The organism is Paraburkholderia bannensis NBRC 103871 (assembly GCF_000685015.1).
In the GTDB taxonomy this organism is placed as follows: Bacteria; Pseudomonadota; Gammaproteobacteria; order Burkholderiales; family Burkholderiaceae; genus Paraburkholderia; species Paraburkholderia bannensis.
In genome coordinates this window covers 114,212-170,780 of record NZ_BAYA01000001.1, presented here as the reverse complement: position 1 = coordinate 170,780, position 56,569 = coordinate 114,212, and the positions used below count along the sequence as shown (strand labels likewise).

General features: G+C 64.7%; 53 protein-coding genes (2 of these 53 cut by a window edge). 36 read left to right on the top strand and 17 right to left on the bottom strand.

The genetic code is table 11. The features are described 5' to 3' along the window. From BBA01S_RS00760 to BBA01S_RS00745, 4 genes are all read right to left on the bottom strand, one after another. On the bottom strand, window positions 1-90 hold the start of the coding sequence (locus BBA01S_RS00760) for a hypothetical protein (protein ID WP_027814757.1). It extends 171 nt beyond the left edge of the window; only the first 90 of its 261 coding nucleotides appear in the window; the start codon lies at window positions 88-90; its stop codon lies beyond the left edge, outside the window. A gap of 308 nt (window positions 91-398) precedes the next feature. Continuing rightward, the gene (locus tag BBA01S_RS00755; RefSeq protein ID WP_027814756.1) at window positions 399-2,144 is read right to left on the bottom strand and encodes a ClcB-like voltage-gated chloride channel protein; all 1,746 of its coding nucleotides are present in this window, start codon (window positions 2,142-2,144) and stop codon (window positions 399-401) included. 148 nt (window positions 2,145-2,292) lie between these two features. Then, window positions 2,293-3,027, bottom strand: a complete 735-nt coding sequence (locus tag BBA01S_RS00750; protein ID WP_027814755.1) for a glutathione S-transferase — start codon at window positions 3,025-3,027, stop codon at window positions 2,293-2,295. A 201-nt stretch (window positions 3,028-3,228) separates the two neighbouring features. After that, window positions 3,229-4,302: a YeiH family protein gene (locus BBA01S_RS00745; protein ID WP_027814754.1), complete on the bottom strand. Its 1,074-nt coding sequence runs from the start codon at window positions 4,300-4,302 to the stop codon at window positions 3,229-3,231. A gap of 148 nt (window positions 4,303-4,450) precedes the next feature. Here BBA01S_RS00745 and BBA01S_RS39590 point away from each other — a divergent pair, with 148 nt between their 5' ends. The 8 genes from BBA01S_RS39590 to BBA01S_RS00705 all read left to right on the top strand — a co-directional run bounded on the left by BBA01S_RS39590 (window position 4,451) and on the right by BBA01S_RS00705 (window position 12,297). After that, window positions 4,451-5,401: a LysR family transcriptional regulator gene (locus tag BBA01S_RS39590; RefSeq protein WP_042295537.1), complete on the top strand. Its 951-nt coding sequence runs from the start codon at window positions 4,451-4,453 to the stop codon at window positions 5,399-5,401. A gap of 171 nt (window positions 5,402-5,572) precedes the next feature. Next, window positions 5,573-6,373, top strand: a complete 801-nt coding sequence (locus tag BBA01S_RS00735; protein ID WP_027814753.1) for a TIM barrel protein — start codon at window positions 5,573-5,575, stop codon at window positions 6,371-6,373. A gap of 56 nt (window positions 6,374-6,429) precedes the next feature. Then, a complete protein-coding gene (locus tag BBA01S_RS00730; RefSeq protein WP_027814752.1) occupies window positions 6,430-7,404 on the top strand; it encodes a sugar kinase in 975 nt (324 codons plus the stop codon). A gap of 86 nt (window positions 7,405-7,490) precedes the next feature. Further along, window positions 7,491-8,774, top strand: coding sequence for an MFS transporter (locus BBA01S_RS00725; RefSeq protein WP_027814751.1), 1,284 nt, complete (start codon window positions 7,491-7,493; stop codon window positions 8,772-8,774). Between the two features lie 40 nt (window positions 8,775-8,814). After that, window positions 8,815-9,780: a 2-hydroxyacid dehydrogenase gene (locus BBA01S_RS00720; protein ID WP_027814750.1), complete on the top strand. Its 966-nt coding sequence runs from the start codon at window positions 8,815-8,817 to the stop codon at window positions 9,778-9,780. After that, a complete protein-coding gene (locus BBA01S_RS00715) occupies window positions 9,780-10,862 on the top strand; it encodes a LacI family DNA-binding transcriptional regulator (protein ID WP_042295534.1) in 1,083 nt (360 codons plus the stop codon). Before BBA01S_RS00720 ends, BBA01S_RS00715 begins: the two co-directional genes overlap by 1 nt. 125 nt (window positions 10,863-10,987) lie before the next feature. Further along, a complete protein-coding gene (locus BBA01S_RS00710; protein WP_027814748.1) occupies window positions 10,988-11,797 on the top strand; it encodes a YhfC family intramembrane metalloprotease in 810 nt (269 codons plus the stop codon). A 134-nt stretch (window positions 11,798-11,931) separates the two neighbouring features. Further along, on the top strand, window positions 11,932-12,297 hold the full coding sequence (locus BBA01S_RS00705; protein ID WP_027814747.1) for a DUF3022 domain-containing protein: 366 nt from the start codon (window positions 11,932-11,934) through the stop codon (window positions 12,295-12,297). Between the two features lie 81 nt (window positions 12,298-12,378). Here BBA01S_RS00705 and BBA01S_RS00700 read toward each other — a convergent pair whose 3' ends face one another. Next, complete coding sequence (locus BBA01S_RS00700; protein WP_027814746.1) at window positions 12,379-12,813, bottom strand: PGDYG domain-containing protein; 435 nt, start codon at window positions 12,811-12,813, stop codon at window positions 12,379-12,381. A gap of 212 nt (window positions 12,814-13,025) precedes the next feature. After that, on the bottom strand, window positions 13,026-13,592 hold the full coding sequence (locus BBA01S_RS00695; RefSeq protein WP_027814745.1) for a Spy/CpxP family protein refolding chaperone: 567 nt from the start codon (window positions 13,590-13,592) through the stop codon (window positions 13,026-13,028). Window positions 13,593-13,881: 289 nt separating this feature from the next. On the opposite strand from BBA01S_RS00695, the gene BBA01S_RS00690 reads away from it, so the two are divergent. Continuing rightward, window positions 13,882-14,346 (top strand): Lrp/AsnC family transcriptional regulator, encoded by a 465-nt coding sequence (locus BBA01S_RS00690; RefSeq protein ID WP_027814744.1) that lies wholly within the window; start codon window positions 13,882-13,884, stop codon window positions 14,344-14,346. 199 nt (window positions 14,347-14,545) lie between these two features. Further along, on the top strand, window positions 14,546-15,652 hold the full coding sequence (locus tag BBA01S_RS00685) for a saccharopine dehydrogenase C-terminal domain-containing protein (RefSeq protein ID WP_027814743.1): 1,107 nt from the start codon (window positions 14,546-14,548) through the stop codon (window positions 15,650-15,652). A gap of 7 nt (window positions 15,653-15,659) precedes the next feature. Here the strand turns inward: BBA01S_RS00685 and BBA01S_RS00680 are convergent, their stop codons facing one another. Then, entirely contained in the window at window positions 15,660-16,244 is a 585-nt protein-coding gene (locus BBA01S_RS00680; protein ID WP_027814742.1) for an AAA family ATPase, read from the bottom strand. A 17-nt stretch (window positions 16,245-16,261) separates the two neighbouring features. Further along, on the bottom strand, window positions 16,262-16,387 hold the full coding sequence (gene cydX / locus BBA01S_RS45510; RefSeq protein ID WP_063750514.1) for a cytochrome bd-I oxidase subunit CydX: 126 nt from the start codon (window positions 16,385-16,387) through the stop codon (window positions 16,262-16,264). A 217-nt stretch (window positions 16,388-16,604) separates the two neighbouring features. On the opposite strand from cydX, the gene BBA01S_RS00670 reads away from it, so the two are divergent. The 19 genes from BBA01S_RS00670 (at window position 16,605) to BBA01S_RS00580 (ending at window position 43,496) form a co-directional block, all read left to right on the top strand. Continuing rightward, on the top strand, window positions 16,605-17,072 hold the full coding sequence (locus BBA01S_RS00670; RefSeq protein WP_027814741.1) for a hypothetical protein: 468 nt from the start codon (window positions 16,605-16,607) through the stop codon (window positions 17,070-17,072). A 270-nt stretch (window positions 17,073-17,342) separates the two neighbouring features. Continuing rightward, on the top strand, window positions 17,343-18,320 hold the full coding sequence (corA, locus tag BBA01S_RS00665) for a magnesium/cobalt transporter CorA (RefSeq protein ID WP_027814740.1): 978 nt from the start codon (window positions 17,343-17,345) through the stop codon (window positions 18,318-18,320). A 220-nt stretch (window positions 18,321-18,540) separates the two neighbouring features. Beyond that, a complete protein-coding gene (locus tag BBA01S_RS00660) occupies window positions 18,541-19,497 on the top strand; it encodes a sugar ABC transporter substrate-binding protein (RefSeq protein WP_027814739.1) in 957 nt (318 codons plus the stop codon). Window positions 19,498-19,942: 445 nt separating this feature from the next. Next, window positions 19,943-21,664, top strand: a complete 1,722-nt coding sequence (locus BBA01S_RS39585) for a sugar ABC transporter ATP-binding protein (protein WP_084161656.1) — start codon at window positions 19,943-19,945, stop codon at window positions 21,662-21,664. Next, window positions 21,661-22,695 (top strand): ABC transporter permease, encoded by a 1,035-nt coding sequence (locus BBA01S_RS00650; RefSeq protein ID WP_027814738.1) that lies wholly within the window; start codon window positions 21,661-21,663, stop codon window positions 22,693-22,695. The genes BBA01S_RS39585 and BBA01S_RS00650 overlap by 4 nt, the downstream gene beginning before the upstream one ends. 242 nt (window positions 22,696-22,937) lie before the next feature. After that, the gene (locus BBA01S_RS39580; RefSeq protein ID WP_042295530.1) at window positions 22,938-24,011 is read left to right on the top strand and encodes a LacI family DNA-binding transcriptional regulator; all 1,074 of its coding nucleotides are present in this window, start codon (window positions 22,938-22,940) and stop codon (window positions 24,009-24,011) included. Between the two features lie 161 nt (window positions 24,012-24,172). Further along, entirely contained in the window at window positions 24,173-25,072 is a 900-nt protein-coding gene (gene rbsK, locus BBA01S_RS00640; RefSeq protein ID WP_027814737.1) for a ribokinase, read from the top strand. Between the two features lie 263 nt (window positions 25,073-25,335). After that, window positions 25,336-27,111 (top strand): methyl-accepting chemotaxis protein, encoded by a 1,776-nt coding sequence (locus BBA01S_RS00635; RefSeq protein WP_027814736.1) that lies wholly within the window; start codon window positions 25,336-25,338, stop codon window positions 27,109-27,111. Window positions 27,112-27,734: 623 nt separating this feature from the next. After that, window positions 27,735-28,496, top strand: coding sequence for a 2-keto-4-pentenoate hydratase (locus BBA01S_RS00630; protein ID WP_027814735.1), 762 nt, complete (start codon window positions 27,735-27,737; stop codon window positions 28,494-28,496). Between the two features lie 809 nt (window positions 28,497-29,305). Beyond that, on the top strand, window positions 29,306-31,228 hold the full coding sequence (locus BBA01S_RS00625) for a PrkA family serine protein kinase (protein ID WP_027814734.1): 1,923 nt from the start codon (window positions 29,306-29,308) through the stop codon (window positions 31,226-31,228). 167 nt (window positions 31,229-31,395) lie between these two features. Continuing rightward, window positions 31,396-32,664: a YeaH/YhbH family protein gene (locus BBA01S_RS00620; RefSeq protein ID WP_027814733.1), complete on the top strand. Its 1,269-nt coding sequence runs from the start codon at window positions 31,396-31,398 to the stop codon at window positions 32,662-32,664. Continuing rightward, window positions 32,661-34,406 carry a SpoVR family protein gene (locus BBA01S_RS00615; RefSeq protein WP_027814732.1) on the top strand — a complete coding sequence of 582 codons (1,746 nt, stop codon included), beginning with the start codon at window positions 32,661-32,663 and terminating at the stop codon, window positions 34,404-34,406. Before BBA01S_RS00620 ends, BBA01S_RS00615 begins: the two co-directional genes overlap by 4 nt. Before the next feature lie 220 nt (window positions 34,407-34,626). Further along, window positions 34,627-36,303: a SulP family inorganic anion transporter gene (locus BBA01S_RS00610; protein ID WP_027814731.1), complete on the top strand. Its 1,677-nt coding sequence runs from the start codon at window positions 34,627-34,629 to the stop codon at window positions 36,301-36,303. 238 nt (window positions 36,304-36,541) lie between these two features. After that, window positions 36,542-37,954: a GH1 family beta-glucosidase gene (locus tag BBA01S_RS00605; protein ID WP_027814730.1), complete on the top strand. Its 1,413-nt coding sequence runs from the start codon at window positions 36,542-36,544 to the stop codon at window positions 37,952-37,954. Between the two features lie 170 nt (window positions 37,955-38,124). Next, entirely contained in the window at window positions 38,125-39,366 is a 1,242-nt protein-coding gene (locus tag BBA01S_RS00600; RefSeq protein WP_027814729.1) for an ABC transporter substrate-binding protein, read from the top strand. A gap of 6 nt (window positions 39,367-39,372) precedes the next feature. After that, entirely contained in the window at window positions 39,373-40,320 is a 948-nt protein-coding gene (locus tag BBA01S_RS00595) for a carbohydrate ABC transporter permease (protein WP_027814728.1), read from the top strand. After that, on the top strand, window positions 40,317-41,252 hold the full coding sequence (locus BBA01S_RS00590) for a carbohydrate ABC transporter permease (protein WP_027814727.1): 936 nt from the start codon (window positions 40,317-40,319) through the stop codon (window positions 41,250-41,252). Before BBA01S_RS00595 ends, BBA01S_RS00590 begins: the two co-directional genes overlap by 4 nt. Before the next feature lie 37 nt (window positions 41,253-41,289). Continuing rightward, window positions 41,290-42,387 carry an ABC transporter ATP-binding protein gene (locus tag BBA01S_RS00585; RefSeq protein ID WP_027814726.1) on the top strand — a complete coding sequence of 366 codons (1,098 nt, stop codon included), beginning with the start codon at window positions 41,290-41,292 and terminating at the stop codon, window positions 42,385-42,387. Window positions 42,388-42,461: 74 nt separating this feature from the next. Next, window positions 42,462-43,496 carry a LacI family DNA-binding transcriptional regulator gene (locus tag BBA01S_RS00580; RefSeq protein WP_027814725.1) on the top strand — a complete coding sequence of 345 codons (1,035 nt, stop codon included), beginning with the start codon at window positions 42,462-42,464 and terminating at the stop codon, window positions 43,494-43,496. Window positions 43,497-43,498: 2 nt separating this feature from the next. On the opposite strand, the gene ppk2 is transcribed toward BBA01S_RS00580, so the two are convergent. Next, window positions 43,499-44,326, bottom strand: coding sequence for a polyphosphate kinase 2 (gene ppk2, locus BBA01S_RS00575; protein WP_027814724.1), 828 nt, complete (start codon window positions 44,324-44,326; stop codon window positions 43,499-43,501). 296 nt (window positions 44,327-44,622) lie between these two features. Between ppk2 and BBA01S_RS39575 the strand changes: the two genes are divergently transcribed. Then, window positions 44,623-45,381 carry an IclR family transcriptional regulator gene (locus tag BBA01S_RS39575; protein ID WP_042295526.1) on the top strand — a complete coding sequence of 253 codons (759 nt, stop codon included), beginning with the start codon at window positions 44,623-44,625 and terminating at the stop codon, window positions 45,379-45,381. Here BBA01S_RS39575 and BBA01S_RS00565 read toward each other — a convergent pair. Genes BBA01S_RS00565 through BBA01S_RS00555 form a run of 3 tightly spaced genes read right to left on the bottom strand, consistent with a single transcriptional unit; the run spans window position 45,378 to window position 48,896 of the window. Then, window positions 45,378-46,223, bottom strand: a complete 846-nt coding sequence (locus BBA01S_RS00565; RefSeq protein WP_027814723.1) for a citryl-CoA lyase — start codon at window positions 46,221-46,223, stop codon at window positions 45,378-45,380. The two genes, BBA01S_RS39575 and BBA01S_RS00565, sit on opposite strands and share 4 nt — an antisense overlap. Window positions 46,224-46,225: 2 nt before the next feature. Then, the gene (locus BBA01S_RS00560; protein WP_042295525.1) at window positions 46,226-47,422 is read right to left on the bottom strand and encodes a CaiB/BaiF CoA transferase family protein; all 1,197 of its coding nucleotides are present in this window, start codon (window positions 47,420-47,422) and stop codon (window positions 46,226-46,228) included. Window positions 47,423-47,453: 31 nt separating this feature from the next. Next, complete coding sequence (locus BBA01S_RS00555; RefSeq protein ID WP_027814721.1) at window positions 47,454-48,896, bottom strand: MFS transporter; 1,443 nt, start codon at window positions 48,894-48,896, stop codon at window positions 47,454-47,456. Between the two features lie 405 nt (window positions 48,897-49,301). On the opposite strand from BBA01S_RS00555, the gene BBA01S_RS39570 reads away from it, so the two are divergent. Then, complete coding sequence (locus BBA01S_RS39570; RefSeq protein ID WP_156965808.1) at window positions 49,302-50,216, top strand: DUF2092 domain-containing protein; 915 nt, start codon at window positions 49,302-49,304, stop codon at window positions 50,214-50,216. Then, complete coding sequence (locus BBA01S_RS47770) at window positions 50,216-50,791, top strand: DUF6515 family protein (RefSeq protein ID WP_042295523.1); 576 nt, start codon at window positions 50,216-50,218, stop codon at window positions 50,789-50,791. The genes BBA01S_RS39570 and BBA01S_RS47770 overlap by 1 nt, the downstream gene beginning before the upstream one ends. Before the next feature lie 11 nt (window positions 50,792-50,802). On the opposite strand, the gene BBA01S_RS39565 is transcribed toward BBA01S_RS47770, so the two are convergent. After that, complete coding sequence (locus tag BBA01S_RS39565) at window positions 50,803-51,345, bottom strand: hypothetical protein (RefSeq protein WP_052391640.1); 543 nt, start codon at window positions 51,343-51,345, stop codon at window positions 50,803-50,805. Between BBA01S_RS39565 and BBA01S_RS46570 the strand changes: the two genes are divergently transcribed. Then, complete coding sequence (locus BBA01S_RS46570) at window positions 51,334-51,609, top strand: hypothetical protein (RefSeq protein ID WP_156965807.1); 276 nt, start codon at window positions 51,334-51,336, stop codon at window positions 51,607-51,609. The genes BBA01S_RS39565 and BBA01S_RS46570 overlap by 12 nt on opposite strands. Window positions 51,610-51,828: 219 nt before the next feature. After that, window positions 51,829-52,302: a Fur family transcriptional regulator gene (locus BBA01S_RS00535; protein WP_027814719.1), complete on the top strand. Its 474-nt coding sequence runs from the start codon at window positions 51,829-51,831 to the stop codon at window positions 52,300-52,302. A 386-nt stretch (window positions 52,303-52,688) separates the two neighbouring features. Here the strand turns inward: BBA01S_RS00535 and BBA01S_RS00530 are convergent, their stop codons facing one another. Further along, on the bottom strand, window positions 52,689-52,919 hold the full coding sequence (locus BBA01S_RS00530; protein ID WP_042295519.1) for a hypothetical protein: 231 nt from the start codon (window positions 52,917-52,919) through the stop codon (window positions 52,689-52,691). A 172-nt stretch (window positions 52,920-53,091) separates the two neighbouring features. Between BBA01S_RS00530 and BBA01S_RS46565 the strand changes: the two genes are divergently transcribed. Further along, entirely contained in the window at window positions 53,092-53,283 is a 192-nt protein-coding gene (locus tag BBA01S_RS46565) for a hypothetical protein (protein ID WP_042295518.1), read from the top strand. A 151-nt stretch (window positions 53,284-53,434) separates the two neighbouring features. On the opposite strand, the gene BBA01S_RS00520 is transcribed toward BBA01S_RS46565, so the two are convergent. The 3 genes from BBA01S_RS00520 to BBA01S_RS00510 all read right to left on the bottom strand — a co-directional run bounded on the left by BBA01S_RS00520 (window position 53,435) and on the right by BBA01S_RS00510 (window position 55,942). Beyond that, window positions 53,435-54,067 carry a response regulator gene (locus BBA01S_RS00520; protein WP_027814716.1) on the bottom strand — a complete coding sequence of 211 codons (633 nt, stop codon included), beginning with the start codon at window positions 54,065-54,067 and terminating at the stop codon, window positions 53,435-53,437. After that, window positions 54,064-55,497, bottom strand: a complete 1,434-nt coding sequence (locus tag BBA01S_RS00515; RefSeq protein ID WP_027814715.1) for an ATP-binding protein — start codon at window positions 55,495-55,497, stop codon at window positions 54,064-54,066. The genes BBA01S_RS00520 and BBA01S_RS00515 overlap by 4 nt, the downstream gene beginning before the upstream one ends. Before the next feature lie 136 nt (window positions 55,498-55,633). Beyond that, window positions 55,634-55,942, bottom strand: coding sequence for a hypothetical protein (locus tag BBA01S_RS00510; protein WP_027814714.1), 309 nt, complete (start codon window positions 55,940-55,942; stop codon window positions 55,634-55,636). 392 nt (window positions 55,943-56,334) lie between these two features. Between BBA01S_RS00510 and BBA01S_RS00505 the strand changes: the two genes are divergently transcribed. Then, a protein-coding gene (locus BBA01S_RS00505; protein ID WP_027814713.1) for an ABC transporter substrate-binding protein crosses the window boundary here: on the top strand, window positions 56,335-56,569 show its 5' portion. The gene runs 890 nt beyond the window's last position; the window shows 235 of its 1,125 coding nt (coding positions 1-235); it begins with the start codon at window positions 56,335-56,337; its stop codon lies off the right edge, out of view.

The window sequence follows — 56,569 nt, the reverse complement described above, 5'->3', positions numbered from 1 at the left end:
ACGGTCGATCTGGGCATCCTGCGTGCGCACAGGTGCGGCGAAGCACGAGGCCGACAGCAGCACGGTGGTCAACAGCGTCGAGGTTTTCATCGCTCGACCTCCTTTCCTCATGCGGCCCGAGGGTCGCAGCAAGTGCCGTGCCGTGGCGGTCAGGCTGACCGGACGAGGCAAGGCGGCCACGCGCTGGATTTCAGGTGCATCAGCGCAGGCCGTGCGGCACGCCGCCGGGTGTGCGAGGAAAGCGGTGACAGATCACCGGAAGATGTCCTGTCAGTGCACACGCGCGAACGGAAATCTCATGATGGCAGCAAATGCGGTACCGCGTCGCGAACGCACGTGCTTTTTTATTTGTCACATGAAATCATAGACTTAATCATGCCTGCTGCGATGCGGGCCGGCTAGCGCTCCGGATTCATGCGCTGGTACGCATCGAGCAGCGAGGTCTTGTAAACCACCCCCGCCAGGCGCGGCTGCTGTGCGCTTTCGATCACCGGCAGGCGCTCGCCCTGGAACGACATGAAGTGCTGCAACGCCACCGCGAGCGGCATATCGGGCGTCAGCACGTCGAACGACGCCTTGAGGTAATCGCAGGCGTGCTTGTTCGAGGTATCGCGCTTTTGCAGCAGGTCGTTGGTGATATCGGCCAGCGCGACCGCGCCCAGGAAGCGCCCGGTGTCGTCGGTTACGTAGAGATACTTCACCGGATATTCGAGGAACACGCGCGTCATGTCCTGCACGGTCGCGTCGGCGCGCACGACGGTGTCCGCCGGACGCACCAGTTCGCGCATCTGCGTGGCGCGCAGGCGCAACCGCTCGGCTTCCTCGCGGTTGCGCAGCAGCGTGATCTCGTACATCGACTTCGTGCCCGTCGCGCGCGCCACGAAATACGCGACCACGCACGACAGCATCAACGGCAGCACCACCTGATAGCTGAGCGTCATCTCGAAGATCATCAGGATCGCCATGAGGGGCGCCTGGGTCGCGCCCGCGAGGAACGCCCCCATGCCCACCATTGCATATGCGAACGGCGCGGACGTGCCATGCGGCCAGAGCGCATTCATGCCGTGGCCGAACAGGCAACCGATCACCGCGCCCATGAAGAGCGTCGGTGTGAAGACGCCGCCGACCGCGCCCGAGCCCACCGTCGCGGCGGTCGCGACCAGCTTGAATACGAGCACCGTGGCGAGCGCCGTCCACGTCCACGGCGAATGCAGGATCGAGTTCACGACGCTGTAGCCGTTGCCCCAGACCTCGGGTGTCCAGACCGACAGCACGCCGCACACGAGGCCGCCGAGCGCGAGCTTCGCAGGCAGCGGCAGCTTGAGGCGTCCGAAGCCGGCCTTGGTCACGTCGAGCATGGCGAGAAAGCGCGGCGCGAGCGCACCGCACAGCAGGCCGAGCGCCACGAACAGCAGCACCTCGACGCCCGTGACGGGCGGGAACACCGGCATTTCGTAAGGCGGCTTGTAGCCCGCGAATTCGCGCATCGTGATGTTGGCGACCACGGAGGCGACCACGATCGGCCCGAAGCTCTCCATGACGATTGCGCCCAGTACGATCTCGGTCACGAAGAAGGCGCCCGCAATCGGCGCGTTATACGCCGAGGTGATACCGGCCGCGGCGCCGCACGCGACCAGCAGGCGCAGCCGCTGCGGATCGAAGTGAACCCAGCGGCCGATCAGCGAAGCCGCGAGCGCGGCAAGCTGCACCATCGGCCCCTCGCGGCCAATCGAGCCGCCGCTTGCGATCGTGAACAGCGACGACACGCTGCGCCAGATGCTCTTGCCGACCGGCATCACGCCGTCGCCGATCGCGACGGCTTCCACGTAGTCGGTATGGATCGGCTTGTTGCCCGCCGCCTGCGCATTGCGCCTCGCCATCAGCAACAGGCAGCCTGCGATGAAGCCGCCCGCCGTGGGCAGGAGGATGCGCGTGTGCCACGGCAGCCGCCGCGCCATCTCGACGAAACTGCCTTCGCTGCCCGTGAAGAGAATTTGCAGGTGGGCAATGCCCTCGCGGAAGAGGACGGTCGCGAATGCCCCGGCTACGCCGACGATCACCGACCAGATCAGCATGGTGTGGGCGTCGGAAAGTCGAAAGAGATCGCGGGCGCGGGTGCGCAGTTTCAGCAGGAATGACAGCACGGCAGGCGGGCAGGTTGGTCGGTGGGGAAAAGCCGGACGCTCGCCTGGCGAGGCGTCCGGGACGAAGAAAAGGCGGCAGCGCCTGAGACCGCGGCCGCGTGGGTTTTTGCAGGGCTATCTGCGCGATGTCGCGACGCGCGCGCGGCGCTCAATGCACGGCCCGATCGAGTTCCGGATAGTGGCGGAAGATCCCCGTTTCGTTGAACGGCAGCCGCCGCTCCGATTGCACGTACGCGGCAATATTCGGCCGCGCGGCGACGGCGTCGTGCAGCGCGACCACGTTCGGATAGTGGTCGGCGAAGTGCTTCGTCGCTTTCGGGAGGGCGTAGCGCAGGCCCTCGACGACCTGGAACATCGACAGATCGACATAGCTCAGCGCGCGGCCGGCCATATGCTGCGGCCCGTCCGGATTCTGCGCGAGCACGCGCTCGAAATAGCCCATGAACTTCGGCAGGCGATGCTGGATGAAGTCTTTCGAGCGTGCCTTCGCGGCGTCCTTCTGGTCTTCGTAGTAAAGGGCGCTGGCGATCGGATGATGCGTGTCGTGCACCTCGGTGACGAGATCCGCGATCGTCAGTTGCAGGCCGTTCGCGATCATGCGCAGCCCCTCGTCGCGCGGCGCAAGCTTCAGCTTCGGGCCGAGATAGAACAGGATGTTGGCCACGTGCGGCACGATCAGCTCGCCGTCCTTGAGAAAGGGCGGCGCGTAGGGTGGATAAGGGCCGTCGCTGTCCAGTTCGGCCATCATCGCGCCGATCCCGTGGCCATCCTCTTTCTCGCCGCGTGCGACGTCCACATAGGGTGCACCGGCTTCCTCCAGCGCGAGCCGCACGAACTCGCCGCGGCCCTGCAAACCGTCCCAGTAATACAGTTCGTATGCCATTGCTCGTCCCCTTCGTCGGATCGGACAGTATGGGCCGCATCGGTCGCGCCTGGGTGCTGCGTGGCGCGCAATCCTGACGAAGTGCATGGGCAGGCGTACTGGCAGACGTACAAACGCAAAAAGCCCCGCCATCGGCGGGGCAAGCGACCGGACTGGCCGGTGCGCGTTCTCTCAGGCTCTGCCCGAAATGGGTTCCTGTCATCAGGCGAAGAGTCGCTCCACGCCCCAGGTGATCGCAAGACCGCCCAGCACGAGCCACACGTAGAGGATGAAACCCGTGGTCAGCGCACGCGGGCCAGCCTGGCGGATCTGCGAGACGCGCGTTTCGATGCCGAGCGCGGTCATGGCCATGGTCAGTGCAAACGTGTCGAGCAGGTTGAGCGTCGACGTGGCCGGGGCAGGCAGCACATGCAGCGAGTTCACCACCACGAGCGCGAGAAAACCGACTGCAAACCAGGGCACCGCGAGCTTGCGTGCGCCTTGCTTCGCGCCATCAGCACCCGCAGCGCCGCGCGCCGACCGGCTGAGCCACACGCCAAGCACCAGCAGCACCGGCACGAGCAACATCACGCGGGTCATCTTGACGATGGTGGCAATGTGCGTGGCTTCCGGGCTGACATTGCTCGCCGCACCGACGACCTGCGCGACTTCGTGAATCGTGCCGCCGAAGAACAGGCCCGCACCGAGCGTATCCAGATGCAGCCAGCCAGCGCGATAAAGCAGCGGGTAGAGGAACATCGACAGCGTGCCGAACAGCACCACGCTGCCCACGGCCATCGCGCTCTTGTGCGGTTTCGATTGCAGCGTCGACTCGAAGGCGAGCACCGCCGCCGCGCCGCAGATCGCGCTGCCAGCCGCCGTGAGGATGGCCGTGTCGCGGTCGAGCTTCATGATCTTCATGCCCGCCCACGTGCCGATCAACAGCGTGCTCACGACGATCACGACCGATTCGACGAGGCCGGGCACGCCCACCTGGGCGATTTCCTGAAGGCTCACGCGCAGGCCGAAGAAGGCCACGGCGATGCGCAGCAGCTTGCGCGCGGAGAAGTTCACGCCAGCCGCCCAGCTTTCGGGCATGGCGTCGGGCAGCAGGTTGCCATAGACCGCACCGGCGACGATGCCGACGATCAGCGGGCTCAGGCCCAGGTTGGCGATCGCGGGCAGGGCCGCGAGACGGGTGACGGCGAATGCGAACAGTGCGACGAACAGCACGCCGTTGATCTGGCCGCGTGTCGAAAGCGACGGATGCGCAAGAGTGGTCGACGATGTGGACATGGCAGTGGGTGTTCCGGTGGGTGTTGCGTGTTGGGTTCTGCTGCAGCGACAAAATTGCTTCGAATGCGCTAATCCTAATTTAGATATAACGATATGAAAAATCGTCATTTGCGAAGTAAAATATAAGCCAACCCGATAATTCGAAGCGATGACCCCGGAACAACTGATAACTTTCGCTGCCGTCGCCGAGCACAGCAACATCAGCCGCGCGGCGCTAGCACTGCATCTGTCGCAGCCCGCCGTATCGGGACAATTGCGGCTGTTGCAGGAGGAATTCGGCGAACCGCTCTATCTGCGCGATGGGCGCGGCGTGCGCCTCACACCCACCGGCGAGCAGCTCGCGGCCTACGCCGCACGCCTGCGCGAGAACTGGCGCGATGCGCTGGCGTTTCGCGACGCGCTGCGCGGCCTGGAGCGCGGCACGCTGCGCATCGGCGCAAGCACGACGCCCGCGAGCTACCGGCTGCCGTACCTGGTCGCGGCGTTCCATCGGCGCTATCCGGACGTGAAGCTGGAGACGGCCAGCGGCAATACCGCCGATGTCGTGGCGATGCTCGGCGAGCTGGATATCGCCCTCGTCGAAGGGCCGGTGGGCTCGCAATTGCCTGCCGATTGCGCCGTGCATCCGTGGCACGAGGACGAAATCGTGGCGATTGCACCGCGCGGTCATGAGCTCGTCGGCGCGGCGGCAGGGGAGCGTCGCGATCTCGCCGCCTTCGCGAACCTGCCGCTGGTGCTGCGCGAAGACGGTTCGGGCGTGCGCCAGGTGGTCGAGCGCGCCTTTGCGCGCGCGGCGGTGCCGATGCGCGTCGCGCTCGAAATCGCGGGCGTGGAGGGCGTCAAGGAAGCGGTGCGCGCAGGCATGGGCATCGGCTTTGTATCGGCGATGTCGATGCGCCACGAGGACGGCGCGCTCCAGCAGATCCGCATGGGGCCGGAGCCGCTCGCCCGGCGCTTCTCGATCGTGGTGCCGCACGCGGGCGCGGCGTCGCGCGTGGCCCAGCGCTTTCTCGAACTCTGCCTGCTCGACGCGCCCGGTGAAAACGGCGGTGGCGGCAGCGCCGACAACCCGGCCGGCGGCACAAGGTTCCCGCCATGAATTAGGGGATTTCCACAATGGCGCCGCCTGGCAGGGCGGCGCAACATCCCGCCATCAATCCGACGGAACGAATCAGGCGCTCAGGCGCTTTTTTTCAATCGCGATTTGGAACCGGTTCCAAATGATGTCGAGGCGTTTCGAGACAGAACCGGCAGCAACAGGAAGACGACGATGGCGGAAGTGGCAATTGTGGCGAGCGCGTTCGGCGCGGGATCGATCTGGCGTGACGGACATGCGGCGTGGTTTGACGCAACGAAGATGGCGGGCGCCTGCGCCTTCGAGGTGCGGCGCGAATTGATGCATGACGCCGACGCGCAACCCGAGGCGCTGCGTGCCCTCGGCACAGCGCTTGCGGCTTCGGGCCTGTGGCCCGTGTGGTCGACGCCCGACACGCTCTACGCCGACGATGGCGCACTCAACGAAGCCGAACTGCGCCTTGCCGTCGAATGCGGCCGCGCGCTCGGTGCACGCTTCGTGAAGCTGCAACTCGGCGGATTCGCGGGCGAAGCCCATGTCGCGCAGCTCGCGGCGATCCTCGGCGAACTCGGCCTGACAGGGCAGGAAGACGGGCAGGAAAACGCAAACGCGCCGCGCGTCGTGGTCGAAAACGGCCAGCTCGAACAAGGCGGCAAGCTCGCGCAGTTCACGGCGTTGTTCCGCGCGCTGCGCGCGGCCGGCGAAGGGAAGCTGATCGGCATGACCTTCGATATAGGCAACTGGCAGTGGACGGGCGAAGCGCCGCTGATGGCCGCCGTCGCGCTCGCGCCCAACGTCGAGTACATCCACTGCAAGGCCGTCGAGGGCGAGGGCGCACGGCGCTTCGCCTGCGCGCCCGCCGCGGACGATCCGCTGTGCCGCGCCGCGCTCGCGCGCCTGCCGTCGGACGTGCCGCGCGGCATCGAGTTTCCGTTCGACGAGCAGCGCGTGCACGAAGACGCCGCGCGCTACGTCGCCTGGCTCGCGTGCGCGTAATGTCAGCCTAAGCCCCAGCCCGCACCCCGAATTCACTTTTAGCAGGAACGCATTCCATGACGCACTCACTCGATGTCATCACCTACGGCGAGGCCATGGCGATGTTCGTGGCCGCCGAAACCGGCGCACTGCACGACGTCGCGCAATTCACCAAACGCGCGGCGGGCGCCGAGCTGAATGTCGCGACCGGCCTCGCGCGCCTCGGCTTCAAGGTGGGCTGGATGAGCCGCGTCGGCGACGATTCGTTTGGCCGTTTCGTGCGCGGCGTGCTCGCGCAGGAAGGCATTGACGCGCAATGCGTCGAAACCGATCCGCGTTTTCCCACCGGCTTCCAGCTCAAGTCGAAGACCGACGACGGCAGCGATCCCGCCGTCGAATACTTCCGGCGCGGCTCGGCGGCGAGCCATCTGTCGATCAGCGACTACAAGCGCGGCTACGTACTCGGCGCGCGCCATCTGCACCTGAGCGGCGTGGCGCCTGCGATCTCGGCGACCTCGCGCGAACTTGCCTTCATGCTGGCGCGCGAGATGCGCGAAGCGGGCCGCACGATCACCTTCGATCCGAACCTGCGCCCGACGCTCTGGGGCTCCGAAGCCGAAATGGTCGCGACGCTCAACGAACTCGCACGCTTCGCTGACTGGGTGCTGCCCGGCGTCAACGAAGGCCGCATCCTCACGGGTTCCGACGATCCCGAACTGATCGCGCGCTTCTATCTGGAGCGCGGCGCACGCGGCGTGATCGTGAAGCTGGGCGCCGACGGCGCGTACTTCGAAACGAGCGCGGGCGAACGCGGCCACGTCCATGCGCAGCGCGTGGAGAACGTGGTCGACACGGTCGGCGCAGGCGACGGCTTCGCAGTGGGCGTGGTGAGCGCGCTGCTCGAAGGGCGTGCGCTTGCCGAAGCGGTCGCGCGCGGCAATCGCATCGGCGCGCTCGCGGTGCAGGTGATCGGCGATTCGGAAGGGCTGCCGACACGTGCGCAGCTCGATGCGCTCGAAGCTTGCGACATCAGCGCGGCGCGCGCCGCCTGAGCCCCTTCAGAGCCCCAGATTCAAGCAGTTTTGCGAACAGCGGCACGAGGCCCAGAGGCCCGACGCGCCGCCGACAGGAGACACCGATGACCTCAACTTCGCTTGCCCCACGCCGCTGGTGGGCGATCATGCCGATCGTGTTCATCACGTACAGCCTCGCCTATCTCGACCGCGCGAATTACGGCTTTGCCTCGGCGGCCGGTATCAATCGCGATCTGGGCATCAGCGCGGGGTTGTCCTCGCTGATCGGCGCGCTGTTCTTCCTCGGCTACTTCTTCTTCCAGTTGCCCGGCGCGGTCTACGCCGAGCGCCGCAGCGTGCGCAAGCTCGTGTTCGTGAGCCTGCTGCTGTGGGGCGGCTGCGCGTCGCTCACGGGCGTGGTCACGAACATTCCCTCGCTGATGGCGATTCGCTTCGTGCTCGGCGTCGTGGAAGCGGCGGTCATGCCCGCGATGCTCATCTACATCAGCAACTGGTTCACGAAGACCGAGCGCTCGCGCGCCAACACGTTCCTGATTCTCGGCAATCCGGTCACGGTGCTGTGGATGTCGGTGGTGTCGGGCTATCTCGTGCACTCGTATGGCTGGCGCCATATGTTCATCGCCGAAGGCGTGCCCGCCGTGGTGTGGGCCGCGTGCTGGTGGCTGCTGGTGCGCGACAAACCCGCGCAGGTGAAGTGGCTCTCGAACGACGAAAAGCGCTCGCTCGATGCGGCAATGCGCGCCGAACAGGCCGCCATCAAGCCGGTGAAGAATTACGCCGAAGCGTTCCGCTCGCCCGCCGTGATCCTGCTGTGCGCGCAGTACTTCTGCTGGAGCATCGGCGTCTATGGCTTCGTGCTGTGGCTGCCGTCGATCGTGAAGAACGGCTCGGCGCTTGGCATGGTGGAGACGGGCTGGCTCTCGGCAATGCCTTATCTCGCTGCTACCATCGCGATGCTCGGCGCCTCGTGGGCCTCGGACAAGCTCAATAATCGCCGCGCCTTCGTGTGGCCTTTCCTGCTGATCGGCGCGATGGCCTTCGCGGGTTCGTATGCACTCGGCGCGACGCATTTCTGGGCGTCGTACGCGCTGCTGGTGATCGCGGGCGCGGCGATGTACGCGCCGTACGGCCCGTTCTTCGCGATCGTGCCGGAGCTGCTGCCGAAGAACGTCTCGGGTGGCGCGATGGCGCTCATCAACAGCATGGGCGCGCTCGGCTCGTTCGTGGGCTCGTACGTGGTCGGCTACCTGAATGGCGCGACCGGCACGCCTGCGGCATCCTACGCGTTCATGAGCGCGGCGCTGCTGGTGTCGGTGGGCCTTACGCTCGCCGTGAAGCCGCGCCGCGACGAAGCCCCTGGCTACGTTGCGCCCGCGCATGGTAAATAACGCATCTGAACGAACTCGAACCAACGGAAACCGCGCACCCATGAAGCAGAAAATCGTTGCCTACAAGAGCTTGCCTGCGGACGTCACCGACTATCTGCGCGAACATGCCGAAGTCGTGTTCGTCGACGGAAGCGATGCGCAGGCCCTGAGCGCCGCGCTCAAGGACGCCGACGGCGCCATCGGCGCGAGCGTCAAGGTCACGCCCGCGATGCTCGACGGTACGCGCATCAAGGCGCTCTCGACCATCTCCGTGGGCTTCGATCAATTCGACGTGCCCGACCTCACGAAGCGCGGCATCGTGCTCGCGCACACGCCCGACGTGCTCACCGAATCGACTGCCGACACCGTGTTCTCGCTGATCCTGGCAAGCGCGCGCCGCGTGGTCGAACTGGCCGAATGGGTCAAGGCGGGTGAGTGGAAGGCGAGCATTGGCCCGGCGCAGTTCGGCGTGGACGTGCAGGGCAAGACGCTCGGCATCGTGGGACTCGGACGTATCGGCGGCGCGGTCGCGCGCCGTGCCGCGCTTGGCTTCAACATGAAGGTGCTCTACACCAACCGCAGCCCGAACGAGACCGCCGAGCGCGAGTACGGCGCACGCCGCGTCGAACTCGACGAACTGCTCGCGGTGTCGGATTTCGTCTGCCTGCAGGTGCCGCTGACCGACGCCACGCGCCATATGATCGGCGCAGAGCAGTTCGCGAAGATGAAGCAGAGCGCCATCCTGATCAATGCCTCGCGCGGCGCGACCGTCGACGAAAAGGCGCTGATCGCCGCGCTCGAAGCGGGAACGATCCACGGCGCGGGTCTCGACGTGTTCGAGCAGGAGCCGATCGACCCGGCTTCGCCGCTCTTGCGCATGCCGAACGTCGTGGCGCTGCCTCACATCGGCTCGGCGACGCACGAGACGCGTCACGCCATGGCGCTCAACGCGGCGGAGAACCTCGTTGCCGCGCTTGCGGGCACGCTGCGCAACAACATCGTCAACCGCGAGGTGCTGGCGCAATGATGGTCGAGCCGAGCGCGAACGCTGAGTCTGCCGGTTCCGCCGCATCGGCTGAATCCGCCGGCGCGGCACGCCGCGCGACCATCAGCGACGTCGCGCGCGAGGCGGGCACGGGCAAGACCAGCATTTCGCGCTACCTGAACGGCGAACTGTCGGTGCTCTCGCCTGACCTGCGCGCGCGTATCGAAGCGGCCATCGAGCGGCTCGACTATCGCCCCAACCAGATGGCGCGCGGCCTCAAGCGCGGGCGCAACCGGCTGCTTGGCCTGCTGCTCGCCGATCTGGCCAATCCGTATTCGGTCGAAGTGCTGCAAGGCGTGGAAGAAGCCTGCCACGCGCTCGGCTATATGCCGCTCATCTGCCACGCCGCCAATGAAGTCGATATGGAGCGGCGGTATCTGCAACTGCTCACGACGTATCGCGTGGAAGGCGTGATCGTCAATGCGCTGGGCGTGCGCGAATCGATGCTCAAGCCGGTCGGCAGCGGCGGCATTCCTGCCGTGCTGGTCGACCGCACCGTCGACGGCCTCGACGCCGACATGGTTGGTCTGGACAACGCGGCGGCCGTGCGCCAGGGCGTGCAGCACCTGATCGCGCGCGGCTACGACGACCTCGTGTTCGTCGTGCAGCCGTTCGAGCATGTGAGTTCGCGCCGCGAGCGCGAGGCGGCGTTCCGCGCCTCGACGCAAGGCCAGCCCGCCGCGCAGACCACGCATGTGCTCGATCTGCGCGAGGAGGCCGGCATCGACGCATCGCTCGCCGCGCTCGACGCCCATCTCGCCGGTGCGGCAAAGCGCGGCGCCCGCTGCGCGCTGTTCGCGGCCAACGCGCCGGTCGCGCTGCGTCTCGCGCTGCACCTGAAGGCGCAACTGGGCGCGCAATGGCAGCAGCAGGTGGCGCTGCTCGCCATCGACGATCCCGAATGGGCCGAACTGGCGGGCATCACCACGATCCGCCAGCCGACGCGCGAAATCGGCTATCGCGCCGTCGAGTTCCTGCATGAGCGCATCGAAGGCGCGGCCCCTGCCGCGCGCGCAGCGGCCTTTCCAGGCGAGCTGGTGGTGCGGGCATCGACCTTGGGGTGAAGCCGGCATAGGGCAGGGCTGCGCGCAGTCGACGCTGCGCGATCGGCCCATTTTCTGCGATGATGCGGGCTGCGGCGGGCCACATGCATGATTTTGTGCGCACGCCGGACGTTACAAGGAACCCCATGCACGTAGATCCGGTCACGCTTGTCTGCCTTTCTCTCGCGACGCTTTTCGTCGCCTTTTTGCCGATTTCGCTTTATCGCCGCCTGCGCGGGCCATTCATGTTCGACTGGCGCGACACCATCGCGGGGATCGCCGTCTTCGCATTGTTCGCCACCGTCATCGAGCGCGCGCTCAATGGTTTCCTGCTGCACGACAATCCCCAGACGGCGGATCTGCTTACCAATCCCATCGCCTTCGTGATCTACGGCGCGCTTGCCGCAGGCGTGTGCGAGGAAGTCGGCCGCTATATCGCCATGCGCATGCTCGCGCGGCGCGGCGGACGTCTCGCGGGGACGCCGCAGGACAGCACGGGCCTCGCTTACGGCATCGGCCACGGTGGGGCGGAGGCGTGGTTCGTCGGCGTGCTGGTGCAGCTGCAATGGATCTTTTTCGCGGTGCTCGCCAATCGCGGCGATCTCGACGAGCACCTGACCAATCTCACGATGGATTCGGTGCTGCGCGTGCATCTGGTTCTCGCGACGCTCTCGCCGCTGCATGCGGGCGTGTTCGTGCTCGAACGCACGGCGGCATTCGTATTCCAGGTCGCGTTGTCGGTGCTGATGTGGCGCGGCGTGCAAGCCGGGCGCAAGGCCATCCTGCCGATCGCGATTGGCGTGCATGCGCTGATCGACGTGCCCGCCGCGATGTTCCAGGCGCGCCTCCTGCCGCTCGTCGCCGTGGATGCGCTCTATGTGTCGCTGGCGATCGTCGCCGCTATCGTGCTGTTCAAGACCTGCGCGTCGCGTCGCAGCGAGCCGCGCGCGGCCTGATCTGCGCTGATTCGTGCGTGATTCGTGCGTGATTCGTGAGTGATTCGTGCCCGTGGGCACTGGCGTCGTGGCGGCCGCTCGGGTACGCTTCGGCGCTATCCTGAATCTGCCGCACTACTGGACATTGTCGAGCGATGGAAGACTATCTGTTTGAATGCGCGAGCGCCGATATCGAGCAACTCGCGCGCGTGATCGCCGATCTGTTCCCCGAGCAGACGCGTTTTAGCGAACAAGCCGCCGAAAACGGCACGCCGCAACTGGTCGTGCATTGGGTGGCGATGCGCATGGGCACCGCCGCGCGCCGCATGACGCTGACCGTGGCGATCGCGCCCGCTGCGATGGCGCGCTATCGGGCGTTGCCCGCGCGCATGCGCTCGCGCAGCTTTGCGGTGCTGCACGCCTATGTGGAAGCGACCATCGGTTCGCTCGAAGAACAGCACGCCAAAGGCGAGGAGACGCCGCGCGACGTCGTGCTCGATCTCGACGAGGAATTCGCTTAAAGCGCGCTGGAGGAGAGGGCGGGCGCAGCGTGCGCACGCCCGCAGGTCAGCCGGCTCGGTTCAACCGTTCAGGTGGCTCGCTCAATCGGCCAGCCGATAGACCTTCGCGAAACGCGCGGCTTTCACCACGCCGTAATCGCCGGGCGCATATTGCATGACCCAGTCGCCCGCCTCGCCGTTCAGGCGGTCGCCGCCTGCCGAGCGCACGATCGTGAACGGCTCGTCCATGCGCTTTGCGAGCACGACGCTCGGGCGGTTGCGGTAAGCGCCGGGCTGACCGTGTACAAGCGCCGCGTCCGCGGGCAGGTACTTCGGATCGAAGCGCTCGCGCGACACGACCCAGCGCTCGCCCGTGGCGCCCGTGATGATGGCGTCGCCAGGTGCGTAGCGATTCGGGCCTTCGAGGCTCATCAGCTCGCCGGGCGCGGCGGCGAATTCGACGGTGACGGTTTCGTCCTTGACCACGCGTTGTGCAGCGGGATCGGCGGCGAGGTCGAGTTGGGTCAGTTCGATCATGGTGGTAATGGCGGACCTGCCGCTAGAAGCATCGATGCGGAAAACTGCCTGAAATATAGGCGCAAACGCTAACCCATACAAACGGCACGACAAAAAGCACGACGGCCGGGCAATCTGCCCGGCCGTCGTGCGATCCGCAAGCGTACCTTGAAATCGTCCGCTACGCGAGCGCAGGGCGACTTCTACGCTGCATTAGCGTTGCATTAACGGTGTTACTCTGCTGCGCTGGCAGCGTCGGCGCTGCTCGCAGCGGCCGCCGGCGCCTTGGCCTTCGGCTTCATCTTGTGTTTCGGGTGCGCTTCACCCTTGGCACCCTTCGGGCCGTGATCCGGGTGACGGAAGGTCGTATCCGCCAGCTTCTTCTGCTCCGGCGAGAAGCTGGTGTAAAGCGGCTCGAAAGCCGTCACGAGCTTCTGCATGTCGTCGGCGTGCGCCTGGGTGATCTGGGCGTACTGCTTCATGTCGTCGAGCGCGTTACGCTGCGCTTCGCCTTCCACGCGCTGCTTGTACAGGTCGGCCATGGTCTGGCCGTTGCTGCGCATCACATCGGCGAACGTCTTCCATTGCGGCTCTTGATCGGCGGTGATCTTCAGCGCCGAATGCAGATACGTGATGCGCTCTTCGACGCGCTGCTGATGCTGCGCGGCGCGCACGTCGGCGCTCGAAGCGGCTGCAACAGCCGGTGCGGACGCTGCGGCTGCGGTCTGCGCGACAGCGCCTTGTGCGAAGGCGGCGCTCATCGTGAGCGTGGCGGCAAGGATGACGAAAGCTTTCTTCATTGTTGCTCCTTGAATCTTCATTTCGTAGCGAGTTCGTGGCTATTTCGTATCGAGCAGGCGCCAGACCGATCGATGCAGTGCGATGCGGAATCGACCTGTTCGAGCGGTGCAAGCGGGTTGCAGGCGTTATTAGTACCACGTTATCGCGGCAAAACGACGGCGATGCGACAACTGCTTACAAACGAAACGCTCAGAAATAAGCTGAAACACGTCGCTTTGCGGCGTTGATGCGCGAGCGATAATGGCGCGCATCCCACCCACGTTTTGTGCTTCAGGAGCCGTCCCTACGATGCGACCGCCGCGCCTTGATCAACTCGACGACCTCGACCGCAGCCTCGTCGCGCTGCTGCAGGAAAACGCGCGTGAGAGCGTGGCGAATCTCGCGCGCCAACTGGGCGTCGCGCGCACCACCGTGCTCGCGCGCATCGCGCGGCTCGAACGTTCGCAGGTGATCGCGGGCTATGGCGTGCGGCTCGGCCAGGATGTGCTCGATGCGAGCCTGCAGGCCTGGGTCGGCCTCATCATCGCGCCACGTCACGGCCCCGATGTGCAGAAGCGTCTGGGCAAGATGCCCGAGGTGCAATTGCTCTGCGCGGTCAGCGGCGAATACGACTATGTCGCCTGGCTGCGCGCCGATTCGCCCGAGCGCCTGAACGAGCTGCTCGACCAGATCGGCGGCATGCAGGGCGTCGAGCGCACGACCACTTCGATCGTGCTGGCGCGCAAGATCGATCGCGGCACGGTGAAGCGCTAGGCGAGGCCATTCAGGCCGCCGCGTTTACGCGATTTTTATGGGTTTTCGTCATTTCGACTAAAACCTTCGTCAGAATGACCAAAACCGATGTCGAAGCGCATCATTTTGTGCCTATGATCTGATTTTGCACCTCCCTAGACTGTAGCCGAGCGGGCGCGGCATGGCCCCCGACCACAGAACATCCATAAGGAGATGCAAGATGAAAGTCGCTATCGCAGGCGCCGGCCTGATCGGCCACACCATTGCACACATGCTGCGCGAAACCGGGGACTACGAAGTGGCGGCGCTCGATCGCGATGCGCGCGCACTCGAAGCACTCGCCGCGCAGGGCATCCCCACCGTACGCGTCGATTCCGCCGATGCCGCCGCGCTGCGCGGCGCGCTGGAAGGCTACGACGTGCTCATCAACGCGCTGCCGTACTACCTCGCGGTGAACGTGGCCTCGGCGGCCAAGGGCGCGGGCGTTCACTATTTCGACCTGACCGAGGACGTGCGCGCGACCCACGCGATCCGCGCACTTGCCGACGGCGCCGATCACGCTTTCATGCCGCAATGCGGGCTGGCGCCTGGCTTTATCGGCCTGGCTGCTCATGCGCTCGCCAGTCGTTTCACCGAAATCCGCGAAGTGAAAATGCGCGTCGGCGCGCTGCCGCAGTTCCCCACCAACGCGCTCAAGTACAACCTCACGTGGAGCGTGGACGGTCTCATCAACGAATACTGCCAACCCTGCGAAGCGATCCGCGACGGACGCACACAATGGGTACAGCCGCTTGAGGGTTTGGAACACTTCTCGCTCGATGGCGTGGAGTACGAAGCATTCAATACGTCGGGCGGGCTGGGCACGCTATGCGAGACGCTGTCGGGCCGCGTCGAATCGCTCGACTACAAGTCGGTGCGCTATCCGGGCCATCGCGAGTTGATGCAGTTCCTGCTTGAAGACCTGCGTCTGTCCAACGATCGCGATGTGCTCAAGTCGATCATGCGCCGCGCGATTCCCGCCACCGAGCAGGACGTCGTGCTGATCTTCATGACGGTCACGGGGATGCGCAACGGCCAGCTCGTGCAGGAAGTGTTCACGCGCAAGATCTTCGCGAAGACGGTCTGCGGCGTGCCGATGAGCGCCATCCAGATCACCACGGCCGGCGCGATGTGCGCGGTGCTCGACCTGTTCCGCGAAAAGCGGCTGCCGCAAGCGGGCTTCGTGCGCCAGGAGCAGGTGTCGTTGTCGGAGTTCCTGGCGAACCGCTTCGGCCAGGTCTATGAAGGCGCGACGCTCGATTCGCTCGCGCCGGTCGCGGTCGTGTGAACGCCGCCTAGGCGGGAGGGGCAAGCCGATGCAGCAGCGCGTCGTAATCGGCTTGCTCCGGCGCGGTCGTATCGAACACGATCAGATCGTCGAGCTGCGCGCCTTCGGGCTCGAAACGCCGCGGGCGATACTCGTCCCAGTGCGCCAGCTTCCAGGCATCGCCCGGATGCGCGCGCGCCACGATGCGCCGCCGGGCCGTTTCCTCGGCGGCCCGCACCCACACGGCGGCAAGCGTCACATCCTCGCCCACGCCCAGCCAGTCCCGATCCAGCAAACGCCGCTCGCGCACTTCGCGCGACAGCGGCCCGACCGCTAGCACGCTCACGCCTAGCGCGAGATTCTCGCGCGCGGTGTCGAGCAGGCCTTGATATTCCGGATCGCGCAGATGGTGCAGAAAGAGCGGACTGTCGCGGTCATGCGAATCCTGACCGAGCGCGGCCAGTGTCGCCGCGCCGGTGCGTCCGTAGAGCGTGTCCTTGTCGAGCAGGCAGAACGGCTCGCCCGTCGCGCGGGCCAGCGGGCCGATCAGCCGTTTGGCGAGCGAAGTCTTGCCGGTGCCGGCGTGTCCGCAGAAGAAAACCAGCCGTGTCACGTACGCCGATCCGATGCTTATTCAGGAGGTTGAACGCCGTCTTCGCCGTTGAGGAGCTTGCCGTTGGCGTCGAGCCACATCACGTTGATGATGCCGAAGCCGAGCGCCACACCGATGCCGAGTATCCATGTGAAATACCACATCGTCTGCGTCCTCCCAGGGTTGACGGGATGAAGCGGCGCGATTGCGCGCCAATTCCTGGAGCATATACCATTGCCGTCGGCGCGCCCGCAATGTGCGCCGTCCAGCGCAGCGGGTGGACGGCGGGCGGTTATGATGGGCGCTCGCAGGTGCGCAGCACAACGTAGACAAAGCCCGTAGATAGAGCCGATAGACCGAGAGACAGAGGGGAGTGCGCCCATGCCGTCGCGTGTATGCAAGCAGCGTCACCGTGGGTGGGGCAGCGCGCCCCGCGTCGTCCTGAGCGCCGCGGCTTTGGCGCTCATGCTGGCGCTCGGCGGCTGTGCCGAGGAGCGCGCGCCGCCCGTGGCGTTCAAACCCGTGCCGCAGACGCGCATCCTCAAGCCAGGCTACACGGAGCCCGGCGAAGGCCTCGTCGCCGTGGACGTGCGGCGCGAGCGCATCCGCGACGTCATCGTCAAGTTTCGCGATGCGCACATCTACATCGACGGCGAAGAAGTCACCGACGTCATGGACGGCGAGCACGTCACCTTCTACCTGAAGCCGGGCATCCACCGCATCGGCGTGACGACGCAGTTCGACCCGGTCGTCGAGTTGCGTTTCGTCGTCGATCCGCGCTACACGAATCGCGCGAGCGTAACGTTCGACAAGGATCATCGAATCGGCATCCGAAGGGTGGCGCAGTAAGCATTGCGGCGCATTGGCGCCGTTTTTGCCGGGTTTGCCGCTCGCGACTTTCACGACGCTTTCAATTGCCGCGCCCAGGCGCCCCGGCATTGCGCTTGCTACGCGCATTGCGGAACTGGCGCGGCGCGCGAAGGTCGATGCAACGCTTACACTGGGCGACCGCTCAAACGTTTCAACCGCAGTTTCAACTTCAGTTTCAACTTCAACGTTTCAACTTCAGGACAGGCGGCGCAGCGTCAACGCCTGCGCGCCGCCGGGACGAATCCGAACATGCTTATCAATTGCGCCGCGTATCAGGGCGGCAAGAAACTGGCCGATATCCAGATCGAGGCCATCAGCGACTATCTGCAAAAGCCCGAATGTTTTGTCTGGGTCGCGCTCAAGGATCCGGACGCGGGCGAAATGGCCGCGATGAAGGAAGAATTCGGCCTGCACGCGCTGGCGATCGAAGACGTGATGAACGGCAATCAGCGCCCCAAGATCGAGGAATACGGCAACACGCTGTTCGCGGTGTTCCATACCATCGAGATCGACAGCGACGGCGAAATCATCACCGGCCAGGTCAACGTGTTCGCCGGGCCGAACTTCGTGCTCTCCGTGCGCCATCGCGCCGTGCAGGGCTTCCAGGATGTGCGCGCGCGCTGCGAGCGCGAACCCGAGCTGCTCAGGGAGGGCTCGGGTTTCGTGCTGTACGCGCTGATGGACAGCGTGGTCGACCGCTATGCGCCGGTGCTCGAAGCGCTCTCCAGCGAGATCGAGGAACTGGAAGACCGCATCTTCGAGAAACACACGCTCGCGCAGTCGCGCGCCATCATCGAAGACCTGTACTCGCTCAAGCGCCGGCTCGTGATCCTGCAACACCACATCACGCCGCTCGTCGATGCAGTGGGCAAGCTGGTGGGCGGGCGCATTCCGCAGGTGTGCGTCGGCATGCAGGCGTACTATCGCGACGTGTACGACCATCTGGTGCGCATCTCCAACATGATCGACGCGCGCCGCGAAATGATCGTCACGGCCATCCAGGTGAACCTCGGCATGATCTCGCTCGCGGAAAACGAGGTGACCAAGCGGCTCGGCTCCTTTGCGGCATTGTTCGCCGTCCCGACCATGATTGCGGGTATCTACGGGATGAACTTCGAGCACATTCCCGAGCTACATTTCAAGTACGGCTATGAGGTCTGTCTCGCCGTGATGGCGGTCATCGACATCGTGCTGTACATCCTGTTCCGCCGTGGCGGCTGGCTCTGATAGCCCTGCGCGGCTTCGGGACGCCTTCGGAACAGCTTCGTCAGCGACGTCCCATGCTGCATCGTGCTCAGCGCACAAGGTTGTAACGCGCTGAGCACGATGCAGCAACTCGCGGTACATTGACACCGCGTTCGGCACCCTTGGAGAACGGGCTGCCTGCAAACGTTTGCGCATAACCAGAATACGGCCCGCCCGGGCCAGACAACCGGAGACTACCAGGATGAACTCCCGCATTCGCCGTCGCTTTCTTTGCACTGCCGCTGCATTCCTCGCTGTTTCGGCGCTGCCGCTTTCGGCGCACGCCCAGGCCGCCGGGCACAAGCCCAAGGTCGCCCTCGTCATGAAGTCGCTCGCCAACGAGTTCTTCCTCACCATGGAGACCGGTGCGAAGGACTACCAGAAACACAATGCCGGCGAGTTCGACCTCATCACCAACGGCATCAAGAACGAAACCGATACCGCCGCGCAGATCCAGATCGTCGAGCAGATGATCGTCTCGAAGGTGGACGCGATCGTGCTCGCGCCGGCGGATTCGAAGGCGCTTGTGCCGGTCGTGAAGAAGGCCGTCGATGCGGGCATCATCGTCGTCAACATCGACAACCGGCTCGACCCGGATGTGCTCAAGTCGAAGAACCTGAACGTGCCGTTCGTCGGCCCGGACAACAAGAAGGGCGCGCGCCTCGTCGGCGACTACCTGGCGAAGAAGCTCAAGGCGGGCGACCAGGTCGGCATCGTCGAAGGCGTGTCGACCACCACGAACGCGCAGCAGCGCACGGCGGGCTTCAAGGACGCGATGGACGCGCTCGGCGCGAAGATCGTCTCCACGCAGTCCGGCGAATGGGAAATCGACAAGGGCAATGCCGTCGCCTCGGCCATGCTCAACGAGTATCCCGACCTGAAGGCGCTGCTGTGCGGCAACGACAACATGGCGATCGGCGCCGTGTCGGCCGTGCGCGCGGCGGGCAAGCAGGGCAAGGTTATGGTGGTCGGCTACGACAACATCGACGCCATCAAGCCGATGCTCAAGGACGGCCGCGTGCTCGCCACCGCCGACCAGTACGCCGCGAAGCAGGCCGTGTTCGGCATCGACACGGCGCTCAAGGCGCTCAAGGAGCACAAGAAACAGGCCGAGCTGTCCGGCGTGGTCGAAACGCCGGTCGTGCTCGTCACGAAGTAAGCCCGGCAAAGCCGCGGCGGGCACAGCTTTAACGGCGCAACGCGCTCAGGCCAGCACAAAAATATGTATGCCGAATTTTTCGCCTTGAACCGGCATCGATGGGCTGGCCTGATTTTCACTGGATGGTTAGCCCGTCAACGCTGGCCTGGCGGCGTGTGCACAGGATTGGCCGCGAGATTGATGCGAGCAGGCTGTGAGTCTTGTGTAATAAACCGCTCAAGAAAACCTGCACGCCGCCGTTATTCGTAGCGTGATGGCTGCGTGAGCAGAAGCGACCGCTTAGACCGGTTAGCCGGTTGCGCAGCCGTAGGCGGGCCGCCCGAACGGCGGCCGCCAGCTTGTGGAGAGGGCGGGCCAGCGCGTACCGCGCGCCGGCCGCGCCCTTTTTGTGCGGATCGTACAACAGCGCCGAAGGCGGCCCTGGCAGCGCGACTACAGGATCGTGATGGAAGCAATTGCCCCCGATGCACAGTCACCCGCATCCGCCGAAAGCGCGGTGCTCACGGTGACGGGCGTCGGCAAGACCTACGAGCAGCCGGTGCTCGCCGACGTCAGCCTTGCGCTGCGCGCGGGCGAGGTGCTTGCGCTCACGGGCGAGAACGGGGCAGGCAAGAGCACGCTGTCGAAGATCGTCGGTGGGCTGGTCACGCCCACGCACGGCAGCATGACGCTGATGGGCCAGCCCTACGCGCCCGGCAGCCGCAAGGAAGCCGAAGCGCTGGGCGTGCGCATGGTCATGCAGGAGCTGAACCTGCTGCCGACGCTCTCGGTCGCCGAAAACCTGTACCTGAATCACCTGCCGCGCGCGAAGGCGCTCGGCTGGACGGGCTGGATCGATCGCACGCGCCTGCGCGAGGACGCACGCGCGGCCATGGCGCAGGTCGGCCTGGAAGCCATCGATCCCGATACCCTGGTGGGCGAGCTCGGTATCGGCCACCAGCAACTGGTCGAGATCGCGCGCAACCTGATCGGCACCGAAGGCGCGCCGCTGCGCGTGCTGATTCTCGACGAGCCGACCGCGATGCTCACGGGCCGCGAAGTCGAGTTGCTGTTCGAGCAGATCGCACGGCTCAAGGCACGCGGCGTGGCGCTCGTCTACATCTCGCACCGGCTCGAAGAGCTGGAGCGGATCGCGCAGCGCGTGGCCGTGCTGCGCGATGGGCGGCTGGTGCGCGAGGACGCCATGGCGAACCTCACGCCCGATCGCATCGTCGCGCTGATGGTGGGACGCGAGCTGGGCGAGCAGATCGATCTGGGCGAGCGGCGCATTGGCGCACCGTTGCTCAAGGTCGACGGGCTCGGGCGGGCCAATGTCGTGCGCGACGTTTCGTTCGAGGTGCGCGCCGGTGAGATTTTTGGCGTCTCGGGTCTGATCGGCGCGGGACGCACGGAACTGATGCGCCTGATCTATGGCGCCGATGTGAAGGATCGCGGCACGGTCGCGCTGGCGAGCGCGCCGGGCGAGACGCCAACGCCGGTGCAGATCGGCTCGCCGGTCGATGCAGTGCGCCTCGGTATCGCGCTGATCACCGAGGATCGCAAGGGCGAAGGGCTGCTGTTGCCACAGCCGATCGCGGCGAATGTGTCGCTCGGCAACGTGGGCGCGGTGTCGCGCTATGGCGTAGTGGACGCCGCGCGCGAAAACGCGCTGGCTTCCGCGCAGATCGACGCGCTGCGGATTCGCACGGCGGGCCCCGGACAGGCGGTGGGCGAGCTGTCGGGCGGCAACCAGCAGAAGGTCGTGATCGGGCGCTGGCTCGCGCGGCGCGTGTCGAACGACGTGCGCGTGCTGCTGTTCGACGAGCCGACGCGCGGGATCGACGTGGGCGCGAAATTCGACATTTACGCGCTGATGGGCGCGCTCGCACGCGAAGGCCGCGCGCTGGTCGTGGTGTCGAGCGACCTGCGCGAGCTGATGCTGATTTGCGACCGCATCGGCGTGATGTCGGCGGGGAAGATGACGGCCGTGTTCGCACGCGGCGAGTGGACGCAGGACGCCTTGCTCGGTGCGGCGTTCGCGGGCTATCGCGCCGAAGACGCCATGCTGGCCGATGCCGCCGACCTGCCCGATCCGCAAGCCGTCGCGGCTGCCGGTCAGCAGCAGGACGCACGGCACGATCACGGCCCGGGAACGGGCCCAGGTGGCTCAGGAGAGAGCGCTTCATGACGAATCAACCGTTGCGCGAGCAACCAGCACCGTCGGGCCAGGAAGCCGTGGCCGCGAGCAGCAAGCCCGCAGGCACGCGTTTCGGGCTGTCGAACTATCTGGGCCTCGCGCTCGCGCTGCTGGCGATGATCGTGTTGTTCTCGCTGCTGAGTTCGCACTTCCTGACCTACGATACGTTCAGCACGATCGCGAACCAGATTCCCGATCTCGTCGTGATGTCGGTGGGCATGACCTTCGTGCTGATCATCGCGGGCATTGATCTTTCGGTGGGGTCGGTGCTGGCGCTCGGCGCTTCGGTGGTGAGCGTGGCTGCGCTCAAGTGGGGCCTCGGGCCGTTGCCCTCGGCGCTGCTCGGGCTGCTGGCCGCGGCGGCCACGGGCACGCTGACGGGCGCGGTGACGGTGGGCTGGCGCATTCCGTCGTTCATCGTCTCGCTGGGGGTGCTGGAGGCCGCTCGCGGTCTCGCGTACCAGATGACGAATTCGCGCACGGCCTATATCGGCGATGCGTTCGACTTCCTCTCCAATCCGATCGCATTCGGCATCTCGCCTGCGTTCCTGATCGCCGTCGCGGTCATGGTGATTGCGCAGCTGGTGCTCACGCGCACGGTGTTCGGCCGCTATCTCATTGGTATCGGTACCAACGAGGAAGCCGTGCGGCTCGCAGGCGTCGATCCGCGGCCGTACAAGATTCTGGTGTTCGCGCTGATGGGCGCATTGTCGGGCCTGGCGGCGCTGTTCCAGGTGTCGCGCCTCGAAGCCGCCGATCCGAATGCCGGCGTCGGTCTTGAGCTGCAGGTGATCGCGGCGGTGGTGATCGGCGGCACGAGCCTGATGGGTGGGCGTGGATCGGTGATCAGCACGTTCTTTGGCGTGCTGATCATTTCGGTGTTGGCGGCGGGGCTTGCGCAGATCGGCGCGAACGAGCCGACCAAGCGCATCATCACCGGCGCGGTAATCGTGGTGGCGGTAGTGCTCGACACGTATCGCAGCAACCGGCGCAGCAAGCGCCGAAGCAGTGGCGGCAAATGATGCAGCAGATGAAAAAAGAACAGTAGAAGCAGGCGGTGATGGGCTGCGAACCGGGCTGCGAACCGGGCTGCGAACCGGGCAGCGCGCATCGCCGCGGTCACCGAAGCAATAAGAACGTAACGAGGGCGCGCCTGCCTGATAGAGCCGTAGACCAGCAGACCAGCGTGGGCGCCGAGAGCAATCGCCGTGTGTACGGCGGCAGCAGTAGAAAACGTGCAGGACGAAGCAGGAGCAACAGAAAAATGGCGACGATCAAAGATGTGGCCGCCGTGGCGGGGGTGTCATTCACGACGGTGTCGCATGTGGTGAACAACTCGCGGCCCGTGTCCGCAGAGGTGAGGGCGAAGGTCGAGCAGGCGATCCGCGACCTCAACTACGTGCCTTCGGCCGTGGCGCGCTCGCTCAAGGCGCGCTCGACTGCCACCATCGGACTTGTCGTGCCCAACGGCACGAATCCGTATTTCGCCGAACTCGCGCGCGGCGTCGAGGACGGCTGCGCGCAAAAAGGCTACTGCGTGTTCTTCTGCAACTCGGACGACGATCCCGTGAAGCAGCGCAACTATCTGCGCGTGCTGCAGGAAAAGCGCATCGACGGGCTGATCGTGGCCTCGGCCGGCGACGACGCCGTGCTGGCCGCGACGCTAGGCGACACGCGCGAGCCGATCGTGGTGGTTGACCGCAACATCGAAGGGCTCGACGCCGATCTCGTGCAGATCGACCACGAGCGCGGCGCGTGGCTCGCGACGCGCCACCTGATCGAACTCGGGCACTCGAACATCGGCTGCATCACGGGGCCGGTCACGACTGCGGTGAGCGCCATGCGCATGCACGGTTTCCTGCGCGCAATGGCTGAGCGCGGCATCGAGATTCCGGCCGGTGCGATCGTCGAAGCCGATTTTTCCGGCGCGGGCGGTTATCGCGCCGCGGCGCAACTGTTCGACACCGTGCGCCCGAGCGCGATTTTCGCGGGCAACGACATGATGGGCATTGGCGCGCTGCGCGCCGCCGCCGAACGCGGTTTGCGCGTGCCGGCCGACGTCTCGATCATCGGCTTCGACGATATCGAGCTGGGCCATTTCACGTGGCCCGCGCTCTCGACCGTGGGGCAGCCTGCGCGTGCGCTCGGCGAAATGGCGGCGCTCACACTGATCGAGCGCATCGGCGTGGCCGAGCGCGAGCGCAGCGGCGTGAAGGTGCAGCGGCGCGTCATGATGCCGCAACTCTTGCAGCGCGAATCGACAGCGCCGTGGAGCGGCAACGCCGAGGCAGCCTCCGAGCAGGAATCCGAACCCGAGCCTGCGTCGCTCGCGGCCTGACGCTCGCGGTCTGACATCAGGGCGCGCGCCGCGCCGCGCTTCGACGTAACACCGGGACGTAGCACCGTAAAGGAGACGATCAGGTGACGACGAACGAAGCGAAGCGCGGCGGCGCTCAAGTTCAATCGCAGACTCCATCCCATACGACCGCGCGCGTTGCCGTGGTCGGCAGTCTCAACATGGATCTCGTGGCCCGTGCGCCGCGCCTGCCGCGTGCAGGCGAAACGCTCGCGGGCAGCGCGTTCGTGCAGGTGGCGGGCGGCAAGGGCGGCAATCAGGCCGTCGCGGCGGCGCGCCTGGGCGCGCAGGTGGCGATGATCGGCTGCGTGGGCGCCGACGCCAACGGTGAGCGATTGCGCGCCGGGCTGCTTGCAGAAGGCATCGATTGCGGCGCGCTCGATACCTCGCCCGACGTCCCCACGGGTGTGGCGCTCATCGTGGTCGACGATGCGAGCCAGAACGCCATTGTCATCGTCGCGGGCAGCAATGGTGCAGTCACGCCCGCGACGCTGGCGCGCCACGAAGCCGTGCTTGCGGCGGCGCAGGTCGTCGTCTGCCAGCTGGAGACGCCGCCGCAGGCCGTCCTCGCGGCGCTCACCACCGCGCGAGCGCTCGGCAAGATCACGATTCTGAATCCCGCGCCTGCAATCGGGCCGCTGCCCGACGCATGGCTGCCGCTCGTCGATTACCTCGTGCCCAACGAACTCGAAGCGGCGGCGCTCACCGGCTTGCCCGTGGCGACGCCCGACGAAGCCGCGCTTGCGGCCGCGGCGCTACGTCGTGCGGGGGCTCGGCATGTGTTGATTACGCTGGGTGCGCAAGGGGTGTGCGCGTTGCTCGACGATGGCTCGGGCGCCGCGCGCCACTGGCCCGCGCCCAAAGTCGCCGCAATCGATACCACCGCTGCCGGCGATACCTTCGTCGGCGCGCTGGCCGCGCAGCTGGCGCAAGGCGCTTTACCCGACACGGCTATTCCGTTTGCGCTCCAGGCGGCGTCGATTTCGGTGACGCGCGCGGGTGCACAACCCTCCATCCCGACGCTGGCTGATCTGCGCGCTTAAGCAACCCAGCGGCAACCCAGCGACGCACGCCACTTAAGCGTCCGCTGCGTTGTCAAAGCGTCGAAAGAGGCTGATAGGCATTTGTAATTATTGCGCCGCGCATCAGAATTATTTCTTCATACCATATAACAATTTCAAGTCTCTCAAACGTTTGCCGTAAACGAATTCAGAGCAGGTTAAGCGAAGTTATTCGCAACGTCATTCACGCAGTTATTCGTTTTTCAGAGGCGGCAGCCTCCGCCTTCGGCAAGCACGGGAGAGTCATGAACAAGGGCATCAGCATCAAGGCGCGCATCGGCCTCACGATGGGTTTTCTGGCGACGCTCATCGTCGTCATCAGCGTGGTCGGGCTCCTCGGCCTGAACCGCTCCAACGACGCGTACCGCGATACCTACACCAACCAGATGCCAAGTGGCCATGCCGTGAACATGGCCGAAATCTACGCCGCCCGCGAGCGCCTCGCGCTCGACCGCGCGGCCTTCCAGATCGGCACGCCCGACGCGGCGACGACGCTCTCGCGCGCGCATGAAATGCGCGGCATCTCCGACAGCTACTGGAAGAAGTACACCGACCTGCCGCGTGGCCAGGACGAGGATCGCCTCGCGCAGGACGTCGCGGCCCGTCGCGACGCGCTGCATCAGGCCGCCGACAACTTCGCGGCAATCGTCACGGCAGGCGACCAGAGCAAGGTGATCGACGGCGCCAAGGCGCTGCAGGCCGCCTACGACCAACTGTCGAAGGCCGATCTCGCGCTCGACAAGCTACAGACGTCGCTCGCCCAGGACGGCTTCGACGCGGCTCAGTCCGCGTTCGGCGAACTGCGCATCGCGGTGATCGCCGCGCTGCTGATCGGCATTGGCGCTTCGGTGTTCTCGTTCCTCGCGCTGCGCCGCGCGATTTCGGAGCCGCTCGGCGAGGCACTGGGCGCATTCACGGCAATCGCCGCGGGCGACCTGCGCCGCCCCGTTGTGGTGCGTACGCGTGACGAAATGGGTGAACTGCTCGGCGGCGTGTCGCGCATGCAGCGCAGCCTGACCGACACGGTGCGCTCGGTGCGCGAAGGCGCCGAATCGATCGCGACGGCCACGCGCCAGATCGCGGCCGGCAACATCGACCTGTCCTCGCGCACGGAAGAGCAGGCGTCGGCGCTCCAGGAAACGGCGTCGAGCATGGAAGAGCTGACCGGCACCGTGAAGCAGAACGCCGAGAACGCACGCCAGGCGAGCCAGCTTGCCGCCAATGCATCGGAAATCGCCAACAAGGGCAGCAGCGTCGTGAGCCAGGTCGTCGGCACGATGGGCGACATCAACCAGAGCTCGGCGAAGATCTCCGACATCATCACGATCATCGAAGGCATCGCATTCCAGACCAACATTCTCGCGCTCAACGCGGCCGTGGAAGCGGCCCGCGCGGGCGAAGAGGGCCGCGGCTTCGCCGTGGTGGCGGGCGAGGTGCGCAGCCTGGCGCAGCGCTCGTCGGCGGCGGCTAAGGAAATCAAGGCGCTGATCGACAACTCGGTCGAGCGCGTGCAGGCGGGCTCGGCGCTGGTCGACGAGGCAGGCCGCACGATGACCGAGATCATCGGCGCGGTGCAGCGCGTCACCGACATCATGGGCGAGATCGCAGCGGCTTCGCAGGAGCAGTCGAGCGGCATCGACCAGGTGGCGCGCGCCGTTACGCAGATGGACGAAGTCACGCAGCAGAACGCCGCGCTGGTGGAAGAAGCCGCTGCCGCCGCGCAATCGCTGGAAGACCAGGCAGGCCGTCTGCGCGCCGCCGTGTCGGTATTCAATCTCGACGATCAAGGCGCGTCGGCGATGACATTCGCGCCTGCTGCAACGGCAGCGCCGGTCAAGGCACGCGCAATGCCGGTGGCGCGCGCAGCGGCGAAGCCCGTCGCGGCCCGCCCGGCGTCTGCTGCTGCCGCCCCGAGCGCGGCACGCGCACCGGCGCCGGCTCTCGCGCGTCCTGCTGCTGCAGCAGCCCCGGCCACCGCAACGGCCAGCGCCGGCTCGAACGACGATTGGGAAACCTTCTGACCGGCGCGTTCTTCGCGTTTTTCGCGTTTTTCGATTGACGGCCGCGCGCGTGTTCATGCGCGCGCAGCCAGACGCACCTCTCGGGCCGGCTGATTCGGGTCTAAACGACAAATCACGCCGGCCGATCTTGCGCCGCTGCATCGCAGCGGCTTTTTTTCGTCCGCGCTTGTGTCGACTTTTCGTTCGTACGAAGTTTCGATGAACCCTGCGCGCCCCGCGTCTGACGGGTTACGGTACATTGTGGTTCGTGTCACACGGTGTCATGCGCGCAACCAGGCGCGCAAGGTACACTGCGCGGCGCCTCCCGCCTGCCGGGCGGCGCGGGTGCGGTGCAAGTGCCGTGGCGGCGTCCTGCGCGGCTGTGCGAGCCGCCAGGGCGCAGATTAAGCGTCATGGATTGCACAGGCGGTACAGGCGATACACGTAACACTCGCGGCACAGGCAGCATTCACAGGGGCGGCAATGCGGTCACGAACGGGGCGCCAGGGAGGGCGCGCCGCATCGCCGTGACGGTAATCGGGCGGCGCGGCGTTGCAGCGCCGCAAACGCGACATGACGACAACGTGCCGGCCAGGCCGCTTCGATGCGCCGCGGGCATGCGAACGTACAAAAAGGATCCAGACATGACACGTGACGATCTCGTGCAACGCCTCGTGACGGCGCGCCGCCGCCATCACCTGATCGAGACGCTGCCGCCCGAGAGCCTGCCGCCCGACGCGGCCACGGCCTATGCGATCCAGCAGGCCGTGATCGCCGGGCTCGGCACGGCCACGGGCGCCTGGAAGATCGGCGCCCGCTCACCCGGCGGCGCGGCTTCGGGCGCGCCGATTCCGGCCACGCTGGTGCACGTCTCGCCCGCGCGCGTCGAGCGACAGCATTTTTTCCGCGTGCTGGTTGAACTCGAAATCGCCTTTCGTTTTGCCGAGCCGGTCGCGCCGCGTCCCGACGCCTATGAACGCGACGAAGTGCTCTCATTGGTGGGACAGGTGCTGCCCGCCATCGAAATCGTCGATAGCCGCTATGCCGAATGGCCCAACGTCGCCCCGCTGGCCCAGCTCGCGGACGCGCAGAACAACGGTGCGCTCGTGACCGGTCATGCGCAGCCTTATGGCACGCTTGCACGCGCGCTCGATTTCGTCGCGCCCGAACTCGAACTGGACTTCAACGGCGTTTCGCTCGTGCCCGAGGCTGCGGGTAATCCAGCAGGCGACCCGCGCGAACTGCTGGTGTGGTTCGTCAATCATTGCGCGGCCATGGGCATCACCATCGAGCCCGAGTGGACGATTACCACGGGTTCCTACGTAGGGGCTCACCGCATCGAAGGCCCAGGTCTTCTACGCGGGCACATCGACGGATTCGGCGAAGTCGAGATCGAGTTCGTCTAACACAATGCACGGCGCAGCCTTCGCTTGCGTCGGGAACACCATGACGGCCATCGTGCACATCGCGCGATGGCCGTCTTTCGTTGGTGCTTCGCAGGCTCTTCGCAGGTTCTTCACAGGCTCTTCGTTGGCCTGATTGTTCGTCTGTTCGTACAGGGCAAGCTGTCACACAGGTCATTTTTCACGCACGCACACCGCCGGTGCGTGAGCGAAAGCCACTACTGCCGATAGGGGCAGCCACCCCGACGAATCACGTGTGCAGATACACGAATCAATGCGCGGCAGGTCACTGACATGCGAAAAAACGACGCGTAAAAAGGAAAAAAACGCGGGAAAAAAGCGCAGGAGAAAACCGCGCAAACCAATGCGTAACCGTTGGAGTCACGATGCATACGAAATCGATGACCGGATGCTGCATGGACGACACGTCCGACTTGTTACAAATGTGGCAGTAAAAATCGTTGCGGCGTGTACACGGCCTGCACGGCTGTGCGTTGTTGGAAAGAAGATGTGTGCAGTCAGTGGGAGGGTGGTGCAACGACGTTTGATTCGCAGTGTGACTGCGGTCGTGCTGCTCGAACGTCGAGGTCGTTCGCAATGTAACGCAGCGTGCGGCGTGAAACTTGCGAGGGCGGGGAAGATCATTGTAAGACGTAGTTGGCGTGGCACCAAGCCCTCAAATCGGCCCTTGAATCCGGCGCGATTTATGTGTGAAAAAAAATTCAAAAGGGTTTAGGATGAATTCGAGCGATGTCGTTTCCGATTAGCGCGCCGCGCACGACATCGGTCGCAGATCTCGGCGAGGAGGTAGCATGGATATCTACAGCAGCTTCGCGACCCGCTTCGAAAAAACGCGAGAAGAGGAACTCTCGCTCGAGGAGTATCTCGCGCTCTGCAAAGAAGATCCCAGCGCGTACGCCACGGCTGGCGAACGCATGCTGACGGCAATCGGGGAACCAGAACAGATCGATACCCGCAACGATCCGCGCACGTCGCGCATCTTTGCGAACAAGGTCATCAAGGTCTATCCCGCTTTCCGCGAGTTCTATGGCATGGAGGACGTGATCGAGCAAGTGGTCGCGTACTTCCGCCATGCGGCGCAAGGACTCGAAGAAAAGAAGCAGATTCTCTACTTGCTCGGGCCTGTGGGTGGCGGCAAATCCTCTATCGCCGAGCGTCTCAAACAGCTCATGGAACGCGTGCCGTTCTACTCGATCAAGGGCTCGCCCGTGAACGAGTCGCCGCTAGGTCTGTTCGACTACGACGAAGACGGCCCCATCCTCGAAGAGCAATACGGCATTCCACGCCGTTATCTCAAGAGCATCCTGAGTCCGTGGGCGGTCAAGCGCCTGCATGAATACAACGGCGATATCCGCAAGTTCCGCGTGGTGCGCCGCTATCCTTCCATCCTGCGTCAAATCGGTATCGCCAAGACCGAACCTGGCGACGAGAACAATCAGGACATCTCGTCACTCGTCGGCAAGGTCGATATCCGCAAGCTTGAGCAATACGCCCAGGACGACGCGGACGCCTACAGCTACTCGGGCGGCCTGTGTCTCGCGAATCAGGGTTTGCTCGAATTCGTCGAAATGTTCAAGGCGCCAATCAAGGTGCTGCACCCGCTGCTCACGGCGACCCAGGAAGGCAACTTCAAAGGCACTGAGGGCTTCGGCGCGATTCCGTTCAACGGCATCATTCTCGCCCACTCGAACGAGTCGGAGTGGAAGGCCTTCCGCAACAACCGCAACAACGAAGCACTGCTCGACCGGATCTTTGTGGTGAAGGTGCCGTACTGCCTGCGCTACTCGGAAGAAATGAAGATCTACGAGAAGCTGCTGCGCAATTCGTCGCTCGCCGATGCGGTCTGCGCGCCTGGCACGCTCAAGATGATGGCGCAGATGTCGGTGCTGACGCGCTTGCAGGAGCCCGAGAATTCCAGCCTCTTTTCGAAGATGCAGGTCTACGACGGCGAGAATCTCAAGGACACCGATCCAAAGGCGAAATCGTATCAGGAGTACCGCGATTTCGCGGGCGTGGACGAAGGCATGAACGGCGTGTCCACGCGTTTCGCCTTCAAGATTCTCTCGCGCGTGTTCAACTTCGACTCGACCGAAGTCGCGGCGAATCCGGTGCACCTGATGTATGTGCTCGAACAACAGATCGAGCGCGAGCAGTTCCCGCCGGAAACCGAGCAGAAGTACCTGTCGTTCGTGAAGGACGTGCTGGCGTCGCGTTACGCTGAATTTATCGGCAAGGAGATCCAGACCGCGTACCTCGAGTCGTATTCGGAATACGGTCAGAACATCTTCGATCGCTATGTCACGTACGCCGACTTCTGGATCCAGGACCAGGAGTTCCGCGATCACGACACGGGCGAGAGCTTCGACCGCGCGGCCTTGAACGCCGAGCTGGAGAAGATCGAAAAGCCCGCGGGCATCAGCAACCCGAAGGACTTCCGCAACGAGATCGTCAACTTCGTGCTGCGTGCGCGCGCTGCGAATGCCGGTAAAAACCCGGCATGGATCAGCTACGAGAAGCTGCGCGTGGTGATCGAGAAGAAAATGTTCTCGAATACGGAAGAACTTTTGCCGGTTGTTTCGTTCAATGCAAAAGGATCGGCGGAAGAGCAACGCAAGCATGAAGACTTCGTCAACCGCATGGTGGCGAAGGGCTATACGCCGAAGCAGGTACGGTTGCTCTGCGACTGGTATCTGCGCGTGCGCAAGTCGTCATGAGCGCAGAGGCTTTACCTTCCTGCTGCGCCGCCGCAACGATCGTGCGGCGGCGCAAAAGGAAACTCCGGCAGGGCGCAGGCCACGCAGCCGCGAGCGGGTGAACGCGGCAGGCACGGCATCCCAGACTGCGCACCTCGCCCATTCCAAACTGGAGCGGGAGACTGGATGTGCTTCATCAAATCATCGACCGCAGGCTGGCCGGCAAGAACAAGAGCATTGCAAACCGCGAGCGCTTCCTGCGCCGCGTGAAAAACTATATTCGTCACGCCGTCTCGGAAGCGGTGCGTGACCGCAGCATCAAGGACATACAGAGCAACCAGAGCATCACCATTCCGCGCAAGGACATCGCTGAGCCTTCGTTCCGGCACGGCCCGGGCGGGCGGCGCGAAATGGTTCATCCCGGCAACGAGGACTACATTCGCGGCGACCGCATTCCGCGCCCCCAGGGCGGCGGCGGCGGTGGCGGCAGCCAGGCGAGCAACGAAGGCGAAGGTCAGGACGACTTCGTGTTCGAGCTCTCGCGCGAAGAGTTCATGCAGTACTTCTTCGACGACCTCGAACTGCCGCGTCTCGTCAAGACCCATCTGATGGCGGTGCCCACGTGGAAGAGTATCCGCGCGGGCTGGGCGGCCGAAGGCACGCCGAACAACATCGACGTGGTGCGTTCGCTGCGCAGCGCGCTGGGCCGGCGTATTGCGCTCGGTGCGCCGCTCGTGAACGAGCTGCACGCGCTCGAGGAGCAGCTTGAAGCGCTGATGGCCGATACGTCGGATCGCCGCGACGACATCAAGATTCTCGAAGACGAGATCCATCACCTGCGCGGGCGCATCTGGCGCATTCCCTTCATCGATCCATTCGATCTGCGTTACGTGAACCGCGTGAAGCAGCCGCAGCCGTCCAGCCAGGCCGTGATGTTCTGTCTGATGGATGTGTCCGGGTCGATGGACGAGCAGCGCAAGGATCTGTCCAAACGCTTCTTCATCCTGTTGTACCTGTTCCTCAAGCGCAACTACGAGAAGATCGAAGTGGTCTTCATCCGTCACCACACGCGCGCCGAGGAAGTGGACGAGGACACCTTCTTCCATTCGACGGAAAGCGGCGGCACGGTCGTGTCGAGCGCGCTGGAGTTGATGAAGAAAGTGATCGAAGACCGTTATTCGCCGAGCGACTGGAACATCTACGGCGCGCAGGCCTCGGACGGCGACAACTGGACGGACGACTCGCCGAAGTGCCGCAAGCTGCTCGCTGATGACATCCTGCCTAAGGTGCGCTATTTTGCGTATATTCAGGTGACGCCGGAGGAGCAGAATCTCTGGCTCGAATACGCACAGCTGGCGCTCACCGAGCCAGCACTGGCGATGAAGAAGGTTGACACCGCCGCGGATATTTACCCGGTGTTCCGGGAGCTGTTCGAAAAGCAGGTGGAGCATTCATGACGACACGCCACCTGCACAACGAGGCGCGCGGCTACGAGCCGGAGCGCCAGAAAAAGGCCGACCACGTGAGCGGGCAGCAGGCGGATGAGCCAGCCCGTCACGAGGCCGCGGCGGAAATGGGGGGACATGTCGCTGAACCTGCACGCGCCGAGGCGGCGGGTTCCGACGAACGCAAGCTCCCCCCTGATCGGCGATCTGCGCTGAAGAGGGAAGTGCATATGAACGTAGCCGACAGACGGCCGTTGCCGTGCCCGTCCGACTGGACCTTCGATCTGATCGAGGAATACGACACGCACATCTCGCATGTTGCAGAGCAATACGAACTGGACACGTACCCGATCCAGCTCGAATTGATCAGCGCCGAGCAGATGATGGACGCGTATGCCTCCGTCGGCATGCCGGTCAACTATCGACATTGGTCGTTCGGCAAGCACTTTCTTTCGACGGAAAAGAGCTATCGCCGGGGCCAGATGGGTCTCGCCTACGAGATCGTGATTAACTCGAATCCCTGCATCGCGTATCTCATGGAAGAGAACACCATGACGATGCAGGCGCTCGTGATCGCGCACGCGGCGTACGGCCATAACTCGTTTTTCAAGGGCAATTACCTGTTCCGTCTGTGGACGGACGCGCACGCCATTGTCGACTACCTCGTCTACGCGAAGAACTACATCGCCGAATGCGAGGAACGCTTCGGGATCGATCGCGTGGAAGAGTTGCTCGACTCGTGCCATGCGCTCATGAACTACGGCGTCGATCGCTACAAGCGGCCGCAGAAACTCTCGCTCGAACGCGAGGCCGCGATGCGCCGCGAGCGCGAGGCGTATCTGCAATCGCAGGTCAATGAACTGTGGCGCACGCTGCCGAAAACCCAGCAGCCGATCGCCGAGGAATACGACGAGCGTTTCCCACCCGAGCCGCAGGAAAACTTGCTGTATTTCGCGGAAAAAAACTCGCCGCTGCTCGAACCGTGGGAGCGCGAAGTCATTCGCATCGTGCGCAAGGTGGGGCAGTACTTTTATCCGCAGCGCCAGACCCAGGTGATGAACGAAGGCTGGGCCACGTTCTGGCATTACACGCTGCTCAACACGCTGTACGCTCAGGGCAAGCTCGAAGATGGCTTCATGATGGAGTTCCTGCATTCGCACAGCAATGTGGTCTATCAGCCGCCGGTGACCAAGCCCTACTACAGCGGGATCAATCCGTATGCGCTGGGCTTTTCGATGATGAGCGACATTCGCCGAATCTGCGAAAACCCCACCGACGAAGACCGCAAGTGGTTCCCGGAACTCGCGGGCAGCCCGTGGCTAAAAGCGCTGCATTACGCGATGCGCAACTTCAAGGACGAGAGCTTTGTCGCGCAGTATCTGTCGCCGCACCTGATCCGCGAAATGCGGTTGTTTTCGGTGCTCGACGACGACATGCGCGATGCGCTCGAAGTCTCGGCGATCCATGACGACAGCGGTTATCAGTACGTGCGTCAGGCGCTCTCGCGCCAGTACGACATGCATCACCGCGAGCCGAATATCCAGGTGTGGTCGGTGAACACGCGCGGCGACCGTAGTCTTACGCTGCGCCACTTCATGAGCGACAACCGTCACCTGTCGGGCGATACCGACGAAGTGCTGCGGCACATGGCGCGGCTCTGGCAATTCGACGTGTACCTCGAAAGCGTCGACGAAAACGGCACGGTCAGGAAGCGCTACGAATGCCGTTACGTGCCGCCGCCGATAAGGGTGTAGGACGGTCGCGCTGCACGTCCCATGACAGTGATCGAAGGCCAGCCTCAGTGCTGGCCTTTTTTCATTGTCCGCGCGCAGGGTGCCGCGAGTTTTCACCTGCCTTGACCGCAGCGCGCGAGTGACGTGCCGCGCTAAGATACACGGCTAATCATTTGGCAAAGCCTTCATCAAGGATTCATCGAGGAGTCGACACGGATGCAAAAATCGAAAGGACGCGGCCATGGCGCTTGACCTGTTTCGCGGCGTGCGGCCGCTGACCCGCGCGGGCGCGTTGCGGGACGCGAAGGCAGGCGTCATGCTCGCCTCAATGAATATCCCGCAGTTGCTCGGCTACGCGCGCATCGCGGGCATGCCCGCCGTGACCGGCATTTACACGGGCTTTCTGCCGTTGATCGCGTTCGCGCTGTTCGGCGCATCGCGTCACCTTGTGGTCGCCGCCGACTCTGCCACGGCCACGATCTTCGCCAGCAAGCTGTCGACCATGGCGTCGCCCGCCAGCGCGGAGTATGTCGCGCTGGCCGGCATGACGGCGCTGCTCACGGCCGTGACCCTGTTGCTCGCGCGCATCTTCAAGCTGGGCTTTCTCGCCGACTTTCTGTCGCGCACGGTGCTGGTGGGCTTTCTCACCGGCGTAGGCATGCAGGTGGGCGTGGCGATGCTCGGCGACATGGTGGGCATTCCGTTCACCTCGCGGCGCACGGTGTTGCAGATCAAGCAGATCGTGCTGCAGTTCAACGCGATTCACTGGCAGACGCTGGCGATCTCCGCACTGGTCGTCGCGACAATCCTGATTTTCAAGCGTCTGCGGCCCGGCTGGCCGGTGCCGTTGTTCGCGGTGGTGGGCGGCATCGCCGCGAGCGCCAGTTTCGATTTCGCGGGCCACGGCATTGCGATAACCGGCCCGGTTGCGGGCGGCCTGCCGCACATTGCGTTTCCCGCCGTCGACTGGTTCCAGATGGTCGACCTGCTGCAGGTAGCGGCGTCGTGCTTCGTGATTATCGTGGCGCAGAGCGCTGCGACAAGCCGCGCGTTCGCCGAAAAGTACGGCGAGCGTGTCGACGAGGATCGCAACCTCCTGGGCCTCGCGGCGGCCAATGTGACGGCGGCATTTAGCGGCGCTTTCGTCGTCAACGGCAGTCCCACGCAAACGGCGATGGGCGAGCAGGCTGGCGCGCGCAGCCAGTTCGCACAACTGGTTTTCGCGGGCGTCGTGGTGATCGTGCTGCTGTTCCTGAGCAACTGGCTCCAGTACCTGCCGCGCTGTGTGCTGGCCGCGATCGTCTTCACGATCGCGGTTGGGCTCGTGCATATCGGACAACTGATCGATATTCGCGCGGAAAGTCGCGGCGAGTTTCGTCTCGCGGTAGTGACCGCGGTTTCGGTGGTCGTGATCGGCGTGGAAAACGGCATTCTCATCGCGATCGGGTTGTCCTTGCTGCGTCATGTGCGCCACAGCTATCGCCCGCACACGATGGTGCTGATGCCGAACGAGGACGGACGCTGGATGCCCGTGCCCGCACAAGCGGGGCAGATGACCGCGCCGGGTTTGATCGTTTACCGCTTTGGCGCAGACCTTTTCTACGCGAACGATCATTTTTTCGTCGACAATATTCGACGCCTGATCGACGGTGCGCCGACTCCGGTGAAGTGGCTCGTGATCGATGCTGCAGCCATTACCGATGTCGATTATTCGGCAGGTCGTTCGGTCAACGAATTGTGCGAATCGCTGCGCAATAGCGGTGTGCAAGTGATTTTCGGACGCGTGAACCGCTATCTGCGCGCGGACATGAACCGGCACGGCATCACGCCGGTAGTCGGCGCGGAGAATCTCTACACCACCTTGCACGAGGCGCTCGCCGCCGTGCATCCCGAACTCGGCGAGCACGCCGACGCCTGATTCAAGGCGCATCGACTTCGACGCCCGGCACTGGAACCCTCCACGGCCGGGCGTTTTTCCTTCCGTGCGCCCTACACGGAAACTACTTAAAAGCCTCCTGAAAAACCCTGATTGCCCGCAAGAATTCGCGGCTGATATCGTGCGCCTCAAGCGCTGTGGAAGCGCTTCCACTCCCACCACCGGAAGGCCGGACGGCGATGCTGTCCGCTGACCGCTCAGACCTCGCGCAGGAGCTTTCGTGACGCACGATTCAGCCGCTTCGCCGCATTCCGCATCGACCGCCATTCTCGAAGACGACGCCTTTACGCCGTCGCCCGATTCCGCGCTCTGGCGCCGCGACTTCCTGCTGGGCGCGGCCACTGCGTCCTATCAGATCGAAGGCGCGGCGACCGAGGACGGCCGCCTGCCATCGATCTGGGACACCTTCAGCGCCACGCCCGGCAAGGTGCTGGCCGGCGACACGGGCGCGGTGGCCTGCGATCACTACCATCGCTGGGCGGGCGACCTCGATCTGCTCAAGGATCTGAATTTCGAGGCCTATCGCTTCTCGATCGCCTGGCCGCGCGTGATGGATGCGTCGGGCCGCGCCAACCCGAAGGGCATCGCGTTCTACAAGCGCCTGCTCGAACGCCTGAAAGAGCAGGGCATCCAGACCTACGCAACGCTCTATCACTGGGACTTGCCGCAGCACCTGGAAGACCGTGGCGGCTGGCTCAACCGTGACACGGCCTACCGCTTCGCCGACTATGCCGACCTGATGAGCCGCGAACTCACGGGCCTCGTCGATGCGTGGATGACGCTCAACGAACCGTGGTGCTCGGCGTATCTGGGCTACGGCAACGGCCATCACGCGCCGGGCCTGTCGAACCCGCGCTATCCGACCCAGGCGATGCACCATCTGCTGCTGGGCCACGGCCTTGCGACCCAGGTGCTGCGCGCCAACGATGCGAAGTCGGCCAAGGGCATCGTCGCGAACGTCGGACGCGGCACGCCGCATTCGCAGACGCCCGCCGATATCACCGCCGCGCGCCGCTTCGAAGTGCAGCACAACGCCTGGATCCTCGACCCGCTGCTCAAGGGCGAATATCCGGCCGAGCTGTTCGAGCTCTGGCCGGGCACCGAGCCGCTCGTACTCGACGGCGACATGGACACGATCGCCGCGCCGCTGGACTTCCTCGGCATCAACTACTATTTCCGCACCAACGTGAAAAGCGACGGCGCGCACGGCTTTACTGAAGTCCCACTGCCGGGCGTCGAGCGCACGCAGATGGGCTGGGAAGTCCATCCCGACGGCCTGCGCGACCTGCTGGTGGGGTTCCACGACACCTACGACAACCTGCCGCCCATCTACATCACCGAGAACGGCATGGCCTCGGACGACAGCGTGCTGGACGGCGAAGTCGTCGATACGCAGCGCATCGCGTTCCTCAAGCGCCATCTGGCAGCGGTCGACGCGGCGATCAAGAAGGGCGTCGACGTGCGCGGCTATTTCGTGTGGTCGCTGCTCGACAACTTCGAATGGGCATTCGGTTATGAGCGGCGCTTTGGCGTCGTGCATGTCGATTACGACACGCAAAAGCGCACCAAAAAGCGCAGCGCCGAGTTGATCGCGCGCTTTATCGCCGAGCGCAACGCCCGCGAGGGCAACTAAGCGGTCGCTAGCGTCATTGCGTCATTGCTGTACCGGCTGCGCGCCGCGAGAATGCGTCAACAGGGGAAGTAAAAAAGCCGCTGAACCGCGCGCGCACAGCCACCCGTATCACCGCGACAGTTTGACTTCATCTACCTGTATAGAAAGCCGGCATAACCGGAGGAGACGTAATGAAGCAAAACGCACCTGTCCTGCGCGGCATCGTCGCCGCGCTGGCATTGGCCGGAGCGCTCGGCGCCCACGCGGCCGACGCGCCGCTCAAGGCCAATGTGATTCACTGGTGGACATCGGGCGGCGAATCGGCCGCCATCAAGCAGTTCGCGCAAGCCTACGACCAGGCGGGCGGCCAGTGGGTCGACAACGCAGTCGCGGGCGCCGACCAGGCGCGCGCCACGGCAATCAACCGCATCGTCGGCGGCGATCCGCCCACCGCCGCGCAGTTCAACACCTCGAAGCAGTTTCACGACCTCATCGACCAGGGACTCCTGAACAATGTCGATGCGGTCGCCGCGAAGGAAAACTGGAACGGCATCCTGCCCGAACCGGTGCTCAACCAGATCAAGGTCAACGGCCACTTTTACGCCGCGCCCGTCGATATCCATATGCAGGACTGGTTCTTCTACTCGAAGCCCGTGTTCGCGAAAGCGGGCATCGCCAGCGAGCCGAAGAGCATGGACGAACTGTTCGCCGATCTCGACAAGCTCAAGGCGGCCGGGGTGATTCCGCTCGCGCTCGGCGGCCAGGCCTGGCAGGAGAAGATCACCTTCGACGCGATCTTCGCCGACATGGATCGCAATCTCTACATGAAGGTCTATCGCGACCGCGACGCCGGCGCCGTCAACTCGCCCGCCTTCAAGAACGTGCTCGCGACCTTCAAGCGCCTGCACAACTATGTCGATGCGGGCTCGCCGGGGCGCAACTGGAACGACGCGACGGCGCTCGTGATTTCGGGCAAGGCCGGCATGCAGATCATGGGCGACTGGGCCAAGGGCGAGTTCTCCAACGCGAAACAGGTCGCGGGCAAGGACTTCGGCTGCTTCCCGGGTTTCGCGAACTCGCCGTACATGATCGCGGGCGACGCCTTCGTGTTCCCGAAGACCGACAACCCGCAAGCCGTAAAGGCGCAACAGCTGCTGGCGTCGGTGATGACGTCGCCCAAGGCGCAGGCCGCGTTCAGCGAGAAGAAGGGCTCGATTCCGATTCGCCTTGACGTGGATACCGCGGGCTTCGACGTCTGCGCGAAGGAGGGCATGAACATCATGAAGGACAAGGCGCGCCAGTTGCCGAACCCGGAAATGCTGATTCCGCCCGATGTGCAGGGCTCGCTCCAGGACGTCATCACCAACTTCTGGAACAAGAACCAGTCGGTGGACGACGCGCAGAAAGCGTTCGCCTCGGCGATCAAGAGCTGACGGCCCATGTACGCGCTCAAGCTGGACGAAACCAAACAGCGGTCGAAACGGCAGGCGCGTGCAGTGCGCCCCATGCGGCGGCGCATCTCGCTCGCCGCATGGATCGCGCTGCTGCCGATGGCGGCCACGGTCGTGTTCGCGTATCTGGGCACGATGCTCTGGACGGCGCGCGTGTCGATGAGCTATTCGCGCTCGCTGCCGTCCAATACGTTCGCTGGCGTGACGCAGTACGTGCGCCTCTTCAACACCGAACGCTGGATCGTGTCGCTGCAAAACCTCGCCATCTACGGCGTGTGTTTTATCGTCGCCTGCCTCGCGATCGGGCTGCTGCTGGCCATTTTCATCGACCAGCGCGTGGCCGCCGAAGGTGCGCTGCGCACGGTCTTCCTCTATCCGTATGCGATGTCGTTCGTCGCAACCGGCCTCGTGTGGCAATGGATCCTGAATCCGGAGCTGGGCGTGCAGGCGGTGCTGCGGCAGATGGGCTTCGAACATGCGCAGTTCGACTGGATCGTCTCGCAGCGCTTTGCGATCTACACGCTCGTGATCGCGACCGTGTGGCAGGCGTCGGGCCTCGTGATGGCGCTGCTGCTCGCGGGGCTGCGCGGCATCGACGAGGAGATCTGGAAGGCCGCGCGTCTCGACGGCATTCCGCGCTGGCGCGTCTACGCGAGCATCGTCGTGCCGATGCTCAAGACGTCCGTGTCCACGGCCTTCGTGCTGCTGTTCGTGATGGTCGTGAAGCTCTACGACGCCGTCGTCGCGATGACCCAGGGCGGCCCCGGCACGGCAAGCGAAGTGCCCGGCAAGTTCATCATGGACTACCTGTTCAATCGCGCGAATATCGGCCTGGCGTCGGCTGCGTCGATCGTGCTGCTGGCCACGGTGCTCGCGATCCTCGCGCCCGTCCTGTACGCGAGAAACCGCATGGCCAGCAAAGGAGAGCGAGCATGAGCGCGCCACTGACCGATTCCGCAGGCGCCATCCCACGCGTGGCGCGCCGTGCGCCCGGCACGAAGGGCAAGCCCAGGCGCAGCCGCCTGACGCCCGCGCGCCTGGGTATCTATGGCTTCCTGATTATTGCCGCCCTGTTTTTCCTGCTGCCGCTCTACGTGATGCTCGTGACGTCGGTGAAGCCGATGGAGGAAATCCGTCTCGGCCATCTGCTGGCGCTGCCGCGTCACCTGACGTTTGCGCCCTGGCAGGACGCCTGGGCTTCAGCGTGTACGGGGCTGGAATGCGCGGGCATCCGCGTGGGCTTCTGGAACTCCGTGCGCATCGTCGTGCCCAGCACGATCATCTCGATCGCCATGGGCGCGGTGAACGGCTATGCGCTCTCGTTCTGGAAGCCGCGCGGCGCGGGCGTGCTGTTCGCGGTGCTGCTCATGGGTGCCTTCATCCCTGTGCAGGTGATGGTCTATCCGCTCGTGCGCGTGCTGGCGACGGTGCACCTGTTCAGCTCGCTGCCCGGCATCGTGGTGATCCACACGATCTTCGGCATGCCGGTGATGACGCTGCTGTTCCGCAACTACTATGCGTCGCTGCCGCAGGAGCTGTTCAAGGCGGCGCGCATCGACGGCGGCGGCTTCTGGCGCATCTTCGCGCAACTGATGCTGCCGATGTCGGTGCCCATCATCGTGGTCGCCATCATCATGCAGGTCACCGGCATCTGGAACGACTACATCCTGGGCCTCGTGTTCGCGGGCACGCACAACCTGCCGATGACCGTGCAGCTCAACAACATCATCAACACCACCACCGGCGAGCGGCTCTACAACGTCAACATGGCCGCGACGATTCTCACTTCGCTCGTGCCGCTGGCGATCTATTTCGTGTCGGGGCGCTGGTTCGTACGCGGGATCGCGTCGGGCGCGGTGAAAGGGTGAAAGCAGGGCTCAACACGAAACGAACGAGAGACGAACGATGACGAATCTGGCGAACGTATCGGTGCGCAACCTGCGCATCGAGCTTGGGGCGAACACCGTGATCGAGGCCCTCGACCTCGATGTGCGCGCCGGCGAATTCGTGGTGCTGCTCGGCCCCTCGGGCTGCGGCAAGTCCACCTTGCTGCACAGCATCGCGGGCCTGATCGACGTGACGGACGGCAGCATCGAGATCGGCGGCGAGGACATGACCTGGGCCGATCCGAAAGATCGCGGCGTGGCGCTCGTGTTCCAGTCCTACGCGCTGTATCCGACCATGAACGTGGAGCGCAACATGTCGTTCGCGCTGCGCATCAACGGCACGCCCAAGCCCGAGATCGAGCGCCGCGTGAAGCGCGCCGCCGATATGCTCCAGCTCGGCCCGCTGCTTTCGCGCAAGCCCGCGCAGCTTTCCGGCGGCCAGCGCCAGCGCGTGGCGATCGGCCGGGCGCTGGTGCGCGAGGCGGACGTCTTCCTGTTCGACGAACCGCTGTCGAACCTCGACGCCAAACTGCGCACCGAGCTGCGCCGCGAACTGAAGCAACTGCATCAGCAACTGGGCGCAACGATGATCTATGTGACGCACGACCAGGTGGAGGCGATGACGCTCGCCACGCGCATGGCCGTGATGAAGGGCGGCGTGATCCAGCAATTCGGCACGCCCGCCGAAGTCTACGCACGTCCCGAGAACCTGTTCGTCGCGACTTTTCTCGGCACGCCGCCGATGAACCTGCTGCGCGGCACGCTCCAGGCCGACGAAGGCAAACTGTGGTTCCGCGGCCCGCAACTGTCTGTCGACGTGACGAACTACGCGTTCAAGGGCGCGCCCGACCTCACGCGGCCCTGCGTGCTGGGCGTGCGCCCCGAGGACGTGCGCGCGGGCGGGCGGGGCGCCGCGCAGCAGGAGCCGCTGAAAGGCACGCTCACGTTAGTCGAACCGATGGGTAATCACCGCGTGCTCTGGCTCGATTATCATGGCGTCCAGATCGCGTCGATCGATCAGGACAAGGCGCCGCTGGCAAGCGGTGCGCCGGTGCCGTTCGAGATCGATGTCCAGCATGTCTCGCTGTTCGACGAAGCGGGCGGCGAGCGACTCTGAGGCAGCACTGAAGCAACACCAAAGCACTGTTCAAGCGCCCCCGATACGACAAAAGACCAAGGGAAGAACCAGACGTGGCAACCCTGAAAGACGTGGCAACACTCGCTGGCGTGGGCCTGTCCACGGCCTCGCGGGCGATCTCGGGCAAGGGGCCGGTGTCGGCCGACGCGGCCGCGCGCGTGCAGGCCGCGATCGAGCAACTGAACTTCCGGCCTTCGTCGATCGGCCGGGCGATGGCGACGCAGTCGCTTGGCATCATCGGCATTTTTGTGCCGACGTTTTTCGGCTCGTACTACGGCACGATCCTCAAGGAGACCGATACCGAGCTGCGCGCGGTGCGCCGTCACGTCGTGGTGGCGACCGGTTGCGGCGAAGCCTCGCCGCGCGAGCAGGCCATCGAGGCGGTGCGTTTCCTGATCGGCCGCGATTGCGATGGCGTAGTGGTCATCAGCCACGATCTGCACGACGACGATCTGGGCATGCTGCACGCACTGCATCCGCGCATGGCGTTCCTGAACCGCGCCTTCGACCAGATGCCCGAGGCGTCGTTTTGCGCGGATCACTTTCACGGCGGCGAGCTCGCTGCGCGCACGCTGATCGAGCACGGCCACCGCGAAATCGCGGCCATCGGCGGCACGGCCAGTTCCTCGGACAATCAGGCGCGTCTGGATGGTTTCTTCGCCGAACTGGAGCGCCAGGGCATTGCGCGTGAACAGGTGCCGCTCGTCGTGTCGGACTTCTCGCCCGAGGGCGGTTATGCGGCGGCGGGCAAGCTGCTCGATTCGAAGCGGCGTTTCACGGGCCTGTTCTGCGCGAACGACACGATGGCAATGTCGGCGCTCGCGCGCCTGCAGCATGCGGGGATTTCGGTGCCGCGCGATGTGTCCGTGATCGGCTATGACGATGATTATTCGGCGGCCTATATGGCCCCGGCGCTCACCTCCGTCCATATCCCGACGGCCGAACTCACGCGCAACGCCGTGCGCTGGCTCATCAACCAGTGTTACGGCACGGACTGGGAAATCGAGCGCCGCTTCGACGTAAGCGTGACGATGCGCGCCTCGGTCGCGCAGGCCGATCCTGCACGACTCGCCGCGCGGCTCAGGTAACGTCAGTACACCAGCGGCACGCGGTTATAGGCGTAATCGGGATCCTGATAGCCGTCCGCTTTCTGGCGGCGCGGCAGCTTGACCTTCTCGCGCGGCACCTCCTCGTAGGGCACCTTGCTCAACAGGTGCGCGATGATGTTCAGCCGCGCGCGCTGCTTGTCGTCCCCATGCAGGAAATACCAGGGCGCGAAATTCGTATCGGTTTTCTCGAACATCTCGTCGCGCGCACGCGAGTAGTCATACCAGCGATGGTAGGACTCCAGATCCATCGGCGAGAGTTTCCAGATCTTGCGTTCGTCGGTGATGCGCGCTTCAAGGCGGCGCGTCTGCTCCTCGGGGCTGACGTCGAGCCAGTATTTCAGCAGGATCACGCCTGAATGCACGATGGCGCGCTCGATCAGCGGCACCGACACCAGAAACTCCTGCACCTGCTCCGGCGTGCAGAAACCCATCACGCGCTCGACGCCCGCGCGGTTGTACCAGCTGCGGTCGAAGATCACGACTTCGCCCGCAGCGGGCAGATGCGGCAGGTAGCGCTGGAAATACATCTGGCTCTTTTCGCGCTCGGTGGGCGCGGGCGTGGTGACGACGCGGAACACGCGCGGATTGACGCGCTCCGTGATCGCCTTGATGGTGCCGCCTTTGCCGGCGCCGTCGCGGCCCTCGAACAGGACGCAGACCTTCGCGCCGCTTTTCACCACCCATTCCTGCATCTTCACGAGTTCTTCGTGCAGGTGGCGCAGCGTCTTTTCATAGGCCTTGTCGCTGAGTTTTTCTTCGGGCTGCGGCGAGGTTGCTTTCGAGGCCTTCTTCGTCTTCGTATCGGACATGGCGTGTATTCCCATCTGACGTGAGGTGAACTGAGGCGGCGCTGCTGCCGGCATGTCGATGAGCGCTGCGTTCTGCGCCCCTGAGCGCTCCTAAGTGCATCGCCGGGTTTGTCATCGTACTGGGCCGCAACGCACTGCGGCGCGCCAGTGGCCGCGCGCATGCAGCGTTCTAGACCGAAATCAAACCGCGCGCCGGTACGCGCCTTGTGTGCAAACGTCGCGCAAGCCTCGCAGGAGGCTGAATGGATCGCGTAAAATCAGGCTCTTTCCTTATCCTGCTCCCCGCTTCAAACGCCATGCACGCGGACAAACCCGACACACCTGCGCTCAAGAAAGAAGAAGGCGTCGCCGTCATCGACCGCGCGTGTGCAATCCTGTTCGCGTTCCGTCCCGACGACCGGGCGCTCACGCTCGCCGAACTCGCGGCCCGCACGGGCCTCTACAAGAGTACGCTCCTGCGGCTAGCGGGCGCGCTGATCCAGCATCGCCTGCTGCTGCGTCTGGACGACGGACGCTATCAGCTTGGGGCCGCCACGTTCGCGCTGGGCGCCCTTTATCAGCGCAGCCTCAATCTGGGCGACATCCTGCTGCCGCTGATGCGCGAGCTTGCGGAAAAGAGCGGGGAGAGCGTTTCGTTTTACGTGCGCGACAACGCGGTGCGCGTCTGCCTGCATCGGGTGGATTCGAAACATGTGGTACGCCACCACGTGCGCGAGGGCGACGTGCTGCCGCTTGAAACAGGCTCGGGCGGGCGGGCGCTGCTCGCCTTCGGCGGCGAGCCGGGCGAGAGCTTCGATGAGACGCGACGCGCGTTCTACTGCATGTCGGTGGGCGAGCGCGATCGCGAGACCTCGGGCGTGTCGATGCCGGTGTTCGGCGTGCACGACACGTTGCGCGGCGTGATGACGCTTGCGGGGCCGAGCTCGCGCATCGACCGCGCCTTCGTCGAAGCCAACCTCGACGCGCTGTTCGACTGCGCCGCGCGCGCGACCGATGCGCTTGGCGGCGACTCGCGCGCGCTGCGGGCTGCGCAACGCGCGCGTTCGGGCAGCTAGCGCTGCGTTCCGTCCAGGTGGCGGCGCGCCGGGCCTGTGTACGCATAGGCCATCTGGCGCGGCATCGGCCCTTTGTTGCGCTCCCCGCGCCCGCGCTGCTCCCACGCGTGCGCCAGAATGCCAACGGCGCGCGACAGACAGAAGACGCCGCGTGCAAGTTCGGGCGCGAAGCCCAGTTCGGCATAAATCACGGCGGTGACGCCGTCGATATTCATGGGCACCGGCTTGTCCTTGCGCTTCTTCAGCAGCGCCTCGACGCCGCGCGCGATCAGCGCGTAGCGCCCGCCGATAACGCCCGATTCCACGCGCGCATCGACCATTTCCAGCAGGCGGCGCGCGCGCGGATCGACCGGATGAAAGCGGTGGCCGAAGCCCGGCAGGTACTTCCCGTGTTCGGCGATGAAGGCATCGACGCCCGTTTCGACGGCTTCGTCCAGCGTGCGGCCTGCGTCCAGCAGCGCGGCAATCGACGCATAGAGTTCGACCGCCTGCTGGCCTGCGCCGCCATGCACGTCATCGAGCGCATTGAGCGCCGAAGCCATCGCGCCGTTCAGCGGCAATCCGCAGCTCGTCGCCATGCGCGAAATTGCAATCGACGGCGCGTGCGGGCCGTGATCCACTGAAGCGACCAGCGCTGCTTCAAGCAATGCGGCTTCATCGTCCCCTGGGAGTTCGCCGCGCAGCATCAGCCAGATCATCTGCGGGAAGCTCACGCGGCCGATCAGTTCCTGGATCGGATAGCCGCGCACGGCAATCGAGCCGGGGTGGATGTCGATGATCGAGGTGCTCCAGTAGTCGGCGCACAGCGCAGCGAGGTCGGCGTTCTTCGTTTCGTTTGTCATGTTCAGATCACTCCTTGCGCGCGCAACGTTTCGACCTGCGCGGCGTCGTAGCCAAGTTGTGCGAGCGTTTCGCGCGTGTGCGCGCCGAGCGTCGGTGCAGGCGAGGAGGGCGCGGCATCGGCGTCGCCCAGGCACAGGCCCGCGCGCGTGACGCGTTGCGCGGCTTCACCGTGCGCCGGCGCGAATTCGCGCACGAAGCGGCGCTCGGCCAGATGGGGATGCGCGAGAACCTGCGGCACCGTCAGCACGCGGCCCACGGGCACGCCGCGCGCGAGCAGCTTCGTTTCCCAGTTCGCGGCGCTGTCGGCGGCGAGGGCGGCTTCGATCTCGGCCTTGAGTTCGGCGCGATGCTGCTTGCGCAGATGGCGCGCGGCGAACCGTTCATCGCGCGGCAGGTCGGCGCGGCCGATCACGTCGCACAGGCTCTCGAACTGACGCGTTTCGTTGGCGGCGATGTTGAGCAGGCCGTCGCCCGTCGCGAAGGTGCCCGAGGGCGCGGCGGTGAAATTTTCGTTGCCCATCGGCGTGGGCTCGACACCTGCGTTCAGGTAGTTCGACACGACCCAGCCCATGGTCGCAAGCGTCGCTTCGAGCATCGAGACATCGATCCTGCGGCCACGTCCGCTCGTGCGTGCATCGACCAGCGCCGCACAGATGCCGAATGCAGCGGTGAGGCCGCCTACGGTGTCCGAGACGGGATAGCCCACGCGCAGCGGTGCGCTGTGCGCGTCGCCGGTCACGCTCATCACACCGGCCATGCCCTGGATGATCTGGTCGTAAGCGGGGCGCGGCGCGAGTTCGCCGCTTTCGCCGAAGCCCGAAATCGCGCAGTAGACAAGGCGCGGATTCAATTCGGATAGCTTATCGAATCCCAGCTCCAGTCGATCCATCACGCCTGGGCGGAAATTCTCGACCAGCACGTCGGCGTCTTTCACGAGATCGCGCAGGATCGCCTTGCCGCGCGCATCCTTGAGGTTCAGCGTGATCGAGCGCTTGCCCGCGTTCACGGCCACGAAGGACGCGCCCATGTTGCGGGCGGCGGCGTCCTTGTCCGCACCCAGGCGGCGCGCGAGATCGCCGCCTTCGGGATGCTCGACCTTGGTGACTTCGGCGCCGAGCAGCGCCAGTTGATAGGCGCAGAACGGGCCGGCCAGGACGTTCGAAAGATCGAGAACGCGTACTCCAGCTAAAGGCAACATCGTTATTCCAGCCTCTTTTCAGGTTTTCAGATCATTGGGAAATCGATTCGAGCGAGCGGTTGTTGGTGCGCGGCCCAAACAGGCCGATTGCCGCCATCACCATGACCATCGCTCCGGTAATCAGCGCGAACACGCCGGGAACGCCGAAATGGCGCAGCGCGAACGCGATCATGAAACCCGAGAACATCGCGGACAGCCGCGACATCGAATAGACGAAGCCCACCGCCGTGGCGCGCATGCGAGTGGGAAAGAGCTCGACCTGATAGGCGTGGTAACCGACCGACAGCAGCGTGCCGCCAAGCGTGATGAGCACGCCCAGCACCATCAGCATCGCGGGCGACGTCTGGAAGGCGAACAGCGAGCCGAATACCGCGATGGCAAGCGCCGCGAGCACGATGAGCGTCTTGCGCTCGATGCGGTCGGCGATGGCCATGCCGATCAGCGGGCCGAACGGGTTCGACGCGGCGATCACGAAGGAATAGAGCAGGCCATGCGTGACCGTCACGCCCTTGGAAACCAGCAGCGTGGGCACCCAGGACGCGAAGCCGTAAAAGCCAATCGCCTGAAACAGGTTGAAGACGAGCAGGGTGATCGTGCGGCGGCGATACGGCGGCTGCCAGATCTCGGCGAAACGGGCTTTGGTGTGCGCCTGCGGGGTCACGCTCGCCGCGTCGGTTGAGGGCGCTGGCAAAGGGCGCCCATACTGCGCTTCCACTTTGGCTTCGAGCTTCGTCAGGATGCGCGCGGCTTCTTCGTGACGACCGCGCTGCGCAAGCCAGCGCGGGCTTTCCGGCACGCGGCGGCGGATCGCCCAGGCAATCAGCGCACCACACGCGCCGAACATCACCACCCAGCGCCAGCCGTCGAAGCCCAGCGGCGTACGCGGCACGAACCACCACGCGAGCAGCGCGACCGAGGGCACCGCCGTGTACTGCACGAGATGCACGAATGCGAACGCGCGTCCGCGCATGTGCCGCGGCACGAGTTCGCTCACGTAGGTATCGATGGTGACGAGTTCGATGCCGACGCCAATGCCCGCGATCAGCCGCCACAGATTGATGGCGGGCGCGGACGTCTGCATCGCCATGACGAAGGTGGCCGCCGAATACCAGAGCAGCGAGGCCGTGAACATCGTGCGCCGGCCATAGCGGTCGGCCAGCCCCGTGAAACAGAACGTGCCGATAAACAGCCCCGCGAACGATGCCGCCACGAACGCGCCCAGCCCCGAAAAGCCGAAGAACGATGCGGTGGTCGTCGAGTAAAGCCCGCTCTTGACGAGCCCCGGCCCGACGTAGGCGGTGAAGAACAGATCGTAGAACTCGAACCAGCCGCCAAACGAGAGCAGCAGCACGAGCGTCCAGACCGCGCGGGTGGCGGGCAGGCGGTCAATACGCGCGTTGATCTGCGCCGCGTCGCCGTGCGCGGCAGGGTCGCGGGACGACGCGTGAGTCGCGTCGAGCGGCAGACTGGACATGGTGGCTCCTCCTGAGCACGGGCTACGGTTTGGCGGCGCGCAATGCACCTGCCGTCTCTTGCCGTTCTATCTGATAGAACGGCGTTCTATAAATTTCATGCGAATGATACAGCGGCGAAATCGACGATCCGACCAGGGCTTTCACCGAGCGTGGCGAGCGGGATCGTTGCTGGACGCGCCACTCGAAAAAACCGGTGCGCCCAGTGGCGCATTCATGTGACGGAGCGGTCTGGACGCTGCTAAGCTCGACAATACGAAGCGCGCGTCATCACTGCGTTATCTCCTTGAAGCGTCGCGCACTTCGCCGGCCGTTGCCTGCTTTTTCTGCCTCGCTCGAATGACGGGGCAGCGGGCAAAAGTGAAGAGCAGCAGCCGGACAAGGCGAACTTTCAGTCAGGAGACGACGTGAACAAAAGAGTCTTCCCTGGAGTCACTGCGCGCACGTTGCCTTGCAGGTTCGGCACGAAGCTCGCTCTCTCGCTGTCCACGGCGCTGCTGGGCGCCATGACACTCGCGGGCTGCGCGCATCAGGAGCCCTTCCACGAACATGTGCCGGCGCAGTCGAACGTGCCGTCGCCGCTCAACGATCTCGGCGCCGACGCGAGCGGCAATAACGGCAACGGCGGCGCGTCGAGCGCGATCGATGCGCACGCAACCGATGCGCTCGATGCGATGGGCGCGTACCTGCGCACGTTGCACGCGTTCGAAGTCGATGCCGATACGGCCACCGATGTCGTGCTCGACAATGGCCAGAACGCCGCGCTGTTGCACCACACGGTGCTCAAGGTGAAGCGACCCAACCGCCTGCGCGCCGACATCACGGGTAACGGCAATGTGCGCGGCATGGTCTACGACGGTCGCCGTTTCACGATCTACAACCAGAAAAAGGGCTTCTACGCGCGGCAGGACGCGCCGCCGACGCTCGACGGACTGGTTCACGATCTCGCCAGCAACTGGCATATCGAAGCGCCGCTTGCCGACCTGTTCTACTGGGGCAACGGCAAGCCCGACGATCAGTCGATCCAGGCGGCGCAGATCATCGGCGTGGAGAAAGTCGACAAGCGCAGCTGCACGCACTATGCGTACCGGCAAAGCGGTGCGGACTGGGAGCTGTGGATCGAAACGGGCCGCCGGCCGCTGCCGTGCAAAATGATCATCACCGATACGACCCAGACCTCACGCCCGCGCCACGAGGTCACGTATCACTGGAAGCTCAACCCGTTGTTCGCGCCTTCGACATTCGTGTTTCATGCGCGTGCCGGGGCGCGCGAGATCGCGCTCAAACCCGCGGATCGTTCGCCATATGAGGAGGCCGAATGATGAACGGCAACTCTGCGCAACGGGTGATCGCGGCGGCGCTCGCGGTGTCGGTGACGCTGGCCTCGGGTGAGGCGCTGGCGTTTCGCGGCATGGCGCGCACGAGCATCCATCCGATGGGTGGGAACTTCGGCGGCGGCACACAGATGCCGACGCGGCCGGGATTTAACGGGGGCGGTGAGTATCACGGCGGCGGACAGCCCGGGCCGCAGCCGCATCCCCCAGCGCCGCAGCCAAATCCGAATCCGAATCCCCATCCGCCTGGGCCTGGGCCCGGGCCGCAGCCGCATCCACCGGGGCCGCCGCCAGGCCCTGGGCCGCATCCTCCCGCGCCGCCGCCTCCACCACCTCCGCCGCCCGGATACTGGGGCGGCGGCTGGTACGTCGATCCAGTCGCCGCTGCGGTGACGGTTGGCATCACCGCAGCCGTGGTCGGATCGATGGTCGCGACCCTGCCGCCTGCATGCACGACGATCGTGGTCGGCGGCGCAACGTACGAGCAGTGCGGCGAGACGTGGTATCAGCCGCAATACGTCGGCGCCCAGGTGCAGTACGTCGTGGTGAACGCGCCGCGGTAAGGCTCAGGGGCTCAGGGTTCGCGGGCGTCCACCTGCGCGCCCGCGAGCGCCCATTGCACGGCGGCGTCGAACATCGACTGGCCATCGGCGCTGAGATGTTCGAAGCTGCGGTTGCCGAGAAACACCGCCACGCGCCGCGCCGGCGCGATGAAGTCGTAATCCATCGTCGCGCCTTTTTCGTAGCCAAACAGCACCGCGTGGTCGGGCTCGCCGGGAACCGTGGCGACCACGGTCGCCCCCGGCGCCGGACGCCCCCAGCCCATCTCGCCATCGCGCGGATAAACCCAGCGCTTGCCCGCCGCGACGCCGCCCGCGAGCGGACTCGGCGCATTCACGACGTTGACGTAATGCTCCTTGGCGAGTTCGCCGAAATCCACGCCCTTGCGCTGGCCCGTGAAACGCAGCGAATCGAACAGATCCGACTCCCACGTGAGCAACGGCACGCCGATGTCGCGATACGCGGTGCCGACCATGTCGCGCGCGCTCACCACCGACGAAATGATGACGAGCTGGGCGCCGCGCGCATCGACGACCGGCGCCGATTGATCGACCATCGTCACCGCGAAGCCAAGCGATTCGAGGTGCGCGCGAACCTTGTCGTCCTCGGCGCGATCGGCGTGCGCGAGACGCGTGACGTACCAGACAACGGGCTTTGCAGCGAGCAGCCGGGCGGTGGAGGGTGCTTGCTCGCTAGCTGCGGCTGCGCATGGGCCGGCGCGAGCATCGGTGCACCCAGTGCAACGAAGGCTGCGGCGATCGCCAGGCGGCGCAACGGCGCGGCAGCATGGGTGCGCGGAAAAAGGCGGTTCGAGGCGTGAGTCGTTAGCTTGGCAAGCATTGATGAGTATAGGAATAGAAGGTCAGTCGTAGTCGACTTTGCAAATGCGAATCATTTACATTTAACCGTATGCTAACCGCAAGGAAATGTCGCGTAAAGCATCGGCGCGAGCAAATCGCATCGCGACGCGGGGACTTAAGCAAGCCTTAAGCAAGCCCCGACGAGACTGTCGCCTGACTCCGAAACTGTATCCGATGTAATGAGAGCGATTTACGCCGATCTGAAGCGAGCCCGTATGCGTCCGACGTCGAGTCGCGTCGCCGTCCTACAGCTGTTTCACGAATTCCCGACTGAACACATGACCGCCGATCAGGTGTTCCGGCGCGTCCCGCCGGACACCGAGCAATGCAGCCTGGCGAGCGTCTATCGTGCGCTGGCGCAATTGCTGGAAGCCGGGCTGATTACGAACGCGTGGATCGGCGAGCAGCGCGTCGTGTACGAACTCAACCGCGGCACGCGTCATTCGCATCTGGTGTGCAACGACTGCGGCACGATCCGCGATATCGACGACAGCGAACTCGAAATGCAGCACGCCACGATCGCGGCTGCGCGCGAGTTCAGCTATACGAGCGCGAGCCTGGTTATCTTTGGACGTTGCGCTCAATGCGAGGCAGCGCTGGAGGCAGGTGGCCGCAGCGTGAAGGCGCATGCGATAGCCCGAGGGGCGCAATAAGGCTAGCCGGGAAGTCAGGCTGGCTGGGCGAGAGCAGGTTTTTCGCCCGTTTTTGTGATTTTACATAACATAAATTATCGACATTTTATTTTTACAATGGCGAAGCTGAAATGTCCGCTTCTAACCGCCGTTCAGAAAATCCTTAACCCAAAATCATCCAGCGCCTATCTGGCGCATCGCAACTCGCGCGCTACGATACCTCACACGAAATCAGCGTTGTGATCCCGCTCTCAGGTTCCAGCTCAGCCCGATGCTGGAGCTCTTCACGTCGCGCCAGTTGTTGCGACCTTTTTATGCCGCGACAAATGGCCGGCAAGCCCCCAAGCTTGCCGGCCATTTTCCATAGACAGCGGTTAAATGGCTCTTGAACGGCTCTTGAACGTGCCTCAATGCGCCGTGCAGAAAAACGCCTGCGCGCCTTCGCCAGGCGTGAGCCCGGCAATAAACAGACCTTCGAGACGCTGCGCCTTCGCGTCATCCAGCATGAATGGCGGGCGCACGAAGCCCCGCGAGATGGCCTGGTCGAACCACTGGCTCATCCACGCCCGCAATTCGGTTTCATACACCGACAAGACCTCCTGACCTTCCTGCGCTGCCTCGGCTTGCTCGACTCGCATGGGTCGCTCCTTGTGTGGTGTTGATCGTGTCCCTACTGCGAACTCCTGCCGCGAATTCCTGCTGTGAACTCCGTCTGCATCAGGACGACTGCGCCGCTCACGTCTCCAGGCGGTCGACACGCATGGCAGGCCGTGCCCGTTCCGGTGGGAACACCCGCCATATGCGATCGGCATGTCGAAAGAAGAACAGCGCATGCGGGCCACGACCCTGTGCGCCGATGACACCGTCAATCTCGACGCACACACTCACGATCCTGCCCAACTCACCGCGCTGCACGGCCAGGACACGCACCGTGTGGCCTTCTTTCGGATCCAGCCATTTGCCGACTGCCGTTCGAAGCGACTGCTGCACCATCATCCCTGATCTCCCGCCGTGCGTGCCGTTGCAAGCATCGTAGGCAGGCGTCAGGTTTGTCTCCATCGGCGGCAGCGGATAGTTCCCGCAGAAAATTCTGGTTAAGGCGTCAGGATTTCCTTCACCGCGCACGGTTCGTGTCGACACCGTACCAGGCAGTCTACTCCGCAATCAGCCCATGGCGAATGGCATAGCGGATCACTTCGGCGTTATTGGTCAGGCCGAGCTTCTGCATGAGCCGCATCTTGTGCGTGCTGATCGTCTTGGCGCTCAGGGCGCAGGCGTCGGCGATATCGTTGATGCTGCGGCCCGCGGCCAGCATTTGCAGCACCTGGAACTCGCGGTCGGAGAGCACTTCGTGCGGCGGCTCGTCGCCCGCGTGTTTCTCGAACACCAGCGCATCGACCAGCTTCGGGTCGATAAACCGCCCGCCTTCCGCAAGCTTGCGGATCGCGGCCAGCAGCACGTCGGGATCGCTGTCCTTGGTCACGTAGCCCGTCGCGCCCGCACGCAAGGCGCGCGAGGCCACTTGCGCTTCGTTGTGGATGCTCAGCACCAGTACGGGCAACGCGGGCCGGTCGGCGCGCACGCGGCGGATCAGGTCGACGCCGCTAATGCCCGGCATTGTCATGTCGAGCAGCAACAGATCGATTTCGCAACTGCGCAGCTTGTCCACGACTTCCGAGCCCTGGGCGGCCTCCGCCGTGACAACCATGTCGTGCGTCGTCGCGATGATCTGCTTGAGCCCGCCACGCACGATGGCGTGGTCGTCCGCAATGAGAATCCTGATCATGTGAGCGTGCTGCCCTCGTCGAGCGGAATGTGGATCGAAATGGTGGTGCCCTCGCCCGGCCGGCTGTCGATCTGCAAGCTGCCGTCGATCAGCCGCGCGCGCTCCGTCATGCCGAGCAATCCGTAAGCGTGATTCGCCGTTGCGGCCGACGGGTCGAAACCGCGTCCATCGTCGTGCACGCGAAGCGCCAGCGTTTCGCCGCCGCTCGCAAGCTGCATCTGCACGTGCTGCGCGCTCGCATGGCGCGCCACGTTGTCCAGCGCGGACTCGACGATCCGGTAGAGCGCCGTCGCGCGCATGTCGGACAAGACCGGTTCGTTGCCTTCGACCTGCAAGTCGCAGGCAACGCCGTGGCGGCGGCTGAAATCCTCAGCGAGCCATTCGAGCGCGGAAACGATGCCGAAGTTTAGCGCAGCAGGCCGCAGGTGACTCGCCACGCTCCGCACCATGCGGATCGAGCTTTCGACCAGCGCGCGCATGTCCTCGGTCTTGCTGATGGCATCGCGATCGTCGCTCAGGCGCATGCGCAACAGCGAGACGTCCATCTTCAGCGCCGTGAGCAGCTGTCCGACTTCATCCTGGATCTGGAACGCGCTGCGCTTGCGCTCGTCCTCGCCCGCGCAGTCGAAATAGCCGAGCAATTCGCGTTGCTGGTCGCGCGAGCGCTCAAGATCCTGCTCGATGCGCTTGCGCCCGGAAATATCGCAAAGGCCGACATAGGCGGCGGGCACGTCCTCATAGGTGGCGATGCGCGCGTTCGCCAGCGCCCAGAACCGCGTGCCGTCGCGCCGCCGCATTTCGACTTCGGCGCCGAGCAGCTTGCCCTCCGACGTGAGGTGCCGGATCAATTGCTCCCGCACGGCGCGATCGACGTAGAACTCGACGATATTGACGTGGGTGCTCGCCCCCTCGTCGATCCGCAGCAACTGGCGCAGCGGCGCATTGGCGTATAGCAGTTCGCCGCCCGGCATGGCGGTCACGCACAGCGCGACCGGACTGGATTCGTCGATGGACGGTTTCGCGTGCTGGGCAACGTGCTCGCGCCGCAGCGCGCTTAGCGCCATTTGGGTGTGCACGCGCGCCGTCAGCTCTTCGACGCATAGGGGCTTGAGCACGTGGTCGGCGGCGCCTGCCGCATAGCCCGCGCGCAGCGTTTCATGCGCGCCCGATGAGAGAACGAGGATGACCGGAATGTCGCGTGCGAGCACGTCGCTTTTCAGCTCGCGGCACAGGGCGAGCGAGTCGTGCGCCTCGCCCGCGTCGAGCAGGATCAGGTCGGGCAGCGCCGCGCGCGAAAGCGCCAATACCTGCGCATCGTCGCGCGCGATCAGCAGCCGCACGCCCGGTTGTGTAAGCGCTTCTGTAATCGCGGAAAAATCGGCGGAACTGCCGCCGCCGAGCACAATCGTGCGCGGAAGTGTATGGGTCATGCGCGTGAGTGCCCGCCATTGTTGGTTGTCGTATTACGCGCTCGTCGCCACGCCGCGCGGCGGGCAACAGGTTGGCCAGTTTCGGCGGGCCAATGATCGGACAAGGCAGCGAGTCAGCGCCCGCCCTGCCCGACGGTCAACCGGCCAGGCGCAGCGCAACCGGCGTTTGCGTGCGGTCGATCACGGCATCGAGACAGGCAAACAGCGCGTCAAGCATCGACAGCGCCCGCGAATCCAGTTGATCCTCGTGGTAAGCGCGCAAGTCCTTCAGCGTTTCCTGCAGACGTATCAGCCGATCCACGCCGGTATTGCGCAGCGGCCAGCAGTGCATCAGGTACGCCAGCGGCGTCTGGCTGCGTGTTTCGCACCACGTATCAAACAGCCGCAGGCAGAGCGTGTCCGCCTCTTCGATCTGCGCCTTGCGGTCCTGCATCGATAAAGTCATCACGCTGCCTCATTGCTTTGCGGCCCCGCCGTTCATACACCGGAATATGGCGCGTCACCGTGCGCGAGTACAGTCATCCCCGACTGCAAACGAGGGTGACGCTTCCTGAATTACGCGTCAGGAAATCCTTAACGACGTGTTGCCGGTGCGCCCTCTTCTCGCGCAGTTCGCTTCCTTGCGCTCAAGCGTTCCGGCACTGATTGGCAGGCCACGGCATGCGTCGATTCTTTCTATTTATTGCCGTGTCCGACGAAGCTAAATCGTAGCGACCTTCAGGTCTATGCGCATTGTGTGCAAAATTGCGTCGCGGTATGCTGCGCGACTAATCGACGTAATCGACGGTGCGACGGCGGGCAATGCAAATGGACGAACCGGTTCGCCCGAACATGGCAATGAACAGAAGACAGATGCTGGCTCGCTGCCTTGCGGCGGGCGCGGGTCTGGTCGCGGCGTCCGCGCCCTGGGCCATGCCGCCCAGCCGTCCCGCGGCCCGTGTCGTGTTCCTGAACCCCGGCGAAAGCGAGCAAGGCAGCAGCGGCCCGCACTGGCAGTACGTATCGCGCTTCATGGCGGCGACGGCGCAGCGCTTCGGCATGGAGCTCGAAGTCCTTTACGCGGAGCGCGACC

What these genes read in the sequence shown, in the direction of transcription:
- BBA01S_RS00750 (WP_027814755.1), bottom strand. Translation starts at nt 3,027, where the DNA reads ATGGCATACGAACTGTATTACTGGGACGGTTTGCAGGGCCGCGGCGAG.
- BBA01S_RS00745 (WP_027814754.1), bottom strand. Translation starts at nt 4,302, where the DNA reads ATGTCCACATCGTCGACCACTCTTGCGCATCCGTCGCTTTCGACACGC.
- BBA01S_RS39590 (WP_042295537.1), top strand. Translation starts at nt 4,451, where the DNA reads ATGACCCCGGAACAACTGATAACTTTCGCTGCCGTCGCCGAGCACAGC.
- BBA01S_RS00735 (WP_027814753.1), top strand. Translation starts at nt 5,573, where the DNA reads ATGGCGGAAGTGGCAATTGTGGCGAGCGCGTTCGGCGCGGGATCGATC.
- BBA01S_RS00730 (WP_027814752.1), top strand. Translation starts at nt 6,430, where the DNA reads ATGACGCACTCACTCGATGTCATCACCTACGGCGAGGCCATGGCGATG.
- BBA01S_RS00725 (WP_027814751.1), top strand. Translation starts at nt 7,491, where the DNA reads ATGACCTCAACTTCGCTTGCCCCACGCCGCTGGTGGGCGATCATGCCG.
- BBA01S_RS00720 (WP_027814750.1), top strand. Translation starts at nt 8,815, where the DNA reads ATGAAGCAGAAAATCGTTGCCTACAAGAGCTTGCCTGCGGACGTCACC.
- BBA01S_RS00715 (WP_042295534.1), top strand. Translation starts at nt 9,780, where the DNA reads ATGGTCGAGCCGAGCGCGAACGCTGAGTCTGCCGGTTCCGCCGCATCG.
- BBA01S_RS00710 (WP_027814748.1), top strand. Translation starts at nt 10,988, where the DNA reads ATGCACGTAGATCCGGTCACGCTTGTCTGCCTTTCTCTCGCGACGCTT.
- BBA01S_RS00705 (WP_027814747.1), top strand. Translation starts at nt 11,932, where the DNA reads ATGGAAGACTATCTGTTTGAATGCGCGAGCGCCGATATCGAGCAACTC.
- BBA01S_RS00700 (WP_027814746.1), bottom strand. Translation starts at nt 12,813, where the DNA reads ATGATCGAACTGACCCAACTCGACCTCGCCGCCGATCCCGCTGCACAA.
- BBA01S_RS00695 (WP_027814745.1), bottom strand. Translation starts at nt 13,592, where the DNA reads ATGAAGAAAGCTTTCGTCATCCTTGCCGCCACGCTCACGATGAGCGCC.
- BBA01S_RS00690 (WP_027814744.1), top strand. Translation starts at nt 13,882, where the DNA reads ATGCGACCGCCGCGCCTTGATCAACTCGACGACCTCGACCGCAGCCTC.
- BBA01S_RS00685 (WP_027814743.1), top strand. Translation starts at nt 14,546, where the DNA reads ATGAAAGTCGCTATCGCAGGCGCCGGCCTGATCGGCCACACCATTGCA.
- cydX (WP_063750514.1), bottom strand. Translation starts at nt 16,387, where the DNA reads ATGTGGTATTTCACATGGATACTCGGCATCGGTGTGGCGCTCGGCTTC.
- BBA01S_RS00670 (WP_027814741.1), top strand. Translation starts at nt 16,605, where the DNA reads ATGCCGTCGCGTGTATGCAAGCAGCGTCACCGTGGGTGGGGCAGCGCG.
- corA (WP_027814740.1), top strand. Translation starts at nt 17,343, where the DNA reads ATGCTTATCAATTGCGCCGCGTATCAGGGCGGCAAGAAACTGGCCGAT.
- BBA01S_RS00660 (WP_027814739.1), top strand. Translation starts at nt 18,541, where the DNA reads ATGAACTCCCGCATTCGCCGTCGCTTTCTTTGCACTGCCGCTGCATTC.
- BBA01S_RS39585 (WP_084161656.1), top strand. Translation starts at nt 19,943, where the DNA reads ATGGAAGCAATTGCCCCCGATGCACAGTCACCCGCATCCGCCGAAAGC.
- BBA01S_RS00650 (WP_027814738.1), top strand. Translation starts at nt 21,661, where the DNA reads ATGACGAATCAACCGTTGCGCGAGCAACCAGCACCGTCGGGCCAGGAA.
- BBA01S_RS39580 (WP_042295530.1), top strand. Translation starts at nt 22,938, where the DNA reads ATGGCGACGATCAAAGATGTGGCCGCCGTGGCGGGGGTGTCATTCACG.
- BBA01S_RS00635 (WP_027814736.1), top strand. Translation starts at nt 25,336, where the DNA reads ATGAACAAGGGCATCAGCATCAAGGCGCGCATCGGCCTCACGATGGGT.
- BBA01S_RS00630 (WP_027814735.1), top strand. Translation starts at nt 27,735, where the DNA reads ATGACACGTGACGATCTCGTGCAACGCCTCGTGACGGCGCGCCGCCGC.
- BBA01S_RS00625 (WP_027814734.1), top strand. Translation starts at nt 29,306, where the DNA reads ATGGATATCTACAGCAGCTTCGCGACCCGCTTCGAAAAAACGCGAGAA.
- BBA01S_RS00615 (WP_027814732.1), top strand. Translation starts at nt 32,661, where the DNA reads ATGACGACACGCCACCTGCACAACGAGGCGCGCGGCTACGAGCCGGAG.
- BBA01S_RS00610 (WP_027814731.1), top strand. Translation starts at nt 34,627, where the DNA reads ATGGCGCTTGACCTGTTTCGCGGCGTGCGGCCGCTGACCCGCGCGGGC.
- BBA01S_RS00600 (WP_027814729.1), top strand. Translation starts at nt 38,125, where the DNA reads ATGAAGCAAAACGCACCTGTCCTGCGCGGCATCGTCGCCGCGCTGGCA.
- BBA01S_RS00595 (WP_027814728.1), top strand. Translation starts at nt 39,373, where the DNA reads ATGTACGCGCTCAAGCTGGACGAAACCAAACAGCGGTCGAAACGGCAG.
- BBA01S_RS00590 (WP_027814727.1), top strand. Translation starts at nt 40,317, where the DNA reads ATGAGCGCGCCACTGACCGATTCCGCAGGCGCCATCCCACGCGTGGCG.
- BBA01S_RS00585 (WP_027814726.1), top strand. Translation starts at nt 41,290, where the DNA reads ATGACGAATCTGGCGAACGTATCGGTGCGCAACCTGCGCATCGAGCTT.
- ppk2 (WP_027814724.1), bottom strand. Translation starts at nt 44,326, where the DNA reads ATGTCCGATACGAAGACGAAGAAGGCCTCGAAAGCAACCTCGCCGCAG.
- BBA01S_RS39575 (WP_042295526.1), top strand. Translation starts at nt 44,623, where the DNA reads ATGCACGCGGACAAACCCGACACACCTGCGCTCAAGAAAGAAGAAGGC.
- BBA01S_RS00565 (WP_027814723.1), bottom strand. Translation starts at nt 46,223, where the DNA reads ATGACAAACGAAACGAAGAACGCCGACCTCGCTGCGCTGTGCGCCGAC.
- BBA01S_RS00560 (WP_042295525.1), bottom strand. Translation starts at nt 47,422, where the DNA reads ATGTTGCCTTTAGCTGGAGTACGCGTTCTCGATCTTTCGAACGTCCTG.
- BBA01S_RS00555 (WP_027814721.1), bottom strand. Translation starts at nt 48,896, where the DNA reads ATGTCCAGTCTGCCGCTCGACGCGACTCACGCGTCGTCCCGCGACCCT.
- BBA01S_RS47770 (WP_042295523.1), top strand. Translation starts at nt 50,216, where the DNA reads ATGAACGGCAACTCTGCGCAACGGGTGATCGCGGCGGCGCTCGCGGTG.
- BBA01S_RS39565 (WP_052391640.1), bottom strand. Translation starts at nt 51,345, where the DNA reads ATGGTCGATCAATCGGCGCCGGTCGTCGATGCGCGCGGCGCCCAGCTC.
- BBA01S_RS00535 (WP_027814719.1), top strand. Translation starts at nt 51,829, where the DNA reads ATGAGAGCGATTTACGCCGATCTGAAGCGAGCCCGTATGCGTCCGACG.
- BBA01S_RS00530 (WP_042295519.1), bottom strand. Translation starts at nt 52,919, where the DNA reads ATGCGAGTCGAGCAAGCCGAGGCAGCGCAGGAAGGTCAGGAGGTCTTG.
- BBA01S_RS46565 (WP_042295518.1), top strand. Translation starts at nt 53,092, where the DNA reads ATGTCGAAAGAAGAACAGCGCATGCGGGCCACGACCCTGTGCGCCGAT.
- BBA01S_RS00520 (WP_027814716.1), bottom strand. Translation starts at nt 54,067, where the DNA reads ATGATCAGGATTCTCATTGCGGACGACCACGCCATCGTGCGTGGCGGG.
- BBA01S_RS00515 (WP_027814715.1), bottom strand. Translation starts at nt 55,497, where the DNA reads ATGACCCATACACTTCCGCGCACGATTGTGCTCGGCGGCGGCAGTTCC.
- BBA01S_RS00510 (WP_027814714.1), bottom strand. Translation starts at nt 55,942, where the DNA reads ATGACTTTATCGATGCAGGACCGCAAGGCGCAGATCGAAGAGGCGGAC.